Raw genomic sequence first — 57,671 nt, 5'->3', positions numbered from 1 at the left:
GTTCATCGACCGCCGCGGCGTCACCTACGCGACGCTGCCGCCGACCGTGCTGGCGACCCTGCCCGAGGACGGCATGCCCAGCCTGGACTGTGTTCTCGTCGGCGGCGAATCGGTGTCGCCGGGGCTGATCGGACGGTGGGCCGCGAGCCGCAGGGTGCTCAACGGCTACGGTCCGACCGAGGCCACCGTCGGAGCCACGATGAGCGCACCGCTCACCGGGGCCGGGGGTCCGGTCCCCATCGGGACACCCCTGATCAACATGCGGGTCTACGTGCTCGACGACCGCCTGCAGCCGGTGCCGCCGGGCGTGGCCGGTGAACTGTATCTCGCGGGCGCCGGCCTGGCCCGGGGCTATTTCGGGCGTCCCTCGCTGACCGCGAGCCGCTTCGTGGCTTGCCCGTTCGGTGGCCGGATGTACCGGACGGGCGACGTGGTGCGCTGGTTGCGGGACGGGAACCTGGAGTTCCTCGGCCGCGCCGACGACCAGGTCAAGCTGCGCGGCTTCCGGATCGAGCCGGGTGAGGTCGCGTCGGTGCTGTCCTCGCACAAGACGGTGTCGCAGACCACGGTGGTCGTCCGGGAGGACCGGCCCGGCGACCCCCGCCTCGTCGCGTACGTGGTGCCCGCCGACTCCGCCGCGGGCGGCGATCCCGCGATGCTGCGGGAGTTCCTGCGCGAGCGACTGCCGGACTACCTGGTCCCGGCCGCCGTGGTGGTGCTGGACGCGCTGCCGCTGACCCGCAACGGCAAGGTGGACCAGTCCGCGCTGCCCGCACCGGACTTCGCCGCCGCCATGGGCGGCGGTGTGCCCCGTACGCCCGAGGAGGAGGTGCTCTGCGGACTCTTCGCCGAGGTGCTGGGGCTGCCGGGGGTCGGGGTGGACGACGACTTCTTCGAACTGGGCGGGCACTCCCTGCTGGCGACACGCCTGGTCTCCCGGGTCCGCGCGGCGCTGGGTGCCGAGCTGTCCGTGCGGTCGGTGTTCGAGGAGCCCACCGTGTCCGGTCTGGCCGGGCGGCTCAGGCGGGCCTTTGCGAGCTCTCGGCCCGCGCTGGGTCCGGTCGCGGGCGCCGACCTGGTGCCGGTGTCCTTCGCGCAGCAGCGGCTGTGGTTCCTGCACCGGCTCGACGGCCCGAACCCCGTCTACAACATGCCCGTTGTCCTGCGGCTGAGCGGTGAGCTCGACCCGGACGCGCTGCGCGCCGCGCTCACGGACGTGGTGAACCGGCACGAGCCGTTGCGCACGATGATCGTGGAGGCGGACGGGGACGCCGTGCAGCGGATCCTCCCCCCGCTCCCGGCCGTGCCGATGCCGGTCACCGAGGTCGAGCCGGAGGACGTGCCCGGACTGGTGGCACGGGCAGCCCAGCACGGCTTCGAACTGTCGGACGAGATACCGGTCCGCGCCGAGTTGCTCCAGGCCGCCGACGCCTGGGTGTTCGTCCTGGTCATGCACCACAGCGCCAGCGACGGTTGGTCGATGGGGCCGCTGCTGCGCGACCTGGGGCTGGCCTACGCCGCGCGGGTCGCCGGCCGGCCGCCGGTGTGGCCGGCACTGCCGGTGCGGTACGCCGACTACGCGGTGTGGCAGCGGGAGTTGCTGGGCGCCCCGGACGATCCGGACAGCTCGGTCGCCGGCCAGCTCGCGTACTGGCGGGAGGCGCTGCGGGATCTGCCCGAACAGGTGGGGCTGCCCGGCGACCGGCCGCGGCCCGGCGTCGCGTCCCACCACGGCGGCGCCCTGACGTTCGAGATCGACCCGCAGGTGCACGCCCGGATCGTGGCGGCCGCGCAGGCCGCGGGCGCCACCGTGTTCATGGTCCTCCAGGCCGGGCTCGCGGCACTGTTGACGCGGCTGGGCGCCGGCACCGACATCCCCGTCGGTACCCCGGTGGCGGGGCGCACCGACTCGGACCTGGACGACTTGGTCGGTCTGTTCGTCAACACGCTGGTGCTGCGCACCGACACCGGCGGCAACCCGACGTTCGCCGAGTTGCTGAGCCGGGTGCGCGAGCGCGCGTTGGCCGCGTACGCGCACCAGGACGTGCCGTTCGAGCACCTCGTCGACGCGCTGAACCCGCATCGGACGCTGGCCCACCACCCGCTCTTCCAGGTCATGCTGGTGCTGCAGAACAACGCCGACGCGGGCCTGACCCTGCCCGGCCTGCGGGTGGAGCCGGTGCCCGTCACCGGGCGCACCGCCCGGTTCGACCTCACGTTCAGCATGCGCGAACGCCGGGGCGCGGACGGCGACCCGGACGGGATCACCGCGCACGTCGAGTACAGCGCCGACCTCTACGACCCGGACACCGTCGAGGCGCTGGGCCGCCGGCTGGTCCGGCTGCTCGACGCGGCGACGGCCGAGCCCGGCCTGCGGATCGGCGCGATCGATCTGCTCACCGCGGAGGAACACCGCGCCTTGCCGGGTTTCGGGACCGGTGACGCGCCGGCCGCCCGGACCGAGCCGGTTCAGGCACTGTTCGAGCGCCAGGTCGCCCTCACCCCCGACGCCGTCGCCGTGGTCTGGGACGGCCGGCAGCTGACGTATCACGAGGTGAACACACGGGCGAACCGGCTCGCACGCCGGCTGATCGAGTCGGGCGCCGGTCCCGAGCGCTTCGTCGGCGTGGCGGTCCCCCGGTCGGCTGACCAGGTCGTGGCCGTGCTCGCGGTACTCAAGGCGGGCGCGGGCTACTTGCCGATCGATCCGGGCCATCCCGCGGACCGTGTGCGGTTGATGCTCGAGGACACCGGGGCGGTCTGCGTCATCGCCGCGCACGACTGCGCGGTGAGGGAGGCCGCGAGCCTGCCGCTCGTCCCCGTGGAAACGGCCGACGACCTCGACCGGTCCGGCGACGACGTCACCGACGCGGACCGGCTCGCCCCGTCGCGGGCGGCGAACCCGGCCTACGTGATGTACACGTCCGGGTCGACCGGAGTGCCCAAGGGTGTCGTGGTCCCGCACGCCGATGTGACCGGGCTCGCGCTGGCGTCGTGCTTCCGCACCGGGGCCCACGAGCGGGTCCTCGCGCACTCCCCGTCCGTGTTCGACGCGTCGACCTACGAGCTGTGGATCCCGCTGCTCTCCGGAGGGCGTGTGGTGCTCGCACAGGCCGAGCTCGACACCGATGCCGTGCGGTGGGCGACCGGCCGGCACGGCGTCACGGCGATGTGGCTGACCGCCGGACTGTTCCAGGCGTTCGCCGACGAGGCACCGGACTGCTTCGCAGGACTGCGGGAGATCTGGACCGGCGGTGCGGTGGTCCCGGCCCCCGCGGTCCGCCGAGTGCTGGCCGCCTGCCCGGGGCTGGTGGTGGTCGACGGCTACGGCCCGACGGAGACGACCACCTTCGCGACCCGGCATCCCATGACGGCCGATGTGCCCGACCGGGTCCCGATCGGCACTCCGCTGTCCGGCGTGCGAGCGTACGTCCTCGACGCCGGACTCGCCCTGGTACCCCCCGGCACCCCGGGGGAGCTGTACCTGGCGGGTGCCGGTGTGGCGCGAGGGTACCTGGGACGCGCCGGACTGACCGCCGACCGGTTCGTCGCCTGCCCGTTCGGGGGCGCCGGCGAGCGCATGTACCGGACCGGCGATGTCGTGCGCTGGAACGGCGGGGGAGTGCTCGAGTTCCTCGACCGTGCCGACGACCAGGTGAAGATCCGCGGCTTCCGGGTCGAGCCCGGCGAGGTCGAGGCGGCTCTGGCCGGGCACGACGCGGTGGCTTCCGCCACCGTGATCGCGCGGGACCACCGCCTCGTAGCGTATGTCGTGCCCGCCGCTCCGGCCGATGACGGTCTCGCCGAGGAGATCACCCGATCCCTGCGCGAGCGGCTGCCCGACTACCTGGTCCCGGCCGCCGTGGTGGTGCTGGACGCGCTACCCCTGACCAGCAACGGCAAGATCGACCGGCGTGCGCTGCCCGACCCGGACTTCGCCGCCGTCTCCGGTCAGGGCGGAGCCCCGGGCGGCGCCCGTGAGGAGGCGCTGTGCGCGGTGTTCGCCGACGTGCTCGGTCTGCCGACCGTCGGTGTCGCGGACAACTTCTTCGACCTGGGCGGCGACTCCATCTCCGCGCTGCGCCTGGTGACCCGGATCCGTGCGGCCGGGCTGGTGGTGAGCGTGCGTCAGGTGTTCGAGCACCCGACGGTCGCCGCCCTGGCCTCGACGGCGGCCGAGGTCGCGGGCACGTACGACGCCGACGACGGCGTGGGAACCGCGCCGCCAACGCCGATCATGCGGTGGTTGTTCGACGGCAATGGCCCGGCGGTCGACTCGGCCAACCAGGCGATGCTCGTCGACTGCCCGGCGGGGATCTCCGAGTCCGCGTTCCTGGCGGGCCTGCAGGCCGTGCTGGATCAGCACGACGCGCTGCGCATGCGGATCAGCGAGGCCGAGGACTGGACGATCGAGATCACCGAGCCCGGCTCGGTGCGGGCCGAGGACTGCTTCCAGCGGATCGATCTCTGCGAGCTGGACGCGGCGGCGCAGCGCGAGGAGATGACGCGCGCGGCCGCGGCGGCGGTGGGGCAGCTGGCGCCCCGGACCGGAGCGATGCTGCGGGCGGTGTGGTTCAGCTCCGGCCAGGCCTTGCTGGTGCTGCACCACCTCGTGGTGGACGGCGTCTCCTGGCGGGTGCTGCTGCCGGACCTGCGCGCGGCCTGGGAGGCCGCCGCGGAGGGCCGCGCATGGCGGCGCGGGGCACGAGGCACGTCGTGGCTGCGGTGGTCCCGGCTGCTGTCCGAGCAGGCGCTGAGCCGGGAGCGGGTCGCGGAGCTGCCGCGTTGGACGGCCATCCTGGGCCGGCCGGACCCCTGGCCGGTGCGTGCGCTCGACCCGGCGGTGGACACGTCGCGTTCGGTACGGTCGCTGGAGGTGTCGCTGCCCCCCGAGGTGACCCGCCCGCTGCTCTCCGAAGTGCCGGCGTTGTTCCACGGCGGCGTGAACGACGTGCTGCTGGCGGCGTTCGCGGCCGCCGTGGCCCGGTGGCGCTTGTCGCTCGGCGTCACGGGCACGTCCGTACTGGTCGAGGTGGAGGGGCATGGCCGGGAGGCCGACGCGATCGGCACCGGACTGGACGTCTCCGACACCGTGGGCTGGTTCACCAGCATGTACCCGGTACGGCTCGACCCCGGCGCCGTCGACCTCGGCTCGGGAACGGATCTGGACCGTGCGGTGAAACAGGTCAAGGAACAGCTGCGCGACATCCCGGACAACGGCATCGGCTACGGCCTGCTGCGCCATCTGAACCCGGACACCGCCCGCGTCCTGGCCGAACTGCCCGGTCCGCTGCTCGGCTTCAACTACCTCGGCCGGTTCGCCGCGCCGGCGGACGGAGGGTCGGCCCTGTTCCCCGCCACCGCTCCGAACGTCGTGGCCACTCCGGCACGTCACCTGATCGATCTCAACGCGTTCACCCACGACCGGCCGGACGGCCCCGAGCTCACCGCCCACTGGTCGTGGGCCGGGAACCTCTTCACCGCCGGCCAACTGTCCGAGCTGGCCGGCATGTGGTTCACCGCTCTGACCCGACTCGCCGGCCATGCCCGTCGTCCCGAGGCAGGCGGCCTGACCCCGTCCGATCTGATCATCCCGCTCGACCAGGCGCAGATCGACCAGATCGAAGACCTGTGGAAGGACCTGTGATGGCCAAGCCCGCCGACATCCTGCCTCTCTCCCCTTTGCAGCGTGGATTGTGGTTTCACGCCTGGTACGGGCTGGAGTCCGGCGCGGCAGACGGCGACGTGTACGTGATCCAGCAGGTGCTCGAGCTGGACGGCGCGGTGGCCGAGGACCGGATGAAGGCCGCCGCGCACGCCCTGCTGCGCAGGCACCCGCATCTGGCCGCGGGGTTCTTCCACGCCGGCCTGGATGCCCCCGTGCAGGTGATACCCGCCGACATCAAAGTGCCGTGGCAGGAGTTCGATCTGTCCGGGCTCTCCGAGCATGCCCGCGAGGGCCGGCTGGCGGAGATCCTGGACGCGGACTGGCGCCGCCGGTTCGAGCCGACGCGTCCGCCGCTGCTGCGGTTCACCCTGGTCCGGCTCACGGCTGACGATGTCCGGCTGGTGGTGACCAATCACCACATCCTGCTCGACGGCTGGTCGTTGCCCCTTCTGCTGCACGAACTGTTCGCCCTCTACCACGCCGACGGGGACACCGCGGCCCTGCCGTATGTCCCTCCCCTGCGCGGCTACCTGGAGTGGCTGCACCGGCAGGACCGCGAGGTGGCGCGTGAGGCATGGCGCAGCGCACTGACCGGGCTGCGGGAAGGGACCCGGCTGGCACCGGGAATATCGACGCGGGACGTGGCTACGGTCCCGCAGTCCGTGCAGGTCCGCCTGCCGGCGGCCCTCACCGAACGGCTGTCCGCCCGGGCACGGGAGTGGGGCATCACCCTGAACACGGTCGTCCAGGGACTCTGGGCGATCCTGCTGGGCGGGGTCACCGGCGGCGACGACATCGTCTTCGGCACGACGGTGTCCGTGCGCCCGCCCGAACTGGCCGGCAGCGACCGCATGATCGGCCTCATGATCAACACCGTCCCGCTGCGGGTGCGGCTGGACCCCGCCGAGCCGGTTCGCGACCTGCTGATCCGTCTGCAGCGGGAGCAGTCGGCCCTCATCGGGCACCAGCACCTCGACCTCGGCGAGATCCAGCGACTGGCCGGCCTCGACGAGTTGTTCGACACCCTGACGGTGTTCGAGAACTATCCCGTCGACGCCCGGGCAGCGCAGTCCGGGGCGCCATTCCGGCTGGCCCGGCGCAGCGGACGGGGCGGCGACGCCTCGCACTACCCGCTGAGCCTGGTCGTCACGCCCGGCCGACAGCTCACACTCCGCTTCAGCCACCACCCCGACGTCCTCGCCCGCGACACGGTGACCGCCCTGTCCGATCGGTTCCTGCGGTTGCTGGAAACCACCGCCCACACCCCACACCGACGCCAGGCGGACCTGGACCTCCTCACCGACGACGAACGCCGACTGCTGACCGAAGTGACGGGCGGCCCCGGCCACACCGATCGGCCACCCCAGCCCCGTACGCTGCACGAGCTCTTCGAACAGCACGCCGTACGGGCACCGGAGACGCCCGCGGTGCTGGGCGACGGTGGCGCGGTGAGCTACCGCGAGCTGAACGCCCGGGCCAACCGGCTGGCCCGGTACCTGATCGCGCAGGGCGTCGGGCCGGAGCAGTTCGTCGCGCTGGTCATACGGAACTCGCCCGAGCTGGTGGTGGCACAGCTGGCTGTGGCCAAGGCGGGCGCCGCCTTTGTGCCCATCGATCCCGACTACCCGGAAGAACGCGTCCGCTGGACGCTGGCCGACGCCCGACCGGCCCTGATCCTCCTCGGCACGGGCGGGGGCCTCTCCGGGACCGGCAGCCCGGTGATCACCCTCGATGACCAGGGCCTCACCGGCGCGCTGCGCACGCTCTCCGACGCCGACGTCACCGATGCCGAACGGCACGGGTCACTGGCCGCCGCGCACCCCGCGTACATGATCTACACCTCCGGCACGACCGGACGGCCCAAGGGCGTCGTGGTGCCGCATGCCGGCGTGCCGAACCTCGCCGAAGCGGTCCGCGCGCGGTATGCGCTGGGCCCGGGAAGCCGGGTGTCGAGACTCGCCTCGCCGAGCTTCGACGCCTCCGTGTTCGAACTGGCCATGGCCTGGGGCGCTGGGGCCTGCCTGGCCATCCCGGAGCAGAGACTGGTGGGCGAGGATCTCGCCGGGTTCCTCACCGAACACGGCGTGACACACGCGATGCTGTCGCCGACCGTCCTGGCGACCCTGCCCACCGGCCGGTTGCCCGGTCTGGAGCTCGTGGCCGCCGGTGGCGAGGAACTCTCCACCGGACTGGCGGCTGAATGGTCGTCCGACCGCATGCTGGTGAACGCCTACGGCCCGACCGAGATCACCGTGTGCGCCACGACCAGCGGACCCCTCACCGCCGCGGACGGGCTGGTACCCATCGGGACACCTCTGGACCACACCCGGGTGTACGTGCTGGACGGCTGGCTGCGTCCGGTGCCGCCCGGGACCGCGGGGGAGCTGTACGTCGCGGGCATCGGAGTGGCCAGGGGCTACTGGGACCGCGCCGGGCTGACGGCGAGCCGGTTCGTCGCGTGCCCGTTCGGCGAGACGGGCGAGCGGATGTACCGGACCGGCGACCTGGTCCGTCTGCGGGCCGACGGCGACCTGGAGTTCCTCGGTCGCACCGACGACCAGGTGAAGGTCCGGGGCTTCAGGATCGAGCCCGGTGAGGTGGAGTCCGTGCTGTCCACTCACCCCGCGGTCGCCCACGCCGTGGTGATCGCGCGGCAGGACACGCCCGACGCGCCGCGTCGTCTGGTCGCCTACGTCGTACCCGCCGCCGGCCACCGTGCCGCGGGCCTGCCGGACGAGACGCGTGCCTGGCTGCGGGACCGGCTGCCGGGCCATCTGGTCCCGGCCGCCGTGGTGGTGATGGACGCGCTGCCCATGACCGCGTACGGCAAGGTCGACCGGCGCGCGCTCCCGGCCCCCGGCCGACCGGCGCGGGACGCCCGCGGCCGTCCGGCCCGCGGTCCGCGGGAGCAGCTCCTGTGCGAGCTGTTCGCGGCGGTCCTCGGGGTGGCCGAGGCCGGAACCGAGGACAACTTCTTCGACCTCGGCGGCGACTCCATCTCGGTACTGCGCCTGGTGTCCCGGATGCGGGAAGCGGGTCTGACCGCCACGGCGCGGGACGTGTTCGAGCACCCCACCGTCGCGAAACTGGCGGTGGCGGTCACGGAGGCGGAGCAGGAGCCCGGCCCCGCCCCGGCGGACGACGACGGTGTCGGCGAGGCGACGCCGACACCGGTCATGAGCTGGCTCCTGAAGAGCGGCGGACCTGCCGTCGGCTCGATCCACCAGGCGATGCTGGTGGAGTGCCGCCCCGGGATCACCGAGCCGGAGCTGGTGGCCGGCCTGCAGTCGGTTCTCGACCAGCACGACGCGCTGCGGATGCGACTGACCGGATCCACCGTGGAGATCACCCGCCCGGGCTCGGTCCCGGCGGCGGCCTGCTTCGAGCGGGTCGCGCTGTCCGGTGCGGACGACGACGAGGAGATCAGGAAGGCCGCGGCCACCGCCGTCGGGCACCTGGATCCCTGGTCCGGGGCCATGGTGCGGGTCGTCTGGTTCGACCGGGGAGACCGTCCCGGCCACGTGCTGCTGGTGCTGCATCACCTGGTGGTGGACGGGGTGTCGTGGCGGGTGCTGGTGCCGGACCTGCGTGCGGCGTGGGACGCGGCCGCCGAGGGCAGGACATGGCAGCGCGCCAGGCGCGGCACATCCTGGCGGCGCTGGTCTCGGCTGCTGGCCGAGCAGGCGTCCAGTCCGCGGCGGCGGGCGGAACTGCCGCTGTGGACCGAGATCACCGCGCCCGCGGACCTTCTCCCGGTGCGGTCCCTCAACCCGGCGGTGGACACGTCGTCCTCGCTGCGGTCGCTGCGGGTGTCGTTGCCCGCGCAGGTGGCGGGACCGGTCCTGTCGACGGTTCCGTCGCTGTTCCACGGCGGTGTGAACGACGTGCTGCTGGCCGCGTTCGCGGTGGCCGTGGCACGGTGGCGGGCCTCGCTCGGCGGTTCCGGCTCGGCGGTGCTGGTCGAGCTGGAGGGACACGGCCGGGAGTCCGCCGCGATCGGCCCCGACGTCGACGTGTCGGACACCGTCGGCTGGTTCACCAGCGTGTACCCGGTGCGGCTCGATCCCGGCGACGGCGACCTCGGACAGGCCGTGAAGCACGTCAAGGAGCAGCTGCGGAGGATCCCGGACAACGGCATCGGCTACGGTCTGCTGCGCCACCTCGACCCCGAGACGGCCGAGGTGCTGGCCGCCCGGCCCGGACCGTCGTTCGGCTTCAACTACCTCGGACGGTTCGGCGCCGCCGCCGGCACCGGGGCCTCCGGCGGCGCCGAGCTGTTCCACATCCCGGTCGCGGACGGCACCGAGACCCCGCTGCGCCACCTGATCGATCTGAACGCCGTGACCTACGACCGGGCGAGCGGCCCCGAGCTGTCGGCGCACTGGTCCTGGGCGGGGAACGTCTTCACCGAGGAGCAGATCGCCGCCCTGGCCGACACCTGGTTCGCCGTCCTCGGGGAACTGGCGGCCCTCACGACGGGCGGCCTGACGCCTTCGGACCTGATGGTCCCCGTCCCACAGCGGATGATCGAGAAGTGGGAGGCCGCCGAGACGGGTGTCCGGGACGTCCTGCCGCTCTCCCCGCTGCAGCAGGGCATGTGGTTCCACGCGCGGTACGAACTGGAAACCGACCCGGGATCAGCCGGGGGTGGTGGCGCGTATCTCGTGCAGCAGGTTCTGGAGCTGACCGGCGACGTCCGCCCGGACGCCCTGCGGACCGCTGCGACGGCGCTGCTGCGGCGCCATCCGCACCTCGCCGCGGGGTTCTTCGACGAAGGTCTGGACTCTCCCGTCCAGGTGGTTCCCCGAGATGTCGAGCTGCCGTGGCAGGAACTCGACCTGTCCGGATGCACGGAGGACGACCGCCGGGACAGGCTGGCGGAGATCCTCGCGGACGACCGCGCTCGCCCGTTCCGTCCGTCGTGCCCGCCCTTGCTGCGCTTCACGCTGATCCGATGGTCGCCCAGCTCGTTCCGGCTGGTGTTCACCCATCACCACATCCTGCTGGACGGCTGGTCCAGCCCGTTGCTGATGCGTGAACTGTTCGCGCTCCACCGGTCGGGCGGCGACCAGACGGTGCTGCCGTACGCACCGCCGTACCGGCAGTACTTGCAGTGGTTGCGAGGGCAGGACCGGGAGGCGGCGCGTGGCGCCTGGCAGGACGCACTGGCCGGGCTCACCCAACCGACCCGGCTGGCTCCCGAATCCCGGGCACGGGACGCGGTGGCGGAGTCGGCGTCGGCACGTGTCCGGCTCTCGCCGGAGCTGACCGGGACGCTGGTCGCGCGGGCCCGGGGCTGGGGCATCACCCTGAACACGCTGGTCCAGGGCGCGTGGGCGCTACTGCTCGGTCGGGTCACCGGAAGCGGGGACGTCGTGTTCGGCACGACCGTGTCGGTCCGCCCGCCGGAGTTGCCGGGCAGCGCCCACATGATCGGACTGCTGATCAACACGATCCCGGTGCGTGTCCGTCTGCATCCCACGGAGTCGGTCGCCGACTTCATGACCCGACTGCAGCGGGAGCAGGCGGCCCTGGTGCCGTATCAGCACCTGGACCTGACCGAGATTCAGAGCCTGGCCGGGATTCCGGAGCTGTTCGACACCCTGACCGTGTTCGAGAACTATCCGGTCGACGCCGAGGCCGGTGCCGCCGACTCGGAGTTCCAGGTGGCGAACGTCGGCGGTCCCGGCGGTGAGTCCCACTATCCGCTCACCCTCGTCACCGTGCCGGGACGGCAGCTCACCTTCAGGTTCGGCCACCGCCCCGACGTCCTCGGCACCGCCGACGTCACGGCGCTCACACGCCGATTCACCCAGCTGCTGGAAACAGTGGCCGGGCAGCCGGAGCGGCGGCTCGCCACGCTCGACCTGCTCAGCGACGACGAGCGACGTCAGCTGGTCGTCGATCGCAACGACACAGCTCAGGCCATGCCGACGGTCCCGCTGCCGGTGCTGTTCGAGGAGCAGGCCGCTCGCACGCCGCACGCCCCCGCGGTCGTGTGCGACGGTGAGACGCTCACCTACGCCGGGCTGAACGCTCGCGCCAACCGCCTGGCGCGGCTGCTGATGGAGCGGGGAGCCGGCCCCGAGCGCTTCGTCGGGCTGGCGCTGCCGCGTTCGGGGGACCTGGTGGTGGCGCTGCTGGCGGTGCTGAAGTCCGGGGCCGCGTACCTGCCGATCGATGCCGAGTACCCGGCCGAGCACATCCGCTTCATGCTCGCGGACACGGCGCCGACGTGCGTGGTCACCACCGATGCGGCCCTCGCGGACTCCTATGGCGTCGCCACGGTCCTCCTGGATGGTCCGGAGACGGTGAGTGCCCTCGACGCGCAGCCGGAGCACGACATCTGCGATGCCGAGCGTGCCTCGCCACTGCGTCCGGCGAACCCGGCGTATGTCATCTACACCTCGGGGACGACGGGTCTTGCGAAGGGGGTGATGGTGCCGCATGAGGGTGTGGTCAATCGGCTGGTGTGGATGATCGAGCGGTACGGCCTGTCCGCCGAGGACCGCGTGATTCAGAAGACGCCCTATGGGTTCGACGTGTCGGTGTGGGAGTTCTTCGCCACCTTGCTCGCGGGTGCCACCTTGGTCGTTGCTCCTCCTGGTGAGCACCGGGACGCCCGTCGTATCGGTGAACTGATCCGTCGTGAGCGGGTCACGGTCGCGCACTTCGTGCCCTCGATGCTGCGTTCGCTGCTCGGCGAGGCCGGGCCGGAGCAGCTGGCCGGGTTGCGGCAGGTGATCTGCAGTGGTGAGGCGTTGTCCGGCGACGCCGTGCGGGAGTTTCAGGCACGCTGCCCGGCCCGGCTGCACAACCTCTACGGCCCTACCGAGGCGTCGATCGACGTGACGGCCTGGGAATGCCCGCCGCGGATGGCGGCCGGCATGTCGTCGCCGCCGATCGGTGCGCCGATCGCGAACACCCGGGTTTACGTGCTGGACGATTGCTTGCAGCCGGTCCTCCCGGGCGTCACGGGGGAGTTGTACCTGGCCGGGGTTGGCCTGGCCAGGGGTTATCTCGGGCGGTCCGGGCTGACCGGGGGCCGGTTCGTGGCGTGTCCGTTCGGGGAGCCGGGTGGGCGTATGTACCGCACCGGTGATCTCGTGCGGTGGCGGGCCGACGGGAACCTGGAGTTCCTCGGCCGCTCCGACGACCAGGTGAAGATCCGCGGCTTCCGGGTCGAACCGGGCATGGCCGCATCGGTGCTGGCCGACCAGGAGGACGTGACCGAAGCCATGGTGATCGCTCGACGGGACCATTCCGGCGAGCAGCAGCTGATCGCCTACGTCGTCCCCAGGCAGGAGGCGCGGCCGAGGGCCGGTGAGCTGCCGGGTGTGCTCGTGAGGTTCTTGCGCGAGCGGCTGCCCGATCACCTGGTGCCGGCAGCGGTGGTCCTCCTGGACGCGATTCCGCTGACCCCGAACGGCAAGCTCGACCGACGGGCCCTGCCCGCGCCCGACTTCGCGGGAGCGGCCGGGACCGGCACGCCGCTCAGCCCACGGGAGGAACTCCTGTGCGGCCTGTTCGCCGAGGTCCTGGGAGTGCCCAGGGTCGGTCTGGAGGAGGATTTCTTCAACCTCGGTGGCCATTCCCTGCTGGCGACCCGGCTGGTGTCGCGCGTCCGTGAAACCCTGGGAGTGGACCTGTCGGTCCGGTCGGTGTTCGAGGCACCCACCGTCGCCGAACTCGCCCGGCGCACCGGAAGCGAGCACCACGACGGCGACTTCGACGTGCTGCTCCCGCTTCGCGCCAAGGGCTCGCTGACGCCGTTGTTCTGTGTCCATCCCGTCGTGGGGCTGAGCTGGGCCTACGCACGGTTGCTGGCGCACCTGGACCCCGACCGTCCTGTGTACGGACTGCAGGCCCGGGCCATCAGCGACGCCGGGAAGGCCCCGCGGAGCATCGACGAAATGGCCGAGGACTACATCGACAACATGCGCCGTGTGCAGCCCAGCGGCCCGTACTCACTGCTCGGCTGGTCGTTCGGCGGCGTCGTCTGTCACGCCATCGCGGCGAAGCTGCAGGACATGGGCGAACGGGTCGACCTGCTCGTGATGCTCGACTCCCGTGTTCCGGACGGCAATGAACCTGAGGTGCCCCAGGACGAGGACGACATGGTCGCCGAGAAGATGAAACGGGCGGGTGTCGGCGAAAAGGCGCTGGCGGAGTACCTGGCCCAGTTGGAACCGGCCATGCGGGAACGAGTCCTGCGGCGCGAACGGGGCATCGCCCGGGCAGCGGCCCACAACAACGCTGTTCTGCGATCGTTCGTGCCCGGCCGGGTCGGAGGAGACGTGCTGTTCTTCACCGCCGGCGACGGTTCCGCCGCCGCCGAGTCCTGGCGAAAGCACGTGGCGGGAAGGGTGCTGAACCACAACATCCCCTGTGAGCACCGGGACATGCTCACTCCGGGACCGGTCGCGCAGCTCGCGGAGATCATCACCCGCCATATCGGAGGAAGCTGACCCCCCTTGGAGGGACGACAACCGATGACAACCATGCGATTCCGCCCCTGGCCGCTCGCCGGCGACCACGTGCCCACCACCTACGGAGATGTGATCAACACCTACTTCGAGGGTGCCTGCCGGCACCTCGGTCTCTCCACGGCGGATCTGGTACCGCAGGCGAAGGCCCTGACGTCGGTGCTGGGCGACTGGGCGGCCGCGCCCATATCGGACTTGGAGAAATACTCCTCGTGGGTGGCGAACAACGGGGCACCGCTGGAGTTCTCCGTCGCCCATTCGGCCTCCGGGGTCGTCGGAGTCCGGGTGCTGCTGGAGGCACTGCGGGAACCGGTGACGCCTCTGTCGAGCCAGCAGGAGGGGCACGCGTTCACGTTACGGCTCGCCGAGGAGTTCGGCGTGCATCTGGGCCGCTACCTGGACATCGCGGACCTCTTCCGGTGCGAGGAACCCCGCGGCCCGTTCTCCCTGATGCACGCCGCGGCACTGTCGCCCAAGGGAGAACCGCCGCTGTTCAAGATGTATCTCAACCCCGGTGTCACGGGCGGGTCGCCCGCGGCCGTGGCCGCCGAGGCACTGCGCCGCCTCGGCTTCGCAGAACAGTGGGCGGCGGTCGTGGACCACTTCCAGGGCGGCGATCTCGACGCTCCCGAGCATGAGGTCGCCCTGATCGGGCTCGACCTGACCGAGTCCCAGGACGCGCGGGTGAAGGTATACCTGCGGCACACGGGCGTCGACGCCGAGGGAATCGACCGGGCCGCTGCCGTGGCAGCGGACCACCAGGAAGGCGTGTTCACCAAGGTCATCGGCGCGATCGGTGGCGATGTCCCGGTGACCGGCTGGGAAAAGGCGCCGATGACCTGCCTGGCCTTCCGCCCGCAGCACGCCGTCCCGTCGTCGGCGACCCTGTACTGCCCGCTGGACCCGAACATCGTGAACGACGAGGTCTCCGCGGAGCGGGTCTCCCTCCTGATGGACATGGCGGGTGCGGATCCCGCGCTGTACCGGGCGACCGTGGCCGCGATCTCCGGCTCGAATCCGCGTGGCCTGCGCAGGCTGAGCTGGGTCGCCTACAAGAACCCCGCGGCCCCCGTGTGCACGCTGTACGCCGGACTCAACAGCCCCGTCGGCGAGGCATGAGGGCGAGGTCCGGTCGCGGCCGGGTGCCAGGGCCGCGGCTTGTCTGCCGCCCGGCCGGTCCTCGCCGCCCCCGGCTCCCCGTGGTGACCCCGGCACTGGGGTCGGCCGAGGCCGGGTACGCCTACGGCGCCAGGCGGCCGACCGCGATCTCTCCCCGTCCCGAGCGGGTGACCGGCAGTTCGCCCGCCTATGGAGGTGCCTGGTGACCGTAATGGCAGCCGCCCAGCAGGAGATGACCCTCGCGATCATGCTGCTGGACATCGCCGTCGTCCTGCTCGTGGGCCTGCTGTTCGGACGGGCAGTACGCAGCCTGCGTCAGCCCGCGGTGATCGGCGAGATCATCGCGGGTATCGCTCTGGGCCCGAGTGTGCTCGGCCTGTTGCCGGGGGACCTGACGCAGCGTCTCTTCCCGGTGGACGTGCGCCCGCTCCTGTCGGCCGTCTCCCAAGTGGGCCTGGTTCTCTTCATGTTCATGGTGGGCTGGGAATTCGAGAAGCGGCTGGTCCGCCCGAACGCCGGTCTGGCGGCCGGCGTCTCCCTGTCCTCTGTCGCGTTCGCCTTCGGCCTGGGCGTGGCCCTGGCGACCCTGCTGCACCCGCACCATGCGACGGTGGCCGGTCACCACGTCCCCTTCCTCGCCTTCGCCGTCTTCATGGGCACCGCGATGTCGGTGACCGCGTTTCCCGTACTGGCGCGCATCCTCACGGATACCGGACTGCTCGACACCCGGGTCGGCTCCCTCGCTCTCGCCAGCGCGGCCATCGACGACGTGCTTGCGTGGTGCCTGCTGGCGTACGTCTCGGCCTTGGTCAGCGCGGACGGCGACTACGGGGAACTGGCGCGGATCGGGTTGCTCGCTGCCGGCTACGGCGCGCTGATGCTCCTGGTGGTCAGGCCGTTGCTCGCTCGTCTGATGTGGCGCTGGGCGAGCGCCGAACGCTGGTCCGCGCTGCTCGTGGTGCTGTGCGCCGGTGCTCTCGGGTCCGCGTGGCTCACCACCTGGATCGGCATCCACGCGATATTCGGCGCATTCCTGTTCGGTTTCGTGATGCCGCGCGAGCCGGCCCACGTCCTCGGCCGGCACCTCCGCCAGCCGCTGGAGAACGTGAGCCTCGTGCTGTTGCCGGTTTTCTTCGTCGTCACCGGGCTGAACGTCGACCTCGCTGCTCTGACCGGTGGTGACTGTCTGGCGTTGGCGCTGATCATCGCGGTGGCCTGCGCGGGCAAACTGCTCGGTGCGATCGTGCCGGCCCGGCTGTTCCGCCTCTCCTGGCGGGAGGCCAAGGATCTCGGGCTGCTCATGAACACCCGAGGACTGACCGAGCTCATCGTCCTGAACGCCGCCGTGAGCCTGGGCGTCCTGGACGGCCGCATGTTCACCATGATGGTGATCATGGCCCTCGTGACGACCGCGATGGCGGGGCCGCTTCTGTCCCGGCGAAAGGAACTGGCGACCGTCCCGCCGCAACGTCCCGTCACGGATTTCATCGGCCCGCACACCTGACCAGATCTGTGCTCTCCGGCACCTGTCACGCCCGACGAGTACACCGCCTGGAGCCCGAATCAGAAGCCCAGCAAGGGACCACCACCCACACCCGAGCCCTCGGATACAGGACCGGGTAATCGCCGACAGTGCAGGAGGCGACCGCGGAGCGGATGGTGATGCCGAGCTGCCGGTCGATCGCGCCGTGGTCGAAGAGCAGCCACTCGGTGAGACTGGTCTTACGGGCGTCGACGTGCGGGGATCCCGATGTGAGGGAACTCGGACGCGGCCGGCGTGGCGTCCGCGGCCCGGGGCACCGCAAACCGGTTTCGGCGCCCGGGTGGCCCGCGGTCGGGCCAGTAGCATGAGCCGGGCAACCCGTGATGATCATCCTAGGAGCAGGTCCGTGCGAGACATCGCCGTGTTCAGCGGTAGCGCCCACCCCGAGCTGGCGGCGGAGGTCTGCGCGCACCTGGGGGTGCCGCTCAGCCCCACCAGGGTCAGCCGGTTCGCCAACGACTGTCTGGAGGTGCAGCTCCAGGCCAACTGCCGCGAGCGGGACGTCTTCCTCGTCCAGCCGCTGGTCAGGCCGGTCCAGGAGCACCTGGTGGAGCTGCTGCTGATGTGCGACGCGGCCCGCGGTGCCTCCGCGCGCCGGATCACCGTCGTCATGCCGCACTACTCCTACGCCCGCTCCGACAAGAAGGACGCGCCCCGCATCTCCCTCGGCGGCCGTCTCGTCGCCGACCTGATGGTGTCGGCCGGGGCGAGCCGGGTCCTCGCCATGACTCTGCACTCCCCGCAGGTGCACGGCTTCTTCTCGGTGCCCGTCGACCATCTGCACGCCCTGCGCGAGCTGGCCGCGCACTTCCAGCAGTACGACCTGTCCCGCACCACCGTGGTCTCCCCGGACCTCGGCAACGCCAAGGAGGCGGCCGCCTTCGCCCGGCTGATCGGCGCCCAGGTGGCCGCGGGCGCCAAGCAGCGGTTCGCCGACGACCGGGTCAGCATCAGTGACGTGATCGGCGAGGTCGCCGACCGGGACGTCATCGTGCTGGACGACGAGATCGCCAAGGGCAGCACGGTCCTCGAACTGCTCGACCGGCTGCGGGAGTCGGGCCCGCGCTCGATCAGGGTGGCGTGCACGCACGGGCTGTTCGCCGACGGTGCCCTCAAGAGGATCGGCGAGCAGCCCGACGTACTGGAGATCGTGTGCACCAACACGGTGCCGGTGCCCGACGAGGAGCGCACCGACAAGCTGCGGATCCTGTCCATCGCCCCCGCGCTCGCCGAGGCGGTACGACGCATTCACAACGGTGAGTCCGTCAGCGCCCTGTTCGACGCGCCCCGCAGCGAATAGCCGGGAAGCGGTGCGAGGCGCCTCCGGCGTCATCCAGGTGACCAGGAGGGCCCCGCCGGATCGACAAGGCGTCACCGGACGCGGCACCGTCGTCACCGGCCGGATCGAGCGCGAGGAGCTGATCCGGCCCAGCGCCACGGAGGAGAAGGGCTGTGGTTCGCCATCGGCGAGGGCAGCCGGACCGTCTGGGCGGGTCAGGTCACCAGGATCCGGAGCGGCGCACGGTCATAACGTCTCCGACGTGGCCTCGGGCCGGCTCAGGGCCTCTTCGAGGGTCGACAGCGGGGGCAGCAGTCGGGCCAGGCCCGTCACGCGGATGATCCGCAGGGTGAGCGGGTGCGTGCAGACCAGGAGCAGCCTGCCGTTCTGGGCGAGCACACGTGCGCGGGCCCGGTACAGGAGCCGCAGGCCGGAGCAGTCGAAGAACTCCACGGCACTGAGGTCGATCACCACCCGCGCGTCGGGACGGCCGGTGACCCGGTCCAGACAGGGGAGGAGTTCGACGGCGGCGGCGATGTCGATCTCGCCGTGGAACTCCAGCACGGTGTGGCCGCGGTCCTCGCGCACGCGCAGATGCCGGGACAGCGGCGCGGGTTCCTGCTGCACGACGACATCGCCTCCAACCGGCTCCTCGGGGGCATGAGTGCGTGCACAACGTTCCCCCGCCCTGCAAGTTACCCTCGTTGGAGGGAATTTGAGCATGTTCGATTGACATATGTCTTCGAATTGCGACCGCCCGTTCGCAACCGGTTCACGCGGGGCTCGCGCCCGGCTCAGGACAGGGCGTGCCAGGCCGTGGTGAGTGCCTGGCGGAACTGCTCGGTCTGGTGCGCGGTGAGGTCCTTGACCATCCGCTCCTCCAGCTCCCGCACGGGACCCTCGTGCTGTGCGAGCAGCGCGCGCCCCTCCTCGGTCAGCAGGATCAGCAGCTCGCGGCGGTTCTTCGGATTGCGCTCCCGCCGCACCAGTCCCCGCGTCTCCAGGGAGCGCACGAGATCGGCGATCGACTGGGCGGTGACGAAGGAGTCACGGGCCAGTTGTGCCGCCGACAGGCCGTCGTGCCGTTCCAGGACGGTGAGGGCCGTGTACTGCAGAGCGGTGATCCCCGACGGCCTGACCAGCTCGTCCAGATGGGAACGGACCACGAGCTCCACCTGTTTCACCATGTAGAGGAGTGACGGGGGCGCCTTGGTCACCTGTGTGTCGAGCATGGGTTCAGGCTAGAGCATTGACAGGAAACCTGTCTGTAAAGAGACTGCGAACCAACAGGAATCCTGTTGGTTGAAATCTTGGCGACGAAGCTGAGGAGCGGCGATGTCCCCCATCGAGATCGAACCCGGACGGCTGTTTGTGGGCGGCCAGTGGCGCGAGGCCGCCGACGGCGCGCGCACCGAGGTGGTCGACCCGTCCCGGGGCACGGTCGTCACCACCGTCGCCGAGGCCGGCGCCACCGACGTGGACGCGGCCGTCCGAGCCGCCCGGGAGGCCTTCGAGGGCGGCGCCTGGTCCGGGCTCAGCGGGCGCGAGCGGGGCCGGATCCTGCACCGGGTCGCCGAGCTGATCCGCGAGAACGCCGACGAACTCGCCCGACTGGAGAGCCTGGACGTCGGCAAGCCGATCTCCCTGTGCCACGCCGTGGACGTGACCAACGCGGCCAACGACTACGAGTACTTCGCGGCCCTCGCCCACTCCCTGGACGGCGCCGTCCGCAACACACCCATGAACGCCCTCGCGTACACCAAGCGCGAGCCGCTCGGGGTGGTCGCCGCGATCACGCCCTTCAACTTCCCGCTGATCCTCGCCGGTTCCAAGATCGGTCCCGCGCTCGCCGCCGGCAACACGGTCGTGCACAAGCCGGCCGACGAGACCCCGCTCAGCGCCCTCTACATGGCGGGGCTGCTCCAGAAGGCGGGCGTCCCGGACGGCGTCGTCAACGTCGTCACCGGCGCCGGGCCGGTGGCCGGCGAGGCCCTGCTGCGCCACCGCGGCATCGACAAGGTCGCCTTCACCGGTTCCACCGCGATCGGCCGGCACGTGGCGGCCACCGCGGGCGAGGCCCTCAAGCCCGTCACCATGGAGCTCGGCGGCAACGCGGCCAACATCGTCTTCGAGGACGCCGACCTGGAGAAGGCGGTCGGCGCGATCATCAAGGCGTTCGTCTTCAACACCGGCCAGTTCTGCATGGGCGGCCCGCGCCTGCTCGTGGCCCGCTCGGTCCACAGCACCCTGCTCGGCATCCTCGCCGACGCCGTGCCCGGCGTACCGGTCGGCGACCCGCGCGACCCCGGGACCGTCGTCGGTCCGATGGCGGGGGAGAAGCACCTGAAGAAGGTCGAGGAGTACGTCGACCTTGCCCGCAAGGAGGGCGGCCGGATCGTCTGCGGCGGTGAACGCCTCGACCTCGACGGCGGCTTCTACTACAAGCCCACGGTGATCGCCGACCTGTCCAACGACTCCCGGGTCGTGCAGGAGGAGATCTTCGGGCCGGTCCTGACCGTGCAGCCCTTCGACACCGAGGACGAGGCCGTCGCGCTCGCCAACTCCACGCCGTACGGCCTGGCTTCCGGCGTCCAGACGACCAACCTCGCCCGCGCCCACCGGGTCGCCGACCGCCTCCAGGCGGGCATCGTCTGGGTCAACGACTGGGCGATGCTCGACCCCGCGGTGCCCTTCGGCGGGGTCAAGGACTCCGGCTACGGCCGCGAGTACGGCCCCGAGGCGCTCGACGCCTACACCAAGGTCAAGTCCGTCGTCGTCTCGCTCGACTGAGCGCCTTCCAAGGAGTTCCCCCGATGTCCATCACCACCCGCGCCGCGGTCGTCGAGTCCGGCGGCGCCCCCTTCACCCTCTCCGACGTCACCCTCGACGAGCCGGGCCCCCGTGAGGCGCTCGTCCGCATGGTCGCGACCGGCCTGTGCCACACCGACCTCGGGGTGGCGAGCGGCGGACTGCCGTTCCCGCTGCCCGGAGTCCTCGGGCACGAGGGCGCGGGAGTCGTCGAGGCCGTCGGCTCGGCCGTCACCGGCGTGGCCCCCGGCGACCACGTCGTGCTGTCCTTCACGTCCTGCGGCGACTGCCGCAACTGCGACGGCGGACACCCCGCGTACTGCGCGACCTGGCTGCCGCTGAACCTCCTCGGCGGTCGCCGGGCCGACGGGACCAGCACCATCAGCCGGGACGGCGAACCGCTCGGCGGACACTTCTTCGGCCAGTCCTCCTTCGCCGAGCGCGCCCTGGTCGACGAGCGCAGTCTCGTCAAGGTCGACCCGGACGTGCCGCTGGAGTCCGTCGCCCCGCTCGGCTGCGGTGTGCAGACCGGCGTCGGCGCCGTGTGGAACGTGCTCAAGCCGGTCACCGGTTCCACGATCGTCGTCCTCGGCGCCGGGGCGGTCGGCCTGTCCGCGGTCATGGCCGCCGCCCTCACCCCCGCCACGACGATCGTCGCCGTCGACCGCGTCGGCGAACGCCTCGAACTGGCGAAGGAGTTGGGCGCCACCCACACCGTCAACGCCGGCGAGCAGGACCTCGGTGAGGCGCTCGCCGCGGTCACCGGCGGGCGGGGCGCGGACGGCATCGTGGAGACCACGGGCAACGTCGGCGTCCTGCGCCAGGGCGTCGACGCGCTCGGCGCGCGCGGCACGCTGGTCGTCGTCGGCGCCCCGCCGTTCGGCACCGAGGTCTCCCTGGACGTGAACGGTCTGCTCGGCGGCAAGCGGGTCGTCGGGCTCACCCTCGGTGACGCCGAGACGCAGAGCTTCATCCCCGCCCTGGTCCGCCTCGTGAAGGAGGGGCGGCTCCCGCTGCACCGCCTGATCAGCACCTATCCGTTCGCGGACATCGACCAGGCGGTGCGGGACATGGGCGCGGGCAAGGCGATCAAGCCCGTGCTGACGTTCTGAGCCGGGCGGCCCGTCACTCGGTCACGAGGACCAGCTTCCCCTTCGTGCGGCCGGTGTCGCCGAGCCTGTGGGCCTCGGCGGCATCGGCCAACGGGAACGTCCCCGCGATCGTGGCCCGCAGCTCGCCCTTCTCCACCAGGTCCACGATCGCGTCCATCCCGGCCCGGTCGGCGTCCACCAGCATCCGCACGGCCCGCACCCCGAGCCGCTCGGCCTCCCGGTCGAACTCGTCCGAGCCGACCGGGATGATCGACACCACGACCCCGCCCGGCCGCAGCACCCGCAGGGAGTCCACGGACGTGTCGCCGCCGAGCGTGTCCAGGACGACGTCCACGTCCTTCACCGCCTCGGTGAAGTCCGTCTCCCGGTAGTCGATCACCTCGTCCGCGCCCAGCTCGCGCAGGAAGTCGTGCTTGCCCGCGCTCGCCGTGCCGATCACGTACGCGCCACGCGCCTTGGCGATCTGCACGGCCACATGACCCACCCCGCCGGCCGCCGCGTGGACCAACACCCGCTGTCCCGGCCGCAGTCCGGCGTGCTCGACCAGTGCCTGCCACGCGGTCAGCGACACCAGGGGCAGCGCGCCGGCCTGGGTGTGGTCGATCGACGCCGGCTTGTGCGTGAGGGCCCGCACTGGCGCGATGACGTACTCGGCGTGCGAACCGTGACCGTAGGGGTACGGCAGCATGCCGAACACCTCGTCACCGGGTTGGAAGGCGGCGACCCCGATGCCGACCTCCTCGACGACGCCGGAGACGTCCCAGCCGAGGACGAAGGGCGGCTCGCCCAGGAAGCCGCCGGTGGAGCGGTGCTTCCAGTCGGTCGGGTTCAGTCCGGCCGCCCGCACCCGGACCAGCACCTGGTTCGGTCGCGGCGCGGGGCGTTCGACCTCGATCTCCTTGAGGACCTCGGGACCGCCGAGGGTGTCCTGGCTGATGGCTCGCATGGTGTTCACAGTGCTCATGGTCGTCCAGCCTGCCCGGCCCCGCCCGTCCGGGAAATGGCACGATTGCCAACCTTCGATAGGATCGTGCCATGCGACATGTGGAGCGGACCGAGCGGGTCGTGGTGCTGGCCCTGGACGGCGTGTACCCCTTCGAGCTGGGCATCCCCAGTCGGATCCTCGGCGCCGCCGACGGCCGGTACGAGGTGCTGACCTGTTCGGTGGACGGCCGACCGGTGCGCAGCAACGCCGACTTCACCATCGGCGTCGAGCACGGGCCGGAGATCCTCGCCACCGCCGACACCGTGGTGATCACGCCCGTCTCACCGGAGCGGATGCCCGTCGAGCTCCCGGAGGAGCTGCGCGAGGCGCTCGCGTTCGTCCGCCCCGACGCCCGGATCGTCTCCATCTGCACCGGCGCCTTCGTGCTCGCCGCGGCCGGTCTCCTGGAGGGCCGCCGGGCGACCACCCACTGGCAGCTCGCTGACCACTTCCGGCGCCTGTACCCGCACGTCGACCTCGACCCCGACGTGCTCTTCGTCGACGACGGCCGCATCCTCACCTCGGCCGGCGCCGCCTCGGGCGTGGACGTGTGCCTGCACCTGGTCCGCGAGGACCACGGCAGCGAGCTCGCCAACCAGGTCGCCCGGCGCTGTGTGGTCCCGCCGTTCCGGGACGGCGGCCAGGCGCAGTACATCGAGCAGCCCGTCCCGGAACAGGGCGCCGCGAGCACGGCCGCAACCCGCGCCTGGGCGCTGGAACGCCTCGACGAGCCCCTGACCCTGGGCGATCTGGCCGCCCACGCCCGGATGAGCCTGCGCACCTTCGCCCGCCGGTTCAACGACGAGGTCGGCCTCAGCCCCGGCCGCTGGCTGATCCAGCAGCGCGTGGCCCGGGCCCGGCACCTCCTGGAGTCCAGCGACCTGTCGGTCGACCAGATCGCCGCCCGCGTCGGCTTCGCCACCGGCGCGTCCCTGCGGCAGCACCTGCACGCCGCGATCGGAGTGTCACCGCAGGTGTACCGGCGCACGTTCCAGACGGCGGCCCGCTGAACGTTCCGGTCCTGCCCCACGTCGAAGGATCATGCAGGCGGACGGTGCACAGGGGGCGGGGATGCGCAAAAGGCAGTGGGCGGTACTGGCGGCCGTGGCCATGACGGTCGTGGGGTGCGAGTCCGGGGAGGGCGTGGTGGTCGAGGGCACCGCACCGGCCACCGTCTACGACGGGCCGATGAACCTCCCCACGAAGGAACTGGACGAGCACACCCCGCGGGCGCTGCGGCTCGCCTCGGGTGCCGCCGGCCGGGCCCTGGAGTGCGCGGGGGAGATCCACAACGGCAACGGCCCCGACGGCTGGAGCGAGGGCGACGGCGGGGACACCCCGGAGGAAGGGCTCAAGCTGTACTTCGACCTGTTCGACCCGGGCGATCCCCGCTCCGGCTACCGCGTGGAGCGCCGGGAGGCGGACCGCGTGCTGTACTCCTACGACGTCGCCGGCCGGACCAAGGTGGCGGTCGTGGTCGCCAAGGACCAGGAGGGCAGGCCCGGTTGGGGCCCCGAGACCAGCGCGTCCTGCGACCCGTCCGAACTCCCGGCCGATTGGACCGCCTCCCACGGCTACGAGATCTGGACCGACCGCACGGGGGAGCGGGTCCCGACCACCGAGGTCAGCAGCGGCGCGGGGGACGACCACTGCGGTTGGACCGAGGTGCACTTCCTCCACCTCGGAGAGCGCACGTACGCCCGTGACCCGGAGGGCCTGCTCGACCCCGGCACGCTCACCGCGCCCTACGACGGCTCGGCCACCCTGCCGACGGACGCCCGGGACACCGGATACCGGTACGGGGACCGGGAATTGCGGCTGACCGACGACCGCCGGACCGCCTATGTCCGTACCCCCGACGGCGTGGAGGCCTGGCCCCTGCTCAGGGAACACGTGGCCTGCAAGTGAGGCGGGTTCACCGGCTGGCGTGCAGGGCGACCAGCAACTGCCATACCTGGTCGGCGATGTCGGTGGCCGTCGCGTCGAGCAGCCCGTGCAGCCAGTCGGCCAGGACGCCGGCGAAGGTGGCGGCGACCGCCGAGGCGACCAGGGGCGCGTCGCCCGCTCCCGCGAGCTCGCGCTCCCGCAGGCTGTAGGCCCGCAGATCCCGGTGCAGCACCCGGCCCAATGGTCCGCCCCCGCCCGGGGCGAGCAGGGACCGGTACAGGGCGGCGCGCGGGGTGAGCGAGGCGAAGAACTCCGCGAGCGCGGGCGGCGCGTGCACCGGGTCGGGCCGCCCGCGCCAGGCGTGCAGCGCCTCCACGGCGTCCCGTACGACGTCCGCGCAGGCGTCGACGGCGAGTGCCTCCAGGCCGTCGTAGTGCACGTAGAAGGTGGCCCGGCCGACCCCGGCCCGCCGCACCAGCGCGGCCACGCCGACCTCCTCCAGCGGCCGCTCGGCGCACTCCGCGAGCAGTGCCTCCCGCAGCCGCGCCCGGGTGCGGGCCGCCCGCGGGTCCTCGGGTGCGGGGCGGGTCACCGCGCGACGAGGACGGCGGCCAGGGCGAGCGCGCCGGGCAACGCCTGCGCGGCGAGGATCCGGACGTTGGCGGTGACGGCGCCGTACACTCCGGCGACGATCACGCAGACCAGGAAGAAGACCTGCGCCCGGAACCCGGTCGGGTCCCCCGCGACGAGGCCCCACACCAGGCCCGCCGCCAGGAAGCCGTTGTAGAGACCCTGGTTGGCCGCCATCGCGGCGGTGGCCCGGGCCATCTCCCGGTCGAACCCGTGGAAGGACATCCCCGGCTTCTTCTGCCACAGGAACATCTCCATCACCAGGATGTACACGTGCAGCGCGGCCACCAGACCGACCAGCACCTTCGCCAGGATCTCCATCGGCTTCCCCTACTTCTTGGACGTGTGTCCACTATAGCTGGACAACCGTCCAGGAAGTCCACTGTCAGTGCCGGCCGCTAGCCTGCGCGCCATGACCACCGATGAAGAGCTCACCGTCCGTCGCGCCCGCCCCGACGACATCCCGGGGCTCGTCACCTCCAGCGCGAGCCTGTTCGCCGAGGACGCCGGGACCAGGGACCCGAGCGTCGACGTCGGCTGGCCGCGCGAGCACGGGAACGCCTCGTTCACGGCGGCCCTGGCGGACCCGGCCCGGCTCGTCCTGGTGGTGGCGCACGGCGGCGAGGTGGTGGGACACCTGACCGGCACCCTGACCGAACCCTCGGCCGTACGGCCCGTGAAGTCGGCCACGCTGAACGGCCTGTACGTCCGCCCGGCCCACCGGCGCGCGCGGGTCGGAGCCCGGCTGGTCGAGGAGTTCCTGGCCTGGGCCGAGACGCAGGGGGCCCGGCAGGCGGAGGTCGCGGCCTACTCGGCCAACCCGGAGGCGATCCGCTTCTACGAGCGTCAGGGATTCGGCGCCCACGCCGTGACACTGCGGCACGCCCTAGGTCGAAAGGCGGAGGTGGAACCCGGGGCGAACGACCAGACTGATCCCGTCAGTTGACGAACCGCCAGGAGGACGCACACCGATGGCCCCGCAGCCACCACGCACCGCGAAGCAGCGCAAGCAGGACACCCTGCACCGACTGGAGCACGACGAGGACGTCTGGGTCGCCACTGCCCCCGGCGACGACTCAGGGGTGCCGTACCTCGTCCCGCTCTCGTTCCTCTGGGACGGCTCCACCCTCCTGCTCGCCACCCCGGCCGCCAGTCCCACCGGCCGGAACCTGAAGTCGACCGGCAGAGTACGGCTCGGCCTCGGGCCCACCCGGGACGTCGTGATGATCGAAGGAACCGTCGACACCATCAGCCAGGCGGAACTGACCGAGGAGGAGGGGGACCGGTTCGCCGACCGGACAGGCTTCGACCCCCGCCGGCTCACCACGCCCTACCTGTACTTCCGCGTCCACCCGCGCCGCGTACAGGCCTGGCGGGAGGAGAACGAACTCACGGGACGTGAACTCATGCGGGACGGACAGTGGTTGACCGCCGACTGAATCGGCCGTGCCGGGATATCCGCAAGGTACGAGGCCGGGGAGCCGACACCCCGTGGCCGGACCCTTCGGAGGAGACATGGCACTGGTGAAAGCGGGGGTCGTCGTGCTCGACTGTGCCGAGCCCGAGAAGCTCGCCGTGTTCTACAAGGAGCTGCTGGCGGCCGAGGAGACCGACGCGAGCGCGAACCGCGTGGAGATCAGGGGGGCGGACGGCTTCCGGCTGGCGTTCCGCCGTGACGTGAACGCCACACCGCCGAGCTGGCCCCGCCCCGAGAACTCCCTCCAGGCCCACATCGACTTCGTGGTGGAGGACCTCGACGAGGTCGAGCGCAAGGTGGTGGAACTCGGCGGCCGCCCCCTGGACACCAAGGACGCGGCGGGGCCGTTCGAGGAACGCGGATACGCCGACCCCGCCGGACACTCCTTCACCCTGCGCACGGTCGCCTCGACCGCGCCCAAGCAGGGCTGAGTCAGTCGCGGCCGCCCTTGTCGTCGGCCGGCCAGACTCCGGTGGAGCGTTCGATGGCTGTGGCACCCGCGCGGTCCACCGCACTGCGCACCACGGCGAAGATGGCGCCCTGGACCGCCGCGGCCAGCAGGATCTCTCCCCAGCCGCGGTCACGGTCCAGGGCGTCGGGGGCGTCGTCCTCGTGCCGGATGGCCTTCCAGGTCTTCTGGAAGGCCAGTCCCGCCAGCGTTCCGCTCGTCCAGCCCAGTACGAAGCCGAGGGGCTTGTAGGCGAGGGGCAGCTTCTTCTTCTTTGCCACGTCAGTCTCCTTGCTCAGTGGTGGGTCGGTGGTGCGCCGGGACCGCCTCGGCCATCGGCACCGGGCCCGGCGGGGTCCCGTCGCCGAACGGACGGCCGCCGAGCTCCGCACGGTGATGCGGCGTCAGCCAGCCCGCCAGGTCCGGCCCGAGCGGCACGATGCCGGTCGGGTTGATGCCGGAGTGCACCTGGTAGTAGTGCCGCTTGATGTGGTCGAAGTCGACGGTGTCCCCGAAGCCCGGCGTCTGGTACAGGTCGCGCGCGTACGCCCACAGCACCTCGTTCTCGGCCAGCTTCCAGCGGTTGCACTTGAAGTGACCGTGGTAGACGGCGTCGAAACGCACCAATGTGGTGAACAGGCGGATGTCCGCCTCGGTGATGGTGTCCCCGACGAGGTACCGCTGCCGTTCCAGCCTCGGTGTCAACAGGTCGAGCCGGCGGAACACGCCCGCGCACGCCTCCTCGTACTCCTCCTGGCCGGTGGCGAAACCCGCCCGGTACACACCGTTGTTGACGTCCTCGTAGACGTCCGCCATCACGGTGTCGATCTCGTCGCGCAGCGCCCGCGGATACAGGTCGGGCGCTCCCTCGCGGTGCAGGGCCGTCCACTCGGTGGCCAGGTCCAGGGTGAGCTGCTGGTAGTCGTTGGTGACCAGCTTCCCGCTGGGAACGTCCACGAGCGCGGGCACGCTCACCCCGCCGGGGTAGTCGCTCTCCCGTTTGTCGTAGGCCTCGCTGAGGTAGCGGATGCCCAGGACCGGGTCGCGGCCGTCCGGGTCCAGGGTGAAACGCCAGCTGCGGTCGTCCTGGATCGGATCGGCGATCGCCATCGAGAGCGCGTCCTCGAGCCCGAGCAGCCGTCGCGAGATCACCGCCCGGCTCGCCCAGGGACACGCGCGGCTGACCACCAGGCGGTAGCGGCCGGCCTCCACCGGCCAGCCGTCCCGGCCGTCGGCGGTGACCCGGTCCGCGAAATGGCTCTTGGACCGTTTGAACGCCTTCTGGCCGTACGCGCTGTTGCCGTCGTCGGCGCTGCCCATGTGCTTCCTCCTGAATGACGCTGTCCTGGTGGACGCGTTCCCCGTTTTCGGGAATCGGCACGGTGTGAGTGCCCGCGAGCCGGGCATCCGGCGTGGGTGAGCGGGACATCGACGAACGAAAAAGCGGACCGGAAAACTCGCGTCACCGTACTGGTGGCTCTCGCGGCGAACCTGGTGATCGCCGTCGCCAAGGCCGTCGGCGGCCTCCTCGCCGGCTCGCCCGCCCTGCTGTCGGAAGCGGCGCACTCCGTGGCGGACAGCCTCAACGAGGTCTTCCTGCTGGCCGCGCTGCGCCGCAGCCGCCGCCCCGCCGACCGGCGCCACCCCTTCGGCTACGGCAAGGAGCGGTTCTTCTGGTCGCTGATCGCGGCCGTCGGCATCTTCGTGATGGGCGGCTGCTTCTCCTTCTTCCAGGGCGTGGAGGCGCTCCACAACGGCGCCGAGGAGAAGCTCAGCGGCTATGTGGCCGGCCTGATCGTGCTGGGGGTGGCCTTCGTCGCCGAAGGCGCCTCGCTGCTGCGGGCACTGCACCAGGTGCGCAAGCAGGGCGGGGCCGCCGAGGGCATGCGCGACCCGGCCCTGCGCACGGTCGTCGCCGAGGACGGCACGGCGGTGCTCGGGGTGACCCTGGCCATGGCCGGCATGGCGCTGCACATGGTCACCGGGCAGGTCGTGTGGGAGGCGTCCGCCTCACTGGCCATCGGTGTGCTGCTGGTCTACGTGGCCTACCGGCTGGGCCGCGAGGCCATGGGGCAGCTCATCGGCGAGGCCGCGGACCCGGAGTCCAGTGCCCGGATCCGGGCACTGCTGGACGCGCAGCCCGAGATCGACAGCGTGGAGGCGCTGTTCACCATGAAGATGGGGCTGGACTCGGTGCTGGTGGCCGCCCGGGTCGACCTGGTGCCGGGCCTGGACAGCGAGCGGGTCGAGGAGGTCGCCGTACGCATCAAGCGGTCCGTCTCCCGGACCGTGGCCGAGGCGGACCAGATCTTCCTCGACGTGACCGACCGGCCGGCCGAGGAGGCAAGGGAAAGCCCCGCCGCGACGGGGGAACGCGGCGGGGCCTGACGCTCAGGTGCCCGGCCGGAGCCGGTTCATGCGTCGTCCGCGCAGGATTTCTCCGCGGGCGCTCAGTCCCCGGCGACGGGCTCCAGGACGAAGACCGGTATCACCCGGTCCGTCTTCTCCTGGTAGTCGGCGTACGGCGGGTACGCGGCGACGGCACGCTCCCACCACTCGTCCTTCTCCGCGCCGGTGACCTCGCGGGCGACGAAGTCCCGCTTGACCGGGCCGTCCTGGAGCTCGACATGCGGGTCGGCCTTGACGTTGTGGTACCAGACCGGGTGCTTGGGCGCGCCGCCCAGCGAGGCGACCGCCGCGTAACGCCCGTCGTGCTCGACCCGCATCAACGGCGTCTTGCGGATGCCGCCGCTCTTGGCGCCGCGGGTCGTCAGCACGATGACCGGCATCCCCGTGTCCATGAGCGTGTTCCCCTTGGTGCCGCCGGAGCTCTCGTACAACTCCACCTGCTCACGCACCCATTGGGTCGGGCTGGGCTGGTACTCGCCCTCAAGAGGCATGATTCGAGTCTCCTCGTCGTCTGCAACCGGGTCCCGCACGGGACTTCAACACGATCCCGCCCGGGAATCATCCCGAGCGGGTTCCCAGGGACCTGCCCATGACGACGACCGCCGACACGGCGACCCGCGGCGGGCACGAGCACGTCATGGCCACCGGGGCGGACACCGTCCGGGCGAGGCGTGGCCGGATAACGAGGTAGGCGGACGCGCTCCGGCAGTCGGGGTTCCCAGGCACGGCCGTCCCGCCCGGAGGGCCGCCCGCCGCACGGCGACGATCTTCGGCCACATTGCCCCCGCCACCGATCTGGCCGAACTTCTCGTCGCCCTATAGATGCCCCGAGCATCTAATGAAGATCTGCACGACGCACCCTTCGTCTGCGAGGTCTTCCATGACGGAAACGCACCCCGTCGCCTTCCCCCAGGACCGGACCTGCCCCTACCACCCGCCCGCCGCCTACGACCGGCTGCGCGCCGACCGCCCGCTGTCCCGGATCACCCTCTTCGACGGCCGTCCGGCCTGGCTGGTCACCGGACACGGCACCGCCCGCACCCTGCTCGCCGACCCCCGCCTGTCCACCGACCGCACCCGTGACGGCTTCCCCGCGCCCACGGCACGCTTCGCGGCGGTCAAGGACCGCAGGGTCGCGCTGCTGGGCGTCGACGACCCCGAGCACCGGGTCCAGCGGCGCCTGATGGTCCCCAGTTTCACGCTCCGCCGGGCCACCGAACTGCGCCCCCGCATCCAGGAGATCGTCGACGAACGCCTCGACGCGATGATCGCCCAGGGGCGGCCCGCCGAGCTGGTGAGCGCCTTCGCGCTGCCCGTCCCCTCGACCGTGATCTGCGCCCTGCTCGGCGTGCCCTACACCGACCACGACTTCTTCGAGGGAGAGTCCCGGCGCCTGCTGCGCGGCCCCACGGCCGACGACGTCATGGACGCCCGCGACCGACTGGAGAAGTACTTCGACGAACTGATCGACCGCAAACAGGCACACCCCGAACCCGGCGACGGCGTGCTCGACGAACTCGTCCACCAGCAGTTGCGCAACGAGGAGCTGAACCGCGAGGAGCTGATCGCCCTGGCGATCATCCTGCTGGTCGCCGGCCATGAGACCACCGCCAACATGATCTCCCTCGGCACCTTCACCCTCCTTCAACACCCGGACCGGCTGGCCGAGTTGCGCACCGATCCCGCGCTGATCCCGAACGCGGTCGAGGAACTCATGCGGATGCTGTCGATCGCCGACGGACTGCTGCGGATGGCCCTGGAGGACATCGAGGTGGCCGGGACGACGATCCGCGCGGGTGACGGAGTCGTCTTCTCGACCTCGGTCGTCAACCGCGACGAGGATGTCTACGCCGACCCCGACACCCTCGACTGGCACCGGCCCGCCCGGCACCACATCGCGTTCGGCTTCGGCATCCACCAGTGCCTCGGCCAGAACCTCGCCCGCGCCGAACTGGAGATCGCCCTCAGCACCCTCTTCGACCGGCTGCCCACGCTGCGCCTCGCGGTCCCCGCCGAGGAGATCCCCTTCAAGCCCGGCGACACGATCCAGGGGATGCTGGAACTCCCCGTGACCTGGTAAGAGGCCCCGCTCATGCACATCGACATCGACAGGGACGTCTGCATCGGGGCGGGCCAGTGCGCCCTGGCCGCCCCGGGCGTCTTCACCCAGGACGACGACGGCTTCAGCACGCTCGTGCCCGGCGCACAGGACGGTGGCGGCGACCCCATGGTCAGGGAGGCCGCCCGGGCCTGTCCCGTCGCCGCCATCACCGTGTCGGAGACGGTGAGCTGACCGGGGGCGCGGCGGGTCGGGCACCCCGAGTTCGACTCGCCGCAGCCGCCCAGGCTCGGCGTCCACGTCGTACGCGGTGACGCGGCCGCCCTCGACCGTGACGGTGAGCGCGAACAGCAGGCGCCCGGCGGGGCGACAACGAGACCGACGTCCCCGTCGACCAGGGGCCCGGCACCCGCGTGAGCCGTACGACTTCCAGACCCCTGCCTCAAGGTCTGCTTCGGCGAACTCGGCGTGCGGAAGCTGCACTTGGGCCCGGGAGGACATCAGGGCATTCGCGGCCCTCTGACGTCAGCGGGCGCCCAGCAGCAGCCGGGCCGCCTCCCGCGCCTCGACGGCGGGGCGGGTGCTCCGCGTGATCCCCGCCGTCACCATGGCTCCCTCGGCGAGCAGGAAGAGTGGCCCGGCCAGCGCGGCGGGCCGCCCCGCCGCGGCCACGAGGGCGGCGAGGTAGTCCCCGAACGCTTCCTTGTGCGCCCGGACCTGGGCCACCACCCGGTCCGAGGTCGCGCCGAGTTCGCCGTACGAGTTGATCCACGCGCACCCGCGGAAGCCCTCCTCGCCGAACCATTCCTCCAGCCAGTCGTAGACCGCGAGGATCCGCTCCTCAGGGTCCGACCGGAGCTCCACGAACTCGGCCAGCCGGCCCCGCCAGCGCCCGTCCCGCCGCTCCAGATAGGCCTCGACCAGCTGCTCCTTCGCCGGGAACAGTTGATAGAGCCGCTTGAGGGAGACCCCGGAAGCGCCCCGAATCTCGTCCATGCCGACGGACTGGACGCCCCGCCCGTAGAACAGCTCCTCGGCGGCGTCCAGCACCCGCTCGCGGGCCACTGCGCTGTCCATGGACGACCACTCCTTGACGCGAGAACGCACGTTCTCCTACGTTAGCAGTCCAGCGGAGAACGCCCGTTCTCCGTTCGCCGTCCCGGAGGACGCCATGACCGACCGCCCGCCCCTGCCGCCCTTCACCCGCGAGACCGCCGCCCGGAAGGTGCAGGCCGCCGAGGACGCCTGGAACACCCGCGACCCGCAGCGGGTGGCGCTCGCCTACGCGCCGGACTCCGTGTGGCGCAACCGCGGCACCTTCGTCGCCGGCCGCGACGAGATCGTCGACTTCCTCACCGCGAAGTGGGCGCGCGAGCGCGAGTACGCGCTGCGCAAGGACCTGTGGGCCTTCGACGGCAACCGCATCGCGGTCCGTTTCCAGTACGAGTGCCAGGACGCCGAAGGGCAGTGGTGGCGGTCGTACGGCAACGAGCTGTGGGAGTTCGACGAGCACGGGCTGATGACCCGGCGCGAGGCGAGCATCAACGACGTGCCCATCGACGAGAAGGAGCGCCGGATCCACGGACCGCGGCCCGAGAGCGAGCGCGGGCAGTCCTTCCCGCTTCAGTAGGGTTCCGGGGTGACCGAACAGGACGAGACACCGCCCTTCTTGTACGTCGTCGTCTGCGCCGCCGGCATCGCGGCGGACGTCGGCAAGCTGATCACCGCCGCGCAGGAGCGGGAGTGGCACGTGGGCGTCATTGCCACGCCCACCGCCATGAACGGCTTCTTCGACGCGGCCGCCGTGGAGGCCCAGACCGGCTACCCGATCCGTTCCGCGTGGCGCCGCCCGGGAGACCCGCGGCCCTTCCCGGACCCGGACGCGGTCGTGGTCGCCCCGGCCACCTTCAACACGATCAACAAGTGGGCGGCCGGCATCGCCGACACCCTCGCCCTGGGCACGCTGTGCGAGGTGCTCGGACGGGGCGTCCCGATCGGCGCCCTGCCCTGTGTCTCCGACGACCTCGCGGGACACCCCGCCTACCAGGACAGTCTGATCCGGCTGCGGGGGGCGGGAGTGCGGTTCGGACACCCCTACCAGGGCGTCGAGGGCGAGGAGTTCGCGTGGGAGCGGGCACTGGACCTGGTCGAGCGGGGACCTTGATCGCGCCCGAAGCCGTACGCTCCCCTTCGGACCCCTCTGGAAGGCAGGAGCAGCAACGATGCAGTACGTGAAGCTCGGTTCGACGGGCCTGGACGTCTCGCGGATCTGTCTGGGCTGCATGTCCTACGGCCTGCCGGACCGCGGCGTGCACGAGTGGACCCTCGACGAGGAGGCGTCGCGGCCACTGATCCGGCAGGCCCTGGACGCCGGCATCACCTTCTTCGACACCGCGAACGTCTACTCCGACGGCACCAGCGAGGAGATCGTCGGCAAGGCCCTCGCGGACTTCGCGAACCGCGACGAGATCGTGCTCGCGACCAAGGTGCACGGCCGGATGCGGTCCGGGCAGAACGCCGCGGGGCTCTCCCGCAAGGCGATCATGACGGAGATCGACCACAGTCTCCGCCGCCTCGGCACCGACTACGTCGACCTGTACCAGATCCACCGCTTCGACCCCCGCACCCCGGTCGAGGAGACGATGGAGGCGCTGCACGACCTGGTGAAGGCGGGCAAGGTGCGCTACATCGGGGCCAGTTCGATGTACGCCTGGCAGTTCTCCAAGATGCAGTACACGGCCGAGCGGCACGGCTGGACCAAGTTCGTCTCCATGCAGAACCACTACAACCTCCTCTACCGCGAGGAGGAGCGCGAGATGCTGCCGCTCTGCGCCGACCAGGGTGTCAGCGCCCTGCCGTGGAGCCCGCTGGCCCGCGGGCGCCTGACCCGGGACTGGGGCACGGTCACCGACCGCAGCTCCACCGACGACTTCGGCAGCCGCCTCTACCAGGAGGGCGACCGCAGCATCGTCGAGGCCGTCACCCGCATCGCCGGCGACCGGGGCGTCCCCCGCGCCCAGGTGGCCCTGGCCTGGCTGCTGGCGAAGGACACGGTGGCGGCCCCGATCGTGGGCGCGGGCAAGCCGCACCACATCGAGGACGCGGTGGCAGCGGTCGAACTGGAGCTCAGCGAGAAGGAGATCGAGGAACTGGAGGGGCCGTACACGGCCCGCCCCGTCGTCGGTCACAGCTGACTAGTGCGGTCCGTGCGGTGCGAACTCCGTACCGCACGGACCCGCCCCCTCGCTCTCCGGCAACGGCACCCGCGCACCGCTCATCGACAACGTCCGGTAGTAGTGCCCGATCCGCTCGGTGGAAGCCCCCACGTAGTGCCCGATGAACGACCGCCGGAACCGGTCGGCCGTGCGGTTCGGCTGCGACCCGTGCACCAGGCTGCCGTTGAAGAACAGGACGTCCCCCGGAGCCATGTCGACGGGAACCGCCGCGAGCCCCGGGGGCGGTGCCACGTACTCCCGCGCGAACGACACCTCGGAGTCCGCGAGTTCGGGGCAGAACAGGTCCATCCGGTGCGTGCCCGGGACGACCTCCAGCCCGCCGTTGTCCCGGTCGATGACATCGCAGGCCACCCAGGCGGCGACGCACGTGCCCGGCTCGACCCGCAGATAGAAGTTGTCCTGGTGCAGTGCCTGCCCCCGGGCCCCCGGCGGCTTGAAGTAGAACATGCTCTGCGCGGCCAGCACTTCCTCGCCGAGCAGTGTCTCCAGCACCTCCCGCAGCCGGCCGTCCAGCAGGAACCGCAGCGCCAGGTCGTTGATCTCGTGCGGCTGCATCACCCGCGGATACCTCCGCAGCGGATCCGCGGACTCGCCCGGAGCGCTCGGCTCGAAGTGACCCGGCACCGGCCCGCCGGCGTGCAGGGCCGTGAACGCGGCGCACAGCCGGTCGATCTCCTCGCGCGCGAACAGCCCCCGGGCGACCATGAAGCCGTCCTCCTGGAACTGCCGGACCCCTGTCCCGATGCCCGTGACTGTCATCTGTTTCCCTCCCCGGTCGCATGTGTTCCACTCGTCACGCTAGGCCGCAGCCCGCACGAGGAGGATGCCCGTGACCGCCGACGGATTGCCCGGGACCGCTGCGTCCGGCGATCCCGGCCCGCCGCCCGGCCTCGTGGTCGTCGGCCGCTACGACGAACTCCCGGGCTACGCCGTCCAGCGACCGCGCGGCGCCGAGAGCTGGCTGTTCACCTGGACGGTGGACGGCCGGGGCACCCTGCGCCAGGGGCGGACCGAGACCGGCGCGGGCGCCGGGGACCTCGTGGTGCTCGCCCCCGGCATCCCGCACCGCTACGGCGTCCACCAGGGCGCCGGACACTGGGAGTTCTGGTGGGCGCACTGCGGAGCCAGACCGTCCTGGACCGCCTGGCTGAGGCCGTACGGCAGGGGTGACGGCCTGTACGTCGTCACCCCGGACCACGTCGTCACCCCGGACCCCGCGGGCGACGGCCCGCACGCCCGCATCGAGGCGGCCTTCCGCCGGATGCTGGCCGACGCCCGCTGGACCGGCACCGGCACCCCGCCCGACACCGTCCCGCCCGACGACCGGGTGGCCGTCGCCGTGGCCCACGGCGCCACCGCCCGCGAACTGGCCCTGGGCGCGCTGGAGGAGGTCGTCCTGCTCACCGCCGGCGCCGCGCGCGCGACCCGGGCCGGGACGGGCGTCGACCCCCGCATCCAGCGCGCGCAGGAGCTCATCGCGGCCGACCCCGGAGCCCCGCACACGGTCCGATCGCTCGCCGCCGAGGTCTCGCTGTCCCCGTCCCGGTTCGCGCACCTCTTCACCCAGCAGCTCGGCCGGGCACCGATGCGGGCGCTGCGCGAGGCACGGCTGCAGCACGCCGCCCGACTACTGGAGAGCACCGACCTTTCCGTGGAACGCGTCGCCGCCGCCTCCGGCTTCGCCAGCCCCTTCCACTTCAACCGCGTCTTCCGCCACCGCTACGGCACACCGCCCGGGGCCTACCGAGCGGCCGTCCCAATGGTTGGGACATGACATCATGGGGCCACCCGGAAGCGCTGTGTAGTGGAGGTTCAATGGTTTCCTGGATCTCTTCGCGGAGTTAACTGGATCCCGTTTCCAATTGCGAAATCATGAGAACGACAATCCCCGGGGCGCCGGTGCTGACGAATTGTCTATCTGTGTCGGGTGGGTGGGATGCGCAAAACCGTGGAGATCACTTGTTGGGCGTCCCTGACCTGTGTAAAGGTGTGCGTTGTCAGCGCACAGACAATGCACATTCCCTGTGTGCGCTCTTGACCCCCTCCGTACGCCCTTCACGCTTCAAAAGAGCTGTCCCAGGCGGACGTACCCATTGGTATGGACTTTTTAAAGCAATGCAGCATGCCTCGGGAGGAAATGCCGCCGTGAAAGACGCAGGACTGTCGAATTCCCCGTCTCCGGTTCGCCCGTACGACGTCACGGACGAGCAACTGAGCGCCGAGCTCAAGAAGTGGAGCGGCACGACGCCGGCCCTGCAGCCCGTCGGTGAACTCCTCGACCGGCACTGGGAAGCCGCCTTCGCCTACGCGCGGCTGTGCACCGACGGTCCCCGCCCCGCGGGCATGCTCACCACGGCCGCGTTCACCCGCCTCTTCGGCGAATCCCTGCGCCACACCGGGCCGACCGCCGCGTGGCGGCCCCATCTGCTCGTCACCGTCCGGCGGATCGCGGCCGAGTGGGACGCCGACGGCCGGCGGGAGATGCTCCACCCCGCGCTGAGAACCGAGGCGGGCGGCGACAGGGCGGCGGCCCGCCTGCTGCCCCCGGCCGAGCGGCGTCTGCTGTCCGGCGCCTTCCAGCGGTTGCAGCAGTCCGCCCGCTGTCTGCTGTGGCACACCGAGGTCGAGGCCGAGCCGATCGCCGTCCCCGCGAGTCTCCTCGGCCTGGACGAGGAGGACGCCCGCGTCGAACTCCGCCGCGCCCGTGAACGACTGCGCGAGGAGTGCCTCCAGGTCCACCGCGAACTCGCCCCCGAGCAGGAGTGCCGGCACTATCTGCGGCTGCTCGACGTGACCTACCGGCGCGGCGGTGTCGACATAGACCCCGATCTGCGCGAGCACCTGGAGCGGTGCCGGCACTGCATGCACACCGCCGACCAACTGCACCAGTTCAACGGGCAGCTCGGCCTCGCCCTCGCCGAAGCCGTGCTCGGCTGGGCCGCCGGCCCCTACGTGCAGTCCCGGCTGAGCGTCGACGACACGGGAGCGGCGCGGGAGGCCCGGCGGCACGCTCCGGCCGGCCCGTTCGTGGGCGAGGCCTTCGGCACCCCGATGCCCTTCGCGGACCCCGGCCAGGACGGGACCGCCGCCGACCCCGGCCCCGCCGACCAGGCGCCCGCCGGTCCCGGCCCCCGCACCCGCTCCGCGTCCCGCCGCTCGGCCCACAAGGCCGCCCGCCGCACCTCCCGCCGCAACCTCACCGTCGCCGTCCTGACGGTGAGCGGGCTCGTCGTCCTCCCCCTGGTCATGTGGTCCTCGTTCCGCTCGGACGGCAACGGCCCCGCCGACGCCGCTCCCACCGAGGCGCCCGGCTCCGACACGGCCTCCTCGACCAGCGACCCGTCGTGGGCCGGGGCGGGCGAGGCACGCGAGGGCGACCTGCGCGGCCGCCTGCACAACGTCGAGTCCGGCCTGTGCGTCGGTGTCGTCGGCAAGAAGCTCGCCCCGGGCGCCGAGACCGAACTCGCCGAGTGCTCCACGGCCGAGGGCCAGCAGTGGACGTACGAGACCGACGGACTGCTGCGCAGCGCCGCCGACCCCGACCTGTGCCTGGACTCCCGCCAGGGCTTCTCGGTGCGGCTCGCGACCTGCACGGGCGCCGGCGCGCCCGACCCCAAGGACATCCGCTACGACTTCACCCTCCAGGGCACCCTCGTACCGCGCTGGAACCAGGACCTCGCCCTGGCCCCCGCCGCCACCGACGGCTCCGGCGCGCTGGTCCTGAAGAACCGCGAGGAGGGCCCCGCCCAGCGCTGGGTCTTCGACACCTCGAAGACCGACCCCCAGATGGCGGCGGTCAACTGGGACGCAGACAGCAGCCCCACGCCCACCCCGAAGTCCGCCCCCGCGCCCTCCAGGACGCCCACGCCCACCCCGAAGGCGACGACCGCCACGCCGACCCCCACGCCGACACCGTCGTCGACGCCCCCGTCTCCGGGCGACTACTGCTCCACCAACCCGTACTACTGCAACGGGGACGGCCAGAACGGCGGCGGATCCGGCGGCTACGGCGGTGGGTACGGCTACGGCGGCGGGTACGGGTACGGCGGTGGCTACGGCTACGGAGGCGGCGGTTACGGCGGGCGCTGACCCCGCTCAGGCCCCGACGAGCTGAAGCGAGCCCCACAGGGCCACCACCGCGGCGGCCAGCGCCGTCGGTACGGTCAGCAGGCCGAGCCGGGTGAACTCGCCGAGCCCGACCTCGTGGTCGTCCCGGTGCAGGATGCGCCGCCACAGCAGCGTGGCCAGGGACCCGGCGTAGGTGAGGTTCGGGCCGATGTTCACCCCGAGCAGCACAGCGAGGACCGCGCCGGGGCCGGCCGCGGCGGTGAGCGGCAGCAGGACCAGGACCGCGGGCAGATTGTTGATCAGGTTCGCCAGTACGGCGGCCAGCGCGGCGATCCCCAGCAGCGCGACGAGCCCCGTCCCGTCGGGCAGGACGTGGCGCAGGGCGTCGGCGAGCCCGTTGTCGACGACCGCGCGCACCACGATGCCGAGGGCGAGCACGAACGCCAGGAAGGCCGGCGCCGCCGCCCGCACCACGGAGACCGGACCGGCCTTCCTCCGGGCGAGGGCGCGGCCCGCCAGCACCAGCGCCCCCGCACACGCGACCCACGCCGGATCCACGCCGAACGCGGAGGCCACCACGAACCCGGCCAGGGTGCAGCCGACGGTGACCAGCGCGAACAGCGGCAGCGCGGGCTCCTCGGAGGGCTCGGGGGAGTGGTCGACGACGGTGAGGTCGGTCTCGAAGAAACGCCGGAACACCGCGTACTCGACGGCGATCGCCGCCAGCCAGGGCAGCGTCATCAGCAGCGCGAACCGGGTGAAGCTCACCCCACTCGCCTCGAAGGCCAGCAGATTGGTGAGGTTCGACACCGGCAGCAGCAGCGAGGCCGTGTTCGACAGATGCGCGCACGCGTAGACGTGCGGCTTCGCGCGGGCGCCCATCCGGGAGGCGGTGACCAGCACCACCGGCGTCAGCAGCACCACGGTGGCGTCCAGGCTGAGCACCGCGGTGATCGCCGACGCCAGCCCGAACACACCGGTCAGCAGCCGCCCGGGCGAGCCCGCCGACCGCCGCGCCAGCCAGGCGCCGCAGGCCTGGAACAGGCCCTCGACGTCACAGAAGTGGGCGAGCACCAGCACCGCGGCCAGGAACCCGACCACCGGCCCCAGCCGCTCGACCTCCGCCCACGCGTGCTCCGGGGAGATCGCCCCGGTGACGACCGCGAGCCCGGCCGCCGGGACCGCGAGCACGGCCTCCGGCCATCCGAAGGGACGAAGCACCGCCCACACGAGTACGGCGACGAGAAGGACGACGGACAGGACTTCGGCGAGCGGGGTGTTCAGGGCGGTTCCTTCGGAGGGCGGTCAGATCGTGCCAGGTCATGAAACCAGGCCAGGGTAAGAACCGTCCCGCTACCCCCGACCCCGGCCGTTCAGACCCCGGTGCCCGGGCTGAAGGGGATGAGTCGCACCGACGACTCGGTGCCGGACACCGGGACCTCGCCGCCCTTCCAGGTCACCTTCAGCGGGTCCTCCTCGTCCGGCGGGGTCACCAGAAGAGCGGCAGGAGTGGCGGTGCCCGCCCCGCTGACCTCGGGATTCGCGAAGGACAGCCCGGCCCAGGCACTGCGGCCCGGTGCCAGGGTCACCGTCTGGAGGTCGCCCGAGGACCGCCGCGGGTCGGGGCCGAGCTGCTTGCCGGACGCGTCGACGAAGGCGGTGCCCGGGTAGCCGTACAGGGTGCAGGTGCGGCTCGACGTGTTCGTCAGCACGACCGGGAAGTTCTCCTGTCCCGCGCCGGGGTTGTTGCGGCCGACGGAGGCGCTCAACTCGGAGGTGTGGCAGCGGGTTCCGCCGGCCGGGGACCGCGGTGCGGAGGGGGTGAGGGAGTTGCTCACCGCGTCGGTCGGCACCCCGCTCGGCGCGCTGCCGGTGCCGTCGGTCGCTTCCGAGCTCTGCGTGCCGGAGCCGGACGGTGTCGTGGCGACAGTCGAGGGGGCCGTCGTGTCGTCGCCGCTGCCGCAGCCCGCCAGCAGACCGAGCAACGCCACCGGACCGGCGAGCAGTGCCGCCCGCCGCATTCCCTGGGACCTGTTCGTCATGTCTCCACACTCCCGGGAGATTCCAGCACGCGCACGTACGGCGCCTTGTGCCCCGTCATGAGGGTCCGACGCGGAACGGCCCGGAAAAGTTCGCTCACTCCAGGTCGAGGAGCCCGATCTCCGCCCAGATCGTCTTGCCGTCGGCCGTGTGCCGACTGCCCCAGCGCTGGGTGAGCTGCGCGACCAGGAGCAACCCCCGGCCGCCCTCGTCCCACGTCTTGGCGCGCCGCAGATGCGGCGCGGTGTGGTTGGTGTCGGAGACCTCGCAGATCAGCGTGGTCGCGTCATGGATGAGACGCAGCCGGATGGGGCGGGCGCCGTACCGGATCGCGTTCGTCACCAGCTCGCTCGTCACCAGCTCGGCCGTGAACGACGCCTCGCTCAGGTCCCAGCGGGCGAGCTGCTCCACGACCTGCTTGCGGACGGGCGCCACCAGCGACGGGTCGGCGGGGATGTCCCAGGTCGCCACCTGGGAGGCGGGCAGCCCCAGGGTGCGGGCCAGCAGCAGGGCCACGTCGTCCGCGGAGCCGCCGGGCGGGAGCAGCGTGTGCAGCACCCGGTCGCAGGTCTCGTCCAGGGAGTCCGAGGGCACGGCCAGGGCCTCGCACAGCAGCGCGCGGCTGGCGTCCGCGTCCCGCTCCCGGGACTCGGTCAGCCCGTCCGTGAACAGCGACAGCACGGTCCCCTCGGGCAGGGCCAGCTCGGCGGACTCGAACGGCAGGCCGCCCAGGCCCAGCGGCGGCCCCGCGGGCAGGTCCACCTGGCGGGCCGGCCCGCCGGGCGTCAGCATCACGGGGGCCGGGTGCCCCGCCCGGGCCAGCGTGCAGCGCCGCGACACCGGGTCGTACACCGCGTACAGACAGGTGGCCCCGACCTCACCGGGGCTGCCCTCGCCGCCGGCCTCCGCGGACAGCCGTACGACGAGGTCGTCGAGGTGGGTGAGCAGCTCGTCCGGGGCCAGATCGATGTCGGCGAGGGTGCGGACGGCGGTGCGCAGCCGTCCCATCGTCGCCGAGGCCTGGATGCCGTGCCCGACCACGTCCCCGACGACCATCGCGACCCGCATTCCCGACAGCGGGATCACGTCGAACCAGTCGCCGCCCACGCCGGCCCGCGCGGCCGGGAGATAGCGGGAGGCCGCCTCCACGGCCGCCGTACGCGGCAGGGAGCGGGGCAGCAGACTGCGCTGGAGGGCGAGGGCGGTCTCGCGCTCGCGGGAGAAGCGGCGGGCGTTGTCGACGCAGATCCCGGCGCGCGCGGTGATCTCCTCGGCCAGCAGCACGTCGTCCGGGGTGAAGGGGTCGGGCCGCCGGTACCGGGTGAGGACGGCTACCCCGAGGGTCTGGCCGCGGGCCTGGATCGGCACGGACATCGTGGAGTGGATGCCGTACTCCCTGACCCGCTCACCGCGCGTCTTGTTCCAGTTGAGCCACTGGTCGAGACGTCCGGAGGCGACCGTGGCGACGATGGTGCGGCCCGCGAGCAGCGAGTCGGCCTGCGGCGAGGTGGCGGGATACAGCTCCGTGTGCCCCGGCTTGACCACCGCCAGCGGGTTGCCCAGGTCCACGGACTGGTGGGCGGCGCGGCGCAGCTCGACCGGTGCGGCGAGCGTCGCCGGTGTCTCGCCGTTCTCCTGCGGGTCGAGCAGGTCCACGCTGACGAAGTCGGCGAGCGCCGGGACGCAGACGTCCGCCAGCTCCTGGGCCGTGCGGGTGACGTCGAGGGTGGTGCCGATGCGCATGCTCGCCTCGTTGACGAGCTGGAGCCGCTCGCGGGCGAGGAAGTGGTCGGTGAAGTCGTGGGCGGCCAGGCACACGCCCCGCACCCGGCCCGCCGGGTCGGTGATCGGCGCCATCCGGGCCAGCCAGGCGTGCGCGCTGTCCTCGCCGCCGGTCCGCATGTACGTCTGCACGTCCTTCGCCCGGCCGCTGGTGAGCACGTGCAGCAGATGCTCCTCCAGCTCCTCGCTCTGCGGCTTGCCGCCGATCTCGGACAGCCTCAGGCCCTGGACGCGCTTCTCGGGCAGCCCGATCACGTCGGCCATGGCGTCGTTGACCCGGCGCAGCCGGAGCTGTTCGTCGTACACGGCGACGGCACAGGGCGACTGGGTCAGTACGGCCGTGCCCAGTGGGTCGTCGGGGGAGCGGGGGCCGCCGGGCTCCAGCGGGGTGACCACGAGCCAGTGCCCCGGGCCGCCGTCCGCCGAGTGCTGGTGGTGGGCGAGCAGCCACACCGAGACGGCCGTGCCGTCGCGGTGGCACAGGGTGAGGGTGCCGTCCCAGCGGGCGCCCACGGGACCGTCGGGCACTTCCTCGCCCCCGCTGACCAGGAGGTTCACCGCCGGTCGGCCCACGACCTCGGCGGGCGACCAGCCCAGCAGCCGCTGCGCGCCGGCGTTCCAGGCGACCAGCGTGCCGTCCTCACCGACGACGGCCCGAGCCGTCGCCGCGTCGTCGAACGGGTACACGAGGGTCATCGTCGCCACTCCATTGCGCGCACTCTCAGTGAACAAACAGGTCACTTGGGTTCCAGCCTAGTGCGTCGCGCTCGGCCACGAACGGCGAACCCCTGTGCACGCCCCCACGCGTGACCGGACCGCCGTCAAGGGGGAAATCCGGCCGAGGGGACGCGCGGGGCAGACGCAGTCGACCGCACCCTTGACGACTTTGACTGGCACACCGTCAGATTGTGTTTGTTCACGATCAGTTGTGAGTACTTCTGGGCCCCGATGAGGGAGAGTCGCCATGGCGGTCACGCGCAGATCGGTTTTGCTCGCTTCCACGGCCGCGCCGGCTGCGGGATTGCTCCTTGCCGCTCCCGCGGCCCAGGCGGCCGGGTCCGCCGGGAGCACGTCCGGCCGCCGTACGGTCGCGCTGCGCGACGGCTGGCGCTTCGCGCTGGTCGACCCGGGCGGGCTCACCGACCCGACGGGGGAGTACGCGGACGCCGCCGCCCCCGGCTACGACGACTCGGGCTGGCGTGAGACCGCTGTCCCGCACGACTGGAGCATCGAACTCGCCCCGACCCCGCACAACGGCACCACCAGCGGCACCGGCTTCTTCCCCGGCGGCCTGGGCTGGTACCGCCTCGCCTTCACCCTGCCGGCAGCCCTCGCCGGAAAGCGGATCTCGGTGGAGTTCGACGGCGTCTACATGGACGCGTACGTCTACTGCAACGGCACGGAGGTCGGTCACCACCCCTACGGCTACACCGGTTTCGCCCTCGACCTCACCGACCTGCTCCACACCGACGGCACCACCGAGAACGTGATCGCGGTCAAGGTGCAGAACCGGCTCCCCAGCAGCCGCTGGTACTCGGGCAGCGGCATCTACCGCGAGGCCCGCCTGGTCGTCACCGAACCGGTGCACGTGGAGCGCTGGGGCACCCGCGTCACCACCCCGGAGATCACCGGGAAGCGCGGCCTGGTCCGGGTGGCGACGTCCGTGGTGAACGCGTCCGGCATCACCGCCGACGTCGAGGTCGTCACGCGGATCGTCGATCCCCGCGGCCGTACGGTCGCCCGCAGGACCTCCACGGTCGCCGTCACCGACAAGGCCACCGAGACCCACGAACTCACGGTTGCGGAGCCGAAGCTGTGGGACTTCGGCACCCCGCACCACCGCTACACCGTGCGGACCGACCTGCGCGTCGGCGGTACGACGACGGACACCTACCGCACCCCCTTCGGCTTCCGCACCTTCCGCTTCGACCCGGACGAGGGCTTCCACCTCAACGGCACCTACCACAAGCTCAAGGGCGTCGACCTCCACCACGACCTGGGCGCTCTCGGCGCGGCCGTCAGCGTCGACGCGATCCGCAGACAGATGACCATCATGAAGTCGATGGGCGTCAACGCCTTCCGCACCTCCCACAACCCGCCCTCCCCGGAGATGATCCAGGTCTGCGAGGAACTCGGCATCGTGATGCTGGTGGAGGCCTTCGACTGCTGGAAGACCCCCAAGACCCGTTACGACTACGGCCGGTTCTTCGACGAGTGGTGTGACAGGGACGCCACCGAGATGGTCCTGGCGGCCCGCAACTCGCCCGCGGTGCTGCTGTGGTCGATCGGCAACGAGATCCCCGACTCCACGTCCACCGCCGGGCTCGCCATGGCCGACCGGATCATCGCGGCGATCAGGGCCGTCGACGACACCCGCCCGCTGATCATCGGCTCCGACAAGTACCGCCGCCTGCCCGCCAAGGGGTCGGCCGCCGACCTGATGCTGGCGAAGCTGGACGGCCTCGGTCTGAACTACAACACGGCCAAGTCGGTGGACCAACTGCACGCCGCCTACCCGCACCTGTTCCTCTTCGAGTCCGAGTCGTCCTCCGAGACCTCCACCCGCGGCGCCTACCAGGAGCCCGAACACCTCAACACCGGCGAGAACCACACCCCCGGCAGGCGGAACACCTCGTCCTACGACAACAACCTCGCCTCCTGGACCATGAGCGGCGAGTACGGCCACAAGAAGGACCGGGACCGCAAGTGGTTCGCCGGGCAGTTCCTGTGGTCCGGCATCGACTACATCGGGGAGCCCACGCCGTACGACGTCTTCCCGGTGAAGGCGTCCTTCTTCGGCGCGGTCGACACGGCAGGCTTCCCGAAGGACATGTACCACCTGTTCCGCAGCCAGTGGGTCGACGAACCGATGGTCCACCTGCTGCCGATGACCTGGAACCACCGGGCCGGCGACACGGTCGAGGTGTGGGCGTACGCCAACGTCCCCGAGGTCGAGCTGTTCCTCAACGGCAAGTCCCTCGGCACCCGGACCTTCGACACCAAGAAGACCACCGACGGCCGGGTGTACCTGGAGACCACGGAAGCCACCGGCGACGACAAGACCTTCACCGACGGCCCCTACCCCGGCAGCTACACCAGCCCGAACGGCAGCGCGGGCAAGCTCCATCTGACCTGGCGAGTGCCGTACGCGCCGGGCGAGCTGAAGGCGGTGGCGAGGAGGAACGGCAAGGCCGTCGCCACCGACGTGCTCCGCACGGCCGGCCGGCCGCACGCCGTACGCCTCACCGCCGACCGCACGTCGCCGGCCGCCGACGGCCGTTCCCTGGTCTTCGTCACCGCGGACGTCGTCGACGCCCGGGGCGTGGTCGTGCCCGACGCCGAGCACCTGCTCTCCTTCGCGGTGACCGGCGGCTCGCTGGCCGGGCTCGACAACGGCCGTGAGGAGAGCGCCGAGCGCTACCAGGCCAGCACCCGCACCGCCTTCCACGGCAAGGCCCTCGCGATCGTGCGCACCGGCACCGAGCCGGGGGTCCTGAAGGTGACGGCGAGCGCGGAGGGGCTGCGGGCGGGCACTGCGAAGGTGCGCACGACCCCGTCCCGGTCGGCCGCCCTCACCGAGCCAGCCGCCTTCACCCCCGATCACCCGGTACCGCCGAACTACCCCCTCGCGGACGCCAGTTACTCCGGCCGCCCGGACACCCTCCCGGCCGCCATGCTCGACGGCGACCCCGCCACCGGCTGGTCCAACGCCTTCAACAAGGCCGCGACCGCCCTGCTGCCCGCCTTCAGCGGCGCGCGGGCCGAGGACTGGGTCTGTGTGGACTTCGGGCGGACCCGGACCTTCGACCGGGCGGAGATCTCCTTCACCCTGAGCGCGACCCACAGCCTGCCCGCCTCCGTCGAGGCCGCGGTGTGGGACGGCAAGCGGTACGTGCCCGTCGAGGGCGCCTCGACCGCCTGGGCCGCCGCGTCCGGCGAGCCGACCGTGATCACCTTCGACGCCGTCCGCGGCTCGCGGATACGGCTCACGCTGACCAGCGCGTATCCGGGCGAGACCCGGGGCGGTGTGCGCATCGCCAGGCTGGAGCTGCCGGGGACCTGACCCCCGCCGCCCACGGTCCGGACGGGAACCCGTCCCGTCCGGACCGTTGACGAGGTGTCATGCCTGGAACAAACATGGCCTGCGACCGTTGGGAGCGCTCCCATGAGCGCTGCCCGTACCTCCCCCGAGGAGCCCGGACGTGAACAGACGCAGAACCGCCCTGTTGTCCCTGACCGCCCTGCTGGGCGCGGCACTTGTGGCCTCACCCGTCTCCCCGGCCGCCGCCGACGAGGTCGAGCAGCTCAAGAACGGCACCTTCGACACCGCCACCGAGCCTTGGTGGACGACCAGCAACGTGACCGCGGGCGTGTCCGACGGACAGCTCTGCGCGGACGTGCCGGGCGGCACCGCCAACCGCTGGGACGCCGCCGTCGGCCAGAACGACGTCACTCTGGTGAAGGGGGAGTCGTACAAGTTCTCCTTCACCGCGAAGGGTTCGCCCGAAGGGCATGTCGTGCGGGCGATCGTGGGGCTGCAAGTGGCGCCCTACGACACCTATTTCGAGGTGAGCCCACAGCTGAGCGTGTCCGGGAACTCCTACTCCTACACGTTCACCTCGCCCGTGGACACCGCCCAGGGCCAGGTCGGCTTCCAACTCGGCGGCGGCACCGACCCGTTCCGCTTCTGCATGGACAACGCCTCCCTGCTGGGCGGGGTCCCGCCCGAGGTGTACGAGCCCGACACCGGACCGCGCGTGCGGGTCAACCAGGTCGCCTACCTGCCCGCGGGGCCGAAGAACGCGACGCTGGTCACCGACGCCACCACGAAGCTGCCCTGGCAGCTGAAGAGCGCCTCGGGGACCGTCGTCGCCCACGGCTGGACCGTGCCGCGCGGCACCGACGCCTCCTCGGGGCAGAACGTCCACTCCATCGACTTCGGCGCCTACAAGAAGCGCGGCGCGGGCCTCACCCTGGTCGCGGACGGCGAGACCAGTCGGCCCTTCGACATCGGCGCGGGCGCCTACGAGCAGCTCCGCCTCGACGCGGCGAAGTACTACTACACCCAGCGCAGCGGCACCGCGATCCGCGACGACCTGCGCCCCGGCTACGGCCGCGCCGCCGGTCACGTGAACGTCGCCCCCAACCAGGGCGACAAGGACGTGCCCTGCCAGCCCGGCGTGTGCGACTACACCCTCGACGTCACCGGCGGCTGGTACGACGCCGGCGACCACGGCAAGTACGTCGTCAACGGCGGCATCTCCACCTGGGAGGTGCTCAGCACCTACGAACGCGAGCTGCTGGCCCGCACCGGACAGCCGGCGAAGCTCGGCGACGGCACCCTCGCCATCCCCGAGAGCGGCAACAAGGTGCCCGACATCCTCGACGAGGCCCGCTGGGAGCTGGAGTTCCTGCTGAAGATGCAGGTGCCGGACGGGCAGCCGCTGGCCGGGATGGCCCACCACAAGATCCACGACGAGCAGTGGACCGGCCTGCCCCTGATGCCGAGCGAGGACCCGCAGAAGCGTGAACTGCACCCGGCGTCCACCGCCGCGACGTTGAACCTCGCCGCGACGGCCGCGCAGGCCGCCCGCCTGTACAAGCCGTACGACAAGGCGTTCGCGGCGAAGGCCCTGGCGGCCGCCCGCAAGGCCTGGACCGCGGCACTCGCCCACCCCGACCTGTACGCCTCGGAGAGCGACGGCGTCGGAGGCGGCACCTACGCCGACAACAACGTCACCGACGAGTTCTACTGGGCGGCGGCCGAGCTGTACCTCACCACGGGGGAGAAGGCGTTCCAGGACCGTGTGCTCGCGTCCCCCGTCCACACCGCCGACATCTTCACCCCCGTCGGCTACGACTGGGCCCGCACGGCGGCCGCGGCCCGGCTGGACCTGGCGACCGTACCGAGCAAGCTGCCCGGCCGGGACAAGGTCCGCCAGTCCGTCGTCAAGGGCGCCGACCGCTACCTGGCCACGCTGAACGCCCACCCGTACGGGATGCCGTACGCCCCGGAGGGCAACCTCTACGACTGGGGCTCCAACCACCAGATCCTGCACAACGGGATCGTCATCGCCACCGCCTACGACATCACCGGCGCCTCGAAGTACCGGGACGGCGCGCTCCAGGGCATCGACTACATCTTCGGCCGCAACGCGCTGAACATGTCGTACGTGACCGGCTACGGCGAGGTCAACTCCCACAACCAGCACGCCCGGTGGTACGCCCACCAGCTCGACCCGAAGCAGCCGAACCCGCCGAAGGGGACCCTGGCCGGCGGAGCGAACTCAGGCATCCAGGACCCCTACGCGCAGAGCAAACTCCAGGGCTGCGTCGGCCAGTTCTGCTACATCGACGACATCCAGTCCTGGTCGACCAACGAACACACGATCAACTGGAACTCCGCCCTGACCCGGATGGCGTCGTTCGTGGCGGATCAAGGCTGACCTGAGCATGCTCCACCAGCTCACCGGGCCGTTCGTGCGCGGTGAGCGTGTGGAGCCGGGCCTGATCGAGCGGCTGGTGCACCTCGACGTACTCGCCGTGCGGCAGCCGCTTGATCAGGCCGGTCTCCCGGCCGTGCAACACCAGCTCCCGGTCCCGGAGTTGCAGGCCCAGGCAGATGCGCCGGGTGGCGACGAAGACGACCACCGGGACCACGAACATCCCGATCCGCACGGCCCAGGTGACCGTGTTGATCGACAGATGCAGCCGGGTGGCCACGATGTCGTTGCCGCCGCCCGCCAGCAGGATCAGGTACAGGCTGATCCAGGACGCGCCGATCGCCGTACGGACCGGACGGTTGCGCGGACGGTCCAGCAGGTGGTGCTCCCGCTTGTCCTTGGTGAACCGGGCCTCCAGGAACGGGTAGACGCCGATGAACACGAGGAGGAGAGGGAAGATCACGACCGGGACGAGGACCCCGAGGATCAGCGTGTGGCCCCACAGGGTGATCTCCCAGCCCGGCATCACTCGCACCAGCCCCTCGGCGAAGCCCAGGTACCAGTCCGGCTGGGCGCCCGTGGAGACCTGGTCGGCACGGTAGGGGCCGTACGACCAGACCGGGTTGATGGACGCCACCGCCGCGATGAGCGTGAGCGCCCCGAACACCAGGAAGAAGAACCCGCCGGCCTTCGCCAGGTACACGGGGAAGAACGGCGTGCCGACCACGTTGCGTTCGGTCTTTCCGGGACCCGCGAACTGGGTGTGCTTGTGGTAGACGACCAGGATCAGGTGGGCCACCACCAGGGCCGCCATGATGCCGGGGATCACCAGGATGTGCAGCGAGTAGAAGCGGGCCACGATGTCATGGCCGGGGAACTCGCCGCCGAACAGGAACATCGCGAGGTACGTCCCGACGATCGGCACCGACAGGGTGGCGCCGTAGACGAACCTGAGGCCGGTGCCGGACAGCAGGTCGTCCGGCAGCGAGTAGCCGAACAGGCCCTCGAAGAGGCCGAGGAACAGCAGGGACCAGCCGAACAGCCAGTTGACCTCGCGCGGCTTGCGGAACGAGCCGGTGAAGAAGTGCCGCATCATGTGCGTGAGCATCCCGGCCACGAAGATCAGCGCCGACCAGTGGTGCAGCTGCCGGATCAGCAGGCCGCCGCGCACGTCGAAGCTGATGTCGAGCGTCGAGGCGTACGCCTCCGACATGCGCACCCCGTTCAGGGGCGTGTAACTGCCGTGGTACGTCACCTCGTTCATGGAGGGATGGAAGAACAGCGTCAGCCAGACCCCGGTCAGGATCAGCACGACGAAGCTGTACAGGCAGATCTCGCCGAGCAGGAAGGACCAGTGGTCCGGGAAGACCTTGCGCAGGTACTTCGCGCCCAGGGTGCGGGTGCCGAGCCGTCCGTCGAGCCAGCCGGACAGCCGCTCGCCCTTCGCCGGATCGGCCCGGCGTTCGGTGGCGGTCACGCCTCCTCCTTCTGCACATGCGTGAGTTTGTCGGGATTGCTGACGACGAAGAGGCCGCGGACCCGGTCGCCCTCCGGGGTGAGGTCCATGACGATCACCGCGTAGGGCGCGTCGCCCTGGAACAGCACTGCCGCGTCGTCGCCGTTGACCCGGCGGTAGCGCAGCTCCAGACCGGGTGTGCGCGCCCCGCCCCGCTTCGCGTAACCGGCGAGCAGCCGTACCGCCTTGTCGCGGCCGTGCACCGGGCGCAGCGCCGTCGGCCTGCGCTTGCCGCCGCCGTCCGTCCACACCGTCACGTCCGGCGCGAGGATCTCCATCAGCTCCGCGATGTCCCCGCCGACAGCGGCCCGGACGAAACGTTCCGTCGCCTCCCGGCGGACCCGGGGGTGCGCCTCGTACAGCGGACGGCGGGCGTGCACATGGGCCCGCGCGCGGTGCGCCACCTGCCGTACGGCGGCCGGGGTGCGGTCGAGGATCTCCGCGATCTCGGTGTGGGCGTACCCGAACACCTCGTGCAGCACGAACACCGCGCGTTCCAGCGGGGACAGCGACTCCAGGACCACCAGCAGCGCCAGCGACACGGACTCGGTCCGCAGCGCGGGGTCGTCCGCGCCGTCCTCGTCGGCGACCAGCGGCTCGGGCAGCCACGGGCCGACATAGGTCTCCCGGCGGCGGCTGACCACCGCCCGGCGCTGGAGTGTGTGGTTCACCGCGATCCGCACCAGATAGGCGCGGGGGTTGTCGACCCCGTCCACGCCCCGGCGCGACCACGACAACCATGTGTCCTGGAGCACGTCCTCGGTGTCGGCGACGCTGCCCAGCATGTTGTAGACGACGCCGAACAACAGCTCCCGGTGTTCGACGAAGACACCGGTCGCCGCCTCGGCGTCGGGATCGGGTATCTCGGACATCTTGTGTGGCCTCCCAGTAGCGCTCACTACTGCGAGGCCCGGCGGCCCCGGAATGTGACATCCGGCGCCGAAATGTGATCCACGCCTCATTCAGGAGGCGTCATGAAAGACCATCCCCAGCGTGTGCCGCCGGCCGGAGCGCACGACGCTCACCCCGTGCCGCATCGCCCCGGCGGACCAGCCGCGCTTCGTGCGCACCGGCCGGTCGCGGGTCGTGAAGACCACGCCGTGGCCCCGGGGGAGGACCGTCGCCGTGCCCCGGGACTGCGCCCGCGGCCGCTGCTCGACCATCATGAACTCGCCGCCGGTGTAGTCGGTGCCGTACTCGTCGAGTCCGATCACCACCTGGAGCGGGAAGACCAGGTCGCCGAAGACGTCCCGGTGCAGCGCGTTCCAGTCACCCGCTGTGTAGCGCAGCAGGATCTGTGCCGAGCGGTCCTGGCCGGCCGCGTGACAGCGCTCCAGCCACTCCTCCAGCGAGTCCGGCCAGGGGGCGGGGCGTCCGAGACGGGCCGCCCAGCCCCGGGCGACGGGCAGCAGGCGGGGGTAGAGCACGGCGCGCAGGGCGGCGACCGGTGCGGGCAGGTCATGGGTGAAGTAGCGGTACTCGCCCGATCCGAAGCGGTGGCGGGCCATGTCCACGGTGGTCCGGAACAGCTCCGGCTTGTCGTACAGCGCCGTCAGCTCCCGGCACTCGGCCCGTGTCAGCAGCGGTGCCGTCGGCGCGCAGCCGTGCGCGTCCAACTCGGCGGCCAGGGCGTCCCAGTCGGTCTCGGCGACCCTGGTGGCGGCCAGGTCGGGGGTGACTGCCGGGTCGGGGGTGACTGTCATGTCGTTTCCTCCTCGCCTTCGAGTGTGGGACGCCGCCCCCCGCTCGTCCGGCGGGAATCGGACACCGTGCTCGGACCTCTCCGGTACCGCCTGAGGCCCGTCTTGAGCTGGGCGTATTTACGGTCGAGTACCCGCGCGGTACCGTGAAGTCATGCCAGCTCTCAACGTGGAGTTCAGCGATCGCGAGCTAGAGGACCTGCGGCAGATCGCCAAGGAGCGCGGTACGTCGATGAAGGCCCTCGTGCGGGAGGCCGCCGCGGCCGACATCGCCCGGCACCGGGCCCTGCAGGAGGGCGCGGAGGCGTTCCGGCGGTTCTTCTCCGCCCACGCCGATGAGTTCGCCGCCGCCTTCCCCGAGGATGAACCGGCCGCCAAGGGTGCGGGGCGGGTCGGCTGACCGATGGCTCCCGTGGTCCACATCGACGTGCCCTGGCTGCTCCAGCGGCACGAAGAGGTCCTGCCCGACCAGCCCACGATCAACGACTTCTCGGCCCTCGTCGCCGCCGTCGCCCGGCACCGCGTCGACCCGCCCCGCCTCGGCGTCGACTCCGACCCGGCCTGGCGCGCGGCCGCCCTCCTGCACACCCTGGCCCTGCTCAAGCCCTTACCGTCGGCCAACGCCCGCTTCGCCTGTGCCACCGCCGTGGCCTACATGTTCGTCAGCGGCGTCGGCATCGACCCGCCCTACGGGGCCCTCGTCGACCTGGCCCGCGATCTGATCTCCGGCAAGGCCGACGTGTACGGCGCGGCCGACCGGCTGCGCTCCTGGCAGATCTGAGGACACCGGGTCACGCGGACGGGTTGACCGGAGGTGGTTGGCGGTGTCCCTGGTCCGGAGTCGGGATGGGGGTGTGCCTGGTCTGGTGGCGGTTGGGGGTGCGCACCGGCTCCGGAGGCGGATGGGGGTGCCCTTGGCCCGGAGTCGGATAGGGGTGCGCGCCGGTTCCGGGCGTGGATGGCCGGTGCCCTTGGTCCGGAGTCGGATCGGGGTGTGCCTGGTCCGGAGGCGGATGGGGCGCCCCTGGTGCCGAATCGGAGGGGAGTTCCCCGGCTCCGGCATTCGATCGGGGTGCCCCGGCCGGACGCCGACCACCTCGCCCCCGGGGCCGCCGACCGAGGGCGGGAGGAACGGGGTCGGCGGCCGGGGTTTCGCGCGGGAGAGCCGCCGTCCCGTGCGGGGCCTCCGAGAAGGGCCGTCTCCAGTGGACTACCTGCCCCCGCGAGGAGGGAGCGTGCGCGGCGCTCCGGCGCGTGCGCGGGTTTCACACGGGGCGCATGGAATGTCGAAAGCCGGTGCGAACGCACGCAGTTGCGGCTCCATCTGACTATCTGCCGAATGACGCGGATGTTGCCCAAGCGCCTTGTTGGCCATGAGTGACTTGTGCAAGGGTGAACCACCTGTGTGGGGGGCAAGGGCCGGGTCGCATTCGTCCCGTGGGGAACCGGGGCGGAGGGGCGTCGGCGAATTCGTGCTTCCCACCCTCGCGCCCAAAAGGGATGCCCCTTCGGCACTCCTTTTCGGCAGGAGAACTTCTGTGAGTCCCATGTCTGTGGGAAGGAAACCCGCTCAGTGCCAACCCCCCACCCGCCACTCCCTCCTTACCCGCCGCCCGGCGGTGCCTCCGGGGAATCCGACGAGGATCTCGCCGCCCGGCTCAGGGGCCGTCCCGACGGCGAGGCCGCCCAGGCCGTCGCGCTGCTCATGGCACGCCACTGGAAACCGGCGCAGGACTACGCGGTCATCTGCCTCGCCTCCCAGTCCGAGACCGCCTCGATGGTGGCCGCGGCCGCCTTTCACCAGGTCCTGGACCGACTGGCGCTCGGTGAACCGGCCCTCGCGCTGCGCCCCAGAACCCTTGTGGCCGTGCGGGACACGGTCAAGGAGTGGACGGCCGAGGACCGGACGACCGGTGTTCTGCCGGACCTGATGAAACCGAACGGCGGCCGCGGAATGCGGGCCGCGAAGTCCATGACACCCGAAAACCGCAAGCTCGCCGAGCGGTCATTCCAGTCCCTCCCGGGACTCGCCCGATGCCTGCTCTGGCACACCGAGGTGGAGGCGGAGTCGATAGCCGTGCCCGCCGCACTCCTCGGCATGGATGCCGACACGGCGTCGGCCGCGCTCGAGCAGGCGCGTGAAAAATTCCGCGAAGGGTGTGTACATGCCCATCGGGAACTCGCCCCGACGAAGGATTGCCGCTTCTACAACCGCCTCCTCGACGTTCCCATTCGCCGGGGCGGAGCCCTCCTGCCGGATGTCCAGCAGCATCTCGCCGAGTGCCGCTACTGCCGTTCCGCCGCGGAACAACTGAGCTTTTTCGAGGGCGGCTTGGGCGTACTGATCGCCGAGGCGGTGCTGGGCTGGGGTGCCCGCCGCTATCTCGAACTGCGCGCCGGGCGTACGCCCCAGACGCCGGCCCGCGGCCGGGGGGCAGGCCGGCACGGCGCGGGCCGCCGCCGGATCCTCGCGCGCCTCCCCGCTCCCGGCCGCCGCGACCCCGGCGAGGGCGGGGGCCTGCGCTCCTCACGGACCCTGCTCACCGGAGTGGGACTCACCTCCGCCGGCCTCCTCGCGGCCATGCTCGCCGCCGGGCTGTGGTCGCACGACGGCGGCGCCGACCCCGCCGCCTCGACCAGCGCCACCACCGGCGGTGGCACGGCCCCGGGCGCCGACTCCCGACCCCCGGGCACCGCCCAATTGCCCACCGCGCCGGCGGTGACCCGGCTGCGCAACGCCGCCGCCGACCTCTGCCTCGACATCCGGGGCACGGCGAAGGCGGGCGCCGGCACCGAACTCGCGGCCTGCTCGACCGAGCGGACCCAGCAGTGGTCGTACGGGGTGGACGGTCTGCTGCGCAGCGAGGCGGATCCCGAGCTGTGCCTGGACTCGCACGTGGACGCGGGCGTGGTCGTCCTCGGCACATGCGCCGACGCGAAGGCGAAGCGGGCCGCCGACGTGCGCTACGACCTCACCGTGCAGGGGGAGTTACTGCCCCGCTGGGACGAGCAGCTCGCCCTCGCCCCCACCGCGGAAGACCCGGGCGCCGATGTCGTCGTCAAGGTGCGCGACCGCTCGGACCAGCAGCGGTGGCTGACCGACGCCGCCTCGACCGCCAGTCCCGGCTCGCTGTCGGTCACCGGGAGCGAGGCCCCGCAGGCCCGACCCGCGGACCTCAGGAACCGGGTCTAGGGACGGTCCCCCCCCGGGGCCGCCGACGGCAGGGAGGCCTCTCTTCGCGGAGGCCTCCCCTCAGGCGGGGTCCGTCACGAGGTCGTCGGGGCCGACCGTGGCCGGGCTCGCGTGGCCCGAGAGGGCGAGCGTGAGGTCCAGCTCCGCGAGCAGGCAGCGGATCACGTGCTCGACGCCCGCCTGCCCGTCCAGGCCGAGGCCGTAGACGTAGGGCCGTCCGAGGAGTACCGCGCGGGCGCCGAGCGCGAGGGCCTTGAAGACGTCGTCGCCGGTGCGGACACCGCTGTCGAAGAGCACGGTCAGCCGGTCGCCGACCGCCTCCACCACCCGCGGCAGCGCGTCGGCCGCCGCGACCGCCCCGGCGACCTGCCGCCCGCCGTGGTTGGACACCACGACCCCGTCCATCCCGGCGTCTGCCGCCAGGCGGGCGTCGTCCGGGTGCAGGACGCCCTTGAGGACGATCGGCCCGTCCCAGTGCTCCCTGAGCAGGGCGAGGTCGGGCCAGGTCTTGCCGGGGTCCGCGAACATGCCGACGAAGTGCAGCACGGCCGCGTTCGGGTCCTCGTGCACCGGCTTGGCCAGTCCCGCCCGGAAGGCCGGGTCGGAGAAGTAGTTGGCGGTGCCCACGCCGTGCAGGAACGGCAGGTACGCCTGGTCGAGATCGCGGGGCCGCCAGGACAGCAGCGGGGTGTCCAGGGTGACGACCAGGACCGTGAACCCGGCCGCCTTCGCCCGGTCCAGGAAGCTCAGGGCCACCTGCGGGTCCTTGGGCCAGTAGAGCTGGAACCAGCGCTCGGCGTCCCCCATCGCCTCGGCGACCTGCTCCATCGGGGTGCTGGAGGCGGACGACAGGATGTAGGGCACGCCCTGTGCCGCCGCAGCCCGGGCCGCCGCCGGCTCCGCTTCCGGGTGCATGATCGACAGGACGCCGACCGGCGCGAGGGCCAGCGGGGCGGGCAGCGGGCGGCCCAACACCTCGACGGACAGGTCGCGTTCGTGGACGTCCCGCAGCATGCGCGGGACGATCCGGTGCCGCTCCAGCGCCGCCCGGTTCGCCCGCGCCGTACTGCCGTCGCCCGCGCTGCCCGCCACATAGCCCACCGGGCCCGGGCCGAGGCGCTGCTCGGTGAGCTCCTCCAGCCGGGTCAGGTCGGTGGGCAACCGGGGCACCGCGCCCGACATCCCGTTCAGATAGATCTCGTACTGGAAGTCCGCCCAGTGCTTGGCCATCCGTCCGAACCGCCTCTCCTCGTCGGGTGCGCCGACGATATCGGTGGGCGGCCGCCGGTCAGGAGGGACGGGCCGCCGTCGAGGCGGACTGACGGGCCGCTGCCGAGGCGTGACGGGCCGCTGTCGAGGCGGACTCGGCCAGGATCCGGGCCAGTTCGGCCGGCTGGGAGAACATCGGCCAGTGGCCGGTGTTCATCTCGACCAGCTCCCAGTGCTCGCTCTTCAGCAGCTCCGCCACGACGGGCATCGGCTCCTCCTCGTCGTCGTCGAGGAGGCACTGGATGTACGTCGCCGGGAGTTCGCCCAGGGGGCGGGCGAGGACGGCCGGTTCGGTGAGCGTGGCGCCCGGGTGCGGGGACGAGCGGTCGATGATCCGGGCGATCTGCTCGTCCGTCAGGTCGTGGTCGGCAAAGTGGTCCGGGCTCACCAGTGGCCAGAAGCCGTCGTTCTCCGCGATCTGCCGGCGGACGTGGTCGCTCGGCCAGCCCGACAGGAACGACTCCCCGTCGACGGGCACGCTGGAGTCCACGAACACCACCCGCGCGAGCCGGTC

The 57,671-nt window shown here is 71.7% G+C and carries 43 protein-coding genes (2 of these 43 cut by a window edge); 25 read left to right on the top strand and 18 right to left on the bottom strand.

Translation table 11 applies throughout. The features are described from left to right. The 5 genes from ABZ098_RS29030 to ABZ098_RS29010 all read left to right on the top strand — a co-directional run. Window positions 1–5,647 carry part of the coding region annotated (locus ABZ098_RS29030) for an amino acid adenylation domain-containing protein (RefSeq protein WP_356596059.1) on the top strand (this coding region is incomplete at its 5' end). The annotated region extends 4,358 nt beyond the left edge of the window, so 5,647 of the 10,005 annotated nt are shown. Then, window positions 5,647–14,136, top strand: coding sequence for an amino acid adenylation domain-containing protein (locus ABZ098_RS29025; RefSeq protein WP_356596057.1), 8,490 nt, complete (start codon window positions 5,647–5,649; stop codon window positions 14,134–14,136). The genes ABZ098_RS29030 and ABZ098_RS29025, both read left to right, overlap by 1 nt. A gap of 24 nt (window positions 14,137–14,160) precedes the next feature. After that, on the top strand, window positions 14,161–15,273 hold the full coding sequence (locus ABZ098_RS29020; RefSeq protein WP_356596055.1) for a tryptophan dimethylallyltransferase family protein: 1,113 nt from the start codon (window positions 14,161–14,163) through the stop codon (window positions 15,271–15,273). Between the two features lie 211 nt (window positions 15,274–15,484). Then, on the top strand, window positions 15,485–16,777 hold the full coding sequence (locus ABZ098_RS29015) for a cation:proton antiporter (protein WP_356596083.1): 1,293 nt from the start codon (window positions 15,485–15,487) through the stop codon (window positions 16,775–16,777). Between the two features lie 385 nt (window positions 16,778–17,162). Further along, window positions 17,163–18,116: a ribose-phosphate diphosphokinase gene (locus ABZ098_RS29010; protein WP_356596053.1), complete on the top strand. Its 954-nt coding sequence runs from the start codon at window positions 17,163–17,165 to the stop codon at window positions 18,114–18,116. Window positions 18,117–18,341: 225 nt separating this feature from the next. On the opposite strand, the gene ABZ098_RS29005 is transcribed toward ABZ098_RS29010, so the two are convergent. Next, the gene (locus ABZ098_RS29005; RefSeq protein WP_356596051.1) at window positions 18,342–18,722 is read right to left on the bottom strand and encodes an anti-sigma factor antagonist; all 381 of its coding nucleotides are present in this window, start codon (window positions 18,720–18,722) and stop codon (window positions 18,342–18,344) included. A gap of 167 nt (window positions 18,723–18,889) precedes the next feature. Continuing rightward, a complete protein-coding gene (locus ABZ098_RS29000; RefSeq protein ID WP_356596049.1) occupies window positions 18,890–19,327 on the bottom strand; it encodes a MarR family transcriptional regulator in 438 nt (145 codons plus the stop codon). 103 nt (window positions 19,328–19,430) lie between these two features. Here ABZ098_RS29000 and ABZ098_RS28995 point away from each other — a divergent pair, with 103 nt between their 5' ends. Further along, window positions 19,431–20,885: an aldehyde dehydrogenase family protein gene (locus tag ABZ098_RS28995; protein WP_356596047.1), complete on the top strand. Its 1,455-nt coding sequence runs from the start codon at window positions 19,431–19,433 to the stop codon at window positions 20,883–20,885. Window positions 20,886–20,908: 23 nt separating this feature from the next. Then, a complete protein-coding gene (locus ABZ098_RS28990) occupies window positions 20,909–22,015 on the top strand; it encodes an NAD(P)-dependent alcohol dehydrogenase (RefSeq protein ID WP_356596045.1) in 1,107 nt (368 codons plus the stop codon). Window positions 22,016–22,028: 13 nt separating this feature from the next. Here the strand turns inward: ABZ098_RS28990 and ABZ098_RS28985 are convergent, their stop codons facing one another. After that, window positions 22,029–22,979, bottom strand: coding sequence for an NADP-dependent oxidoreductase (locus tag ABZ098_RS28985; protein WP_356596043.1), 951 nt, complete (start codon window positions 22,977–22,979; stop codon window positions 22,029–22,031). Window positions 22,980–23,050: 71 nt separating this feature from the next. On the opposite strand from ABZ098_RS28985, the gene ABZ098_RS28980 reads away from it, so the two are divergent. Next, window positions 23,051–24,010, top strand: coding sequence for a helix-turn-helix domain-containing protein (locus ABZ098_RS28980; RefSeq protein WP_356596041.1), 960 nt, complete (start codon window positions 23,051–23,053; stop codon window positions 24,008–24,010). Between the two features lie 61 nt (window positions 24,011–24,071). Next, entirely contained in the window at window positions 24,072–24,908 is an 837-nt protein-coding gene (locus tag ABZ098_RS28975; RefSeq protein WP_356596039.1) for a hypothetical protein, read from the top strand. 7 nt (window positions 24,909–24,915) lie between these two features. Here the strand turns inward: ABZ098_RS28975 and ABZ098_RS28970 are convergent, their stop codons facing one another. Both ABZ098_RS28970 and ABZ098_RS28965 read right to left on the bottom strand, forming a co-directional pair. Next, on the bottom strand, window positions 24,916–25,479 hold the full coding sequence (locus ABZ098_RS28970) for a TetR/AcrR family transcriptional regulator (protein ID WP_356596037.1): 564 nt from the start codon (window positions 25,477–25,479) through the stop codon (window positions 24,916–24,918). Continuing rightward, the gene (locus tag ABZ098_RS28965; protein ID WP_356596035.1) at window positions 25,476–25,838 is read right to left on the bottom strand and encodes a DUF1304 domain-containing protein; all 363 of its coding nucleotides are present in this window, start codon (window positions 25,836–25,838) and stop codon (window positions 25,476–25,478) included. The genes ABZ098_RS28970 and ABZ098_RS28965 overlap by 4 nt, the downstream gene beginning before the upstream one ends. 91 nt (window positions 25,839–25,929) lie before the next feature. Here ABZ098_RS28965 and ABZ098_RS28960 point away from each other — a divergent pair, with 91 nt between their 5' ends. The 3 genes from ABZ098_RS28960 to ABZ098_RS28950 all read left to right on the top strand — a co-directional run bounded on the left by ABZ098_RS28960 (window position 25,930) and on the right by ABZ098_RS28950 (window position 27,425). After that, window positions 25,930–26,463 carry a GNAT family N-acetyltransferase gene (locus ABZ098_RS28960; RefSeq protein ID WP_356596033.1) on the top strand — a complete coding sequence of 178 codons (534 nt, stop codon included), beginning with the start codon at window positions 25,930–25,932 and terminating at the stop codon, window positions 26,461–26,463. Between the two features lie 25 nt (window positions 26,464–26,488). After that, a complete protein-coding gene (locus tag ABZ098_RS28955) occupies window positions 26,489–26,956 on the top strand; it encodes a pyridoxamine 5'-phosphate oxidase family protein (RefSeq protein WP_356596031.1) in 468 nt (155 codons plus the stop codon). Between the two features lie 76 nt (window positions 26,957–27,032). Next, a complete protein-coding gene (locus ABZ098_RS28950) occupies window positions 27,033–27,425 on the top strand; it encodes a VOC family protein (RefSeq protein ID WP_356596029.1) in 393 nt (130 codons plus the stop codon). Window position 27,426: 1 nt separating this feature from the next. Here the strand turns inward: ABZ098_RS28950 and ABZ098_RS28945 are convergent, their stop codons facing one another. Together ABZ098_RS28945 and ABZ098_RS28940 are read right to left on the bottom strand one after the other, a co-directional pair. Further along, complete coding sequence (locus tag ABZ098_RS28945; RefSeq protein ID WP_356596027.1) at window positions 27,427–27,723, bottom strand: DUF4235 domain-containing protein; 297 nt, start codon at window positions 27,721–27,723, stop codon at window positions 27,427–27,429. Window position 27,724: 1 nt separating this feature from the next. Next, complete coding sequence (locus tag ABZ098_RS28940; RefSeq protein ID WP_356596025.1) at window positions 27,725–28,762, bottom strand: glutathione S-transferase C-terminal domain-containing protein; 1,038 nt, start codon at window positions 28,760–28,762, stop codon at window positions 27,725–27,727. 96 nt (window positions 28,763–28,858) lie between these two features. On the opposite strand from ABZ098_RS28940, the gene ABZ098_RS28935 reads away from it, so the two are divergent. Then, on the top strand, window positions 28,859–29,830 hold the full coding sequence (locus tag ABZ098_RS28935; RefSeq protein ID WP_356596023.1) for a cation diffusion facilitator family transporter: 972 nt from the start codon (window positions 28,859–28,861) through the stop codon (window positions 29,828–29,830). A 62-nt stretch (window positions 29,831–29,892) separates the two neighbouring features. Here ABZ098_RS28935 and ABZ098_RS28930 read toward each other — a convergent pair whose 3' ends face one another. Further along, on the bottom strand, window positions 29,893–30,342 hold the full coding sequence (locus ABZ098_RS28930) for a nitroreductase family deazaflavin-dependent oxidoreductase (RefSeq protein WP_356596021.1): 450 nt from the start codon (window positions 30,340–30,342) through the stop codon (window positions 29,893–29,895). A 389-nt stretch (window positions 30,343–30,731) separates the two neighbouring features. On the opposite strand from ABZ098_RS28930, the gene ABZ098_RS28925 reads away from it, so the two are divergent. After that, a complete protein-coding gene (locus tag ABZ098_RS28925) occupies window positions 30,732–31,931 on the top strand; it encodes a cytochrome P450 (protein WP_356596019.1) in 1,200 nt (399 codons plus the stop codon). A 12-nt stretch (window positions 31,932–31,943) separates the two neighbouring features. Further along, the gene (locus tag ABZ098_RS28920; protein WP_356596017.1) at window positions 31,944–32,144 is read left to right on the top strand and encodes a ferredoxin; all 201 of its coding nucleotides are present in this window, start codon (window positions 31,944–31,946) and stop codon (window positions 32,142–32,144) included. Window positions 32,145–32,435: 291 nt separating this feature from the next. Here the strand turns inward: ABZ098_RS28920 and ABZ098_RS28915 are convergent, their stop codons facing one another. Beyond that, complete coding sequence (locus tag ABZ098_RS28915; RefSeq protein ID WP_356596015.1) at window positions 32,436–32,987, bottom strand: TetR/AcrR family transcriptional regulator; 552 nt, start codon at window positions 32,985–32,987, stop codon at window positions 32,436–32,438. Between the two features lie 94 nt (window positions 32,988–33,081). On the opposite strand from ABZ098_RS28915, the gene ABZ098_RS28910 reads away from it, so the two are divergent. From ABZ098_RS28910 to ABZ098_RS28900, 3 genes are read left to right on the top strand one after another with little or no spacing between them, the layout of a single operon-like run. Further along, a complete protein-coding gene (locus ABZ098_RS28910; protein WP_356596013.1) occupies window positions 33,082–33,540 on the top strand; it encodes a nuclear transport factor 2 family protein in 459 nt (152 codons plus the stop codon). Window positions 33,541–33,549: 9 nt separating this feature from the next. Further along, complete coding sequence (locus ABZ098_RS28905) at window positions 33,550–34,074, top strand: flavoprotein (RefSeq protein ID WP_356596011.1); 525 nt, start codon at window positions 33,550–33,552, stop codon at window positions 34,072–34,074. Between the two features lie 58 nt (window positions 34,075–34,132). Beyond that, window positions 34,133–35,104, top strand: a complete 972-nt coding sequence (locus ABZ098_RS28900) for an aldo/keto reductase (RefSeq protein ID WP_356596009.1) — start codon at window positions 34,133–34,135, stop codon at window positions 35,102–35,104. On the opposite strand, the gene ABZ098_RS28895 is transcribed toward ABZ098_RS28900, so the two are convergent. Beyond that, complete coding sequence (locus tag ABZ098_RS28895) at window positions 35,105–35,905, bottom strand: phytanoyl-CoA dioxygenase family protein (protein WP_356596007.1); 801 nt, start codon at window positions 35,903–35,905, stop codon at window positions 35,105–35,107. It lies immediately after the preceding gene. A gap of 64 nt (window positions 35,906–35,969) precedes the next feature. Here ABZ098_RS28895 and ABZ098_RS28890 point away from each other — a divergent pair, with 64 nt between their 5' ends. Then, window positions 35,970–36,920 (top strand): helix-turn-helix domain-containing protein, encoded by a 951-nt coding sequence (locus ABZ098_RS28890; protein ID WP_356596005.1) that lies wholly within the window; start codon window positions 35,970–35,972, stop codon window positions 36,918–36,920. A gap of 371 nt (window positions 36,921–37,291) precedes the next feature. After that, window positions 37,292–39,235 carry an RICIN domain-containing protein gene (locus ABZ098_RS28885; RefSeq protein WP_356596003.1) on the top strand — a complete coding sequence of 648 codons (1,944 nt, stop codon included), beginning with the start codon at window positions 37,292–37,294 and terminating at the stop codon, window positions 39,233–39,235. Window positions 39,236–39,241: 6 nt separating this feature from the next. Here the strand turns inward: ABZ098_RS28885 and ABZ098_RS28880 are convergent, their stop codons facing one another. From ABZ098_RS28880 to ABZ098_RS28870, 3 genes are all read right to left on the bottom strand, one after another. Continuing rightward, a complete protein-coding gene (locus tag ABZ098_RS28880; protein WP_356596081.1) occupies window positions 39,242–40,498 on the bottom strand; it encodes an SLC13 family permease in 1,257 nt (418 codons plus the stop codon). 89 nt (window positions 40,499–40,587) lie between these two features. Next, complete coding sequence (locus ABZ098_RS28875) at window positions 40,588–41,256, bottom strand: DUF4232 domain-containing protein (RefSeq protein ID WP_356596001.1); 669 nt, start codon at window positions 41,254–41,256, stop codon at window positions 40,588–40,590. A 94-nt stretch (window positions 41,257–41,350) separates the two neighbouring features. Beyond that, on the bottom strand, window positions 41,351–43,732 hold the full coding sequence (locus ABZ098_RS28870; protein WP_356595999.1) for a SpoIIE family protein phosphatase: 2,382 nt from the start codon (window positions 43,730–43,732) through the stop codon (window positions 41,351–41,353). A gap of 268 nt (window positions 43,733–44,000) precedes the next feature. On the opposite strand from ABZ098_RS28870, the gene ABZ098_RS28865 reads away from it, so the two are divergent. Continuing rightward, complete coding sequence (locus ABZ098_RS28865) at window positions 44,001–47,099, top strand: glycoside hydrolase family 2 TIM barrel-domain containing protein (RefSeq protein ID WP_356595997.1); 3,099 nt, start codon at window positions 44,001–44,003, stop codon at window positions 47,097–47,099. A 139-nt stretch (window positions 47,100–47,238) separates the two neighbouring features. Continuing rightward, complete coding sequence (locus ABZ098_RS28860) at window positions 47,239–49,482, top strand: glycoside hydrolase family 9 protein (protein WP_356595995.1); 2,244 nt, start codon at window positions 47,239–47,241, stop codon at window positions 49,480–49,482. On the opposite strand, the gene ABZ098_RS28855 is transcribed toward ABZ098_RS28860, so the two are convergent. From ABZ098_RS28855 to ABZ098_RS28845, 3 genes are all read right to left on the bottom strand, one after another. Next, a complete protein-coding gene (locus ABZ098_RS28855; RefSeq protein WP_356595994.1) occupies window positions 49,427–50,956 on the bottom strand; it encodes a cytochrome bc complex cytochrome b subunit in 1,530 nt (509 codons plus the stop codon). The genes ABZ098_RS28860 and ABZ098_RS28855 overlap by 56 nt on opposite strands. Then, window positions 50,953–51,867: an RNA polymerase sigma factor SigJ gene (gene sigJ / locus ABZ098_RS28850; RefSeq protein ID WP_356595992.1), complete on the bottom strand. Its 915-nt coding sequence runs from the start codon at window positions 51,865–51,867 to the stop codon at window positions 50,953–50,955. The genes ABZ098_RS28855 and sigJ overlap by 4 nt, the downstream gene beginning before the upstream one ends. A 90-nt stretch (window positions 51,868–51,957) precedes the next feature. Then, on the bottom strand, window positions 51,958–52,698 hold the full coding sequence (locus tag ABZ098_RS28845; RefSeq protein ID WP_356595990.1) for a 2OG-Fe(II) oxygenase: 741 nt from the start codon (window positions 52,696–52,698) through the stop codon (window positions 51,958–51,960). 151 nt (window positions 52,699–52,849) lie between these two features. On the opposite strand from ABZ098_RS28845, the gene ABZ098_RS28840 reads away from it, so the two are divergent. The 3 genes from ABZ098_RS28840 to ABZ098_RS28830 all read left to right on the top strand — a co-directional run bounded on the left by ABZ098_RS28840 (window position 52,850) and on the right by ABZ098_RS28830 (window position 55,888). Continuing rightward, on the top strand, window positions 52,850–53,095 hold the full coding sequence (locus ABZ098_RS28840) for a hypothetical protein (protein ID WP_007386605.1): 246 nt from the start codon (window positions 52,850–52,852) through the stop codon (window positions 53,093–53,095). A 3-nt stretch (window positions 53,096–53,098) separates the two neighbouring features. Continuing rightward, a complete protein-coding gene (locus tag ABZ098_RS28835) occupies window positions 53,099–53,476 on the top strand; it encodes a toxin Doc (protein ID WP_307678969.1) in 378 nt (125 codons plus the stop codon). Window positions 53,477–54,268: 792 nt separating this feature from the next. Then, window positions 54,269–55,888: an RICIN domain-containing protein gene (locus tag ABZ098_RS28830; RefSeq protein WP_356595987.1), complete on the top strand. Its 1,620-nt coding sequence runs from the start codon at window positions 54,269–54,271 to the stop codon at window positions 55,886–55,888. A gap of 60 nt (window positions 55,889–55,948) precedes the next feature. On the opposite strand, the gene ABZ098_RS28825 is transcribed toward ABZ098_RS28830, so the two are convergent. Both ABZ098_RS28825 and ABZ098_RS28820 read right to left on the bottom strand, forming a co-directional pair. Further along, window positions 55,949–57,118 (bottom strand): lactate 2-monooxygenase, encoded by a 1,170-nt coding sequence (locus ABZ098_RS28825; RefSeq protein ID WP_356595986.1) that lies wholly within the window; start codon window positions 57,116–57,118, stop codon window positions 55,949–55,951. 58 nt (window positions 57,119–57,176) lie between these two features. Then, window positions 57,177–57,671, bottom strand: the 3' portion of a protein-coding gene (locus ABZ098_RS28820) for an alpha/beta hydrolase (protein ID WP_356595984.1). 264 nt of this gene lie beyond the right edge of the window; only the last 495 of its 759 coding nucleotides appear in the window; its start codon lies beyond the right edge, outside the window — the gene reads right to left on this strand; it ends in the stop codon at window positions 57,177–57,179.

The sequence above is a fragment of the Streptomyces sp. NPDC006335 genome, assembly GCF_040612795.1.
In the GTDB taxonomy this organism is placed as follows: domain Bacteria; phylum Actinomycetota; class Actinomycetes; order Streptomycetales; family Streptomycetaceae; genus Streptomyces.
Note: the sequence above shows the minus strand (reverse complement) of the source record. Positions and strands in the feature narration are given on the sequence as shown.

Bases quoted from the DNA above. Each gene is read 5' to 3' on its own strand.
- ABZ098_RS29025 (WP_356596057.1), top strand. From the start codon at position 5,647: ATGGCCAAGCCCGCCGACATCCTGCCTCTCTCCCCTTTGCAGCGTGGA.
- ABZ098_RS29020 (WP_356596055.1), top strand. From the start codon at position 14,161: ATGACAACCATGCGATTCCGCCCCTGGCCGCTCGCCGGCGACCACGTG.
- ABZ098_RS29015 (WP_356596083.1), top strand. From the start codon at position 15,485: ATGGCAGCCGCCCAGCAGGAGATGACCCTCGCGATCATGCTGCTGGAC.
- ABZ098_RS29000 (WP_356596049.1), bottom strand. From the start codon at position 19,327: ATGCTCGACACACAGGTGACCAAGGCGCCCCCGTCACTCCTCTACATG.
- ABZ098_RS28995 (WP_356596047.1), top strand. From the start codon at position 19,431: ATGTCCCCCATCGAGATCGAACCCGGACGGCTGTTTGTGGGCGGCCAG.
- ABZ098_RS28990 (WP_356596045.1), top strand. From the start codon at position 20,909: ATGTCCATCACCACCCGCGCCGCGGTCGTCGAGTCCGGCGGCGCCCCC.
- ABZ098_RS28985 (WP_356596043.1), bottom strand. From the start codon at position 22,979: ATGAGCACTGTGAACACCATGCGAGCCATCAGCCAGGACACCCTCGGC.
- ABZ098_RS28980 (WP_356596041.1), top strand. From the start codon at position 23,051: ATGCGACATGTGGAGCGGACCGAGCGGGTCGTGGTGCTGGCCCTGGAC.
- ABZ098_RS28975 (WP_356596039.1), top strand. From the start codon at position 24,072: ATGCGCAAAAGGCAGTGGGCGGTACTGGCGGCCGTGGCCATGACGGTC.
- ABZ098_RS28965 (WP_356596035.1), bottom strand. From the start codon at position 25,838: ATGGAGATCCTGGCGAAGGTGCTGGTCGGTCTGGTGGCCGCGCTGCAC.
- ABZ098_RS28960 (WP_356596033.1), top strand. From the start codon at position 25,930: ATGACCACCGATGAAGAGCTCACCGTCCGTCGCGCCCGCCCCGACGAC.
- ABZ098_RS28955 (WP_356596031.1), top strand. From the start codon at position 26,489: ATGGCCCCGCAGCCACCACGCACCGCGAAGCAGCGCAAGCAGGACACC.
- ABZ098_RS28950 (WP_356596029.1), top strand. From the start codon at position 27,033: ATGGCACTGGTGAAAGCGGGGGTCGTCGTGCTCGACTGTGCCGAGCCC.
- ABZ098_RS28940 (WP_356596025.1), bottom strand. From the start codon at position 28,762: ATGGGCAGCGCCGACGACGGCAACAGCGCGTACGGCCAGAAGGCGTTC.
- ABZ098_RS28930 (WP_356596021.1), bottom strand. From the start codon at position 30,342: ATGCCTCTTGAGGGCGAGTACCAGCCCAGCCCGACCCAATGGGTGCGT.
- ABZ098_RS28925 (WP_356596019.1), top strand. From the start codon at position 30,732: ATGACGGAAACGCACCCCGTCGCCTTCCCCCAGGACCGGACCTGCCCC.
- ABZ098_RS28920 (WP_356596017.1), top strand. From the start codon at position 31,944: ATGCACATCGACATCGACAGGGACGTCTGCATCGGGGCGGGCCAGTGC.
- ABZ098_RS28915 (WP_356596015.1), bottom strand. From the start codon at position 32,987: ATGGACAGCGCAGTGGCCCGCGAGCGGGTGCTGGACGCCGCCGAGGAG.
- ABZ098_RS28910 (WP_356596013.1), top strand. From the start codon at position 33,082: ATGACCGACCGCCCGCCCCTGCCGCCCTTCACCCGCGAGACCGCCGCC.
- ABZ098_RS28900 (WP_356596009.1), top strand. From the start codon at position 34,133: ATGCAGTACGTGAAGCTCGGTTCGACGGGCCTGGACGTCTCGCGGATC.
- ABZ098_RS28895 (WP_356596007.1), bottom strand. From the start codon at position 35,905: ATGACAGTCACGGGCATCGGGACAGGGGTCCGGCAGTTCCAGGAGGAC.
- ABZ098_RS28890 (WP_356596005.1), top strand. From the start codon at position 35,970: ATGCCCGTGACCGCCGACGGATTGCCCGGGACCGCTGCGTCCGGCGAT.
- ABZ098_RS28875 (WP_356596001.1), bottom strand. From the start codon at position 41,256: ATGACGAACAGGTCCCAGGGAATGCGGCGGGCGGCACTGCTCGCCGGT.
- ABZ098_RS28870 (WP_356595999.1), bottom strand. From the start codon at position 43,732: ATGACCCTCGTGTACCCGTTCGACGACGCGGCGACGGCTCGGGCCGTC.
- ABZ098_RS28865 (WP_356595997.1), top strand. From the start codon at position 44,001: ATGGCGGTCACGCGCAGATCGGTTTTGCTCGCTTCCACGGCCGCGCCG.
- sigJ (WP_356595992.1), bottom strand. From the start codon at position 51,867: ATGTCCGAGATACCCGATCCCGACGCCGAGGCGGCGACCGGTGTCTTC.
- ABZ098_RS28845 (WP_356595990.1), bottom strand. From the start codon at position 52,698: ATGACAGTCACCCCCGACCCGGCAGTCACCCCCGACCTGGCCGCCACC.
- ABZ098_RS28840 (WP_007386605.1), top strand. From the start codon at position 52,850: ATGCCAGCTCTCAACGTGGAGTTCAGCGATCGCGAGCTAGAGGACCTG.
- ABZ098_RS28835 (WP_307678969.1), top strand. From the start codon at position 53,099: ATGGCTCCCGTGGTCCACATCGACGTGCCCTGGCTGCTCCAGCGGCAC.
- ABZ098_RS28825 (WP_356595986.1), bottom strand. From the start codon at position 57,118: ATGGCCAAGCACTGGGCGGACTTCCAGTACGAGATCTATCTGAACGGG.